Annotated in this window: 62 protein-coding genes (2 of these 62 only partly in view); 3 read left to right on the top strand and 59 right to left on the bottom strand. The window is 29.6% G+C overall.

What is annotated here, in order from left to right; translation table 11 throughout:
* Both M2214_RS05540 and M2214_RS05535 read right to left on the bottom strand, forming a co-directional pair.
* On the bottom strand, window positions 1-2,243 hold the 5' portion of the coding sequence (locus M2214_RS05540) for a 2-hydroxyacyl-CoA dehydratase (RefSeq protein ID WP_248483618.1). The gene continues 1,966 nt to the left of window position 1, outside the view; 2,243 of the gene's 4,209 nt are visible here — the first part of the coding sequence; its start codon is at window positions 2,241-2,243; its stop codon lies off the left edge, out of view.
* Window positions 2,244-2,322: 79 nt separating this feature from the next.
* Window positions 2,323-2,490 (bottom strand): hypothetical protein, encoded by a 168-nt coding sequence (locus M2214_RS05535; protein WP_248483616.1) that lies wholly within the window; start codon window positions 2,488-2,490, stop codon window positions 2,323-2,325.
* Window positions 2,491-2,633: 143 nt separating this feature from the next.
* Here M2214_RS05535 and M2214_RS05530 point away from each other — a divergent pair, with 143 nt between their 5' ends.
* Complete coding sequence (locus M2214_RS05530; protein WP_248483614.1) at window positions 2,634-3,722, top strand: GerAB/ArcD/ProY family transporter; 1,089 nt, start codon at window positions 2,634-2,636, stop codon at window positions 3,720-3,722.
* Window positions 3,723-3,735: 13 nt separating this feature from the next.
* Here the strand turns inward: M2214_RS05530 and M2214_RS05525 are convergent, their stop codons facing one another.
* Both M2214_RS05525 and M2214_RS05520 read right to left on the bottom strand, forming a co-directional pair.
* Entirely contained in the window at window positions 3,736-4,572 is an 837-nt protein-coding gene (locus M2214_RS05525; RefSeq protein WP_248483612.1) for a YjjW family glycine radical enzyme activase, read from the bottom strand.
* A complete protein-coding gene (locus M2214_RS05520; protein WP_248483609.1) occupies window positions 4,565-6,058 on the bottom strand; it encodes a YjjI family glycine radical enzyme in 1,494 nt (497 codons plus the stop codon). The genes M2214_RS05525 and M2214_RS05520 overlap by 8 nt, the downstream gene beginning before the upstream one ends.
* Before the next feature lie 206 nt (window positions 6,059-6,264).
* Between M2214_RS05520 and M2214_RS05515 the strand changes: the two genes are divergently transcribed.
* Window positions 6,265-7,791 carry a recombinase family protein gene (locus tag M2214_RS05515; RefSeq protein WP_248483607.1) on the top strand — a complete coding sequence of 509 codons (1,527 nt, stop codon included), beginning with the start codon at window positions 6,265-6,267 and terminating at the stop codon, window positions 7,789-7,791.
* Between the two features lie 23 nt (window positions 7,792-7,814).
* Here the strand turns inward: M2214_RS05515 and M2214_RS05510 are convergent, their stop codons facing one another.
* The 53 genes from M2214_RS05510 to M2214_RS05250 all read right to left on the bottom strand — a co-directional run bounded on the left by M2214_RS05510 (window position 7,815) and on the right by M2214_RS05250 (window position 53,728).
* The gene (locus M2214_RS05510; RefSeq protein ID WP_248483604.1) at window positions 7,815-8,072 is read right to left on the bottom strand and encodes a YkuS family protein; all 258 of its coding nucleotides are present in this window, start codon (window positions 8,070-8,072) and stop codon (window positions 7,815-7,817) included.
* Window positions 8,073-8,107: 35 nt separating this feature from the next.
* Window positions 8,108-8,482 (bottom strand): sigma-70 family RNA polymerase sigma factor, encoded by a 375-nt coding sequence (locus tag M2214_RS05505; RefSeq protein ID WP_248483602.1) that lies wholly within the window; start codon window positions 8,480-8,482, stop codon window positions 8,108-8,110.
* A gap of 55 nt (window positions 8,483-8,537) precedes the next feature.
* Window positions 8,538-10,208, bottom strand: a complete 1,671-nt coding sequence (locus M2214_RS05500) for a peptidoglycan D,D-transpeptidase FtsI family protein (RefSeq protein ID WP_248483600.1) — start codon at window positions 10,206-10,208, stop codon at window positions 8,538-8,540.
* Between the two features lie 57 nt (window positions 10,209-10,265).
* Complete coding sequence (gene udk / locus M2214_RS05495; RefSeq protein WP_248483598.1) at window positions 10,266-10,910, bottom strand: uridine kinase; 645 nt, start codon at window positions 10,908-10,910, stop codon at window positions 10,266-10,268.
* Window positions 10,900-12,135: a peptidase U32 family protein gene (locus M2214_RS05490; RefSeq protein ID WP_248483596.1), complete on the bottom strand. Its 1,236-nt coding sequence runs from the start codon at window positions 12,133-12,135 to the stop codon at window positions 10,900-10,902. Before M2214_RS05490 ends, udk begins: the two co-directional genes overlap by 11 nt.
* Window positions 12,136-12,147: 12 nt before the next feature.
* Complete coding sequence (locus M2214_RS05485) at window positions 12,148-12,795, bottom strand: O-methyltransferase (protein WP_248483594.1); 648 nt, start codon at window positions 12,793-12,795, stop codon at window positions 12,148-12,150.
* Between the two features lie 45 nt (window positions 12,796-12,840).
* The gene (gene mltG, locus M2214_RS05480) at window positions 12,841-13,851 is read right to left on the bottom strand and encodes an endolytic transglycosylase MltG (protein ID WP_248483592.1); all 1,011 of its coding nucleotides are present in this window, start codon (window positions 13,849-13,851) and stop codon (window positions 12,841-12,843) included.
* Between the two features lie 215 nt (window positions 13,852-14,066).
* Window positions 14,067-14,831 carry an energy-coupling factor ABC transporter ATP-binding protein gene (locus M2214_RS05475; RefSeq protein WP_248483590.1) on the bottom strand — a complete coding sequence of 255 codons (765 nt, stop codon included), beginning with the start codon at window positions 14,829-14,831 and terminating at the stop codon, window positions 14,067-14,069.
* Window positions 14,828-15,640, bottom strand: coding sequence for a cobalt ECF transporter T component CbiQ (gene cbiQ, locus M2214_RS05470; RefSeq protein ID WP_248483588.1), 813 nt, complete (start codon window positions 15,638-15,640; stop codon window positions 14,828-14,830). Before cbiQ ends, M2214_RS05475 begins: the two co-directional genes overlap by 4 nt.
* Before the next feature lie 3 nt (window positions 15,641-15,643).
* Window positions 15,644-16,678, bottom strand: coding sequence for an energy-coupling factor ABC transporter permease (locus M2214_RS05465; RefSeq protein ID WP_248483586.1), 1,035 nt, complete (start codon window positions 16,676-16,678; stop codon window positions 15,644-15,646).
* 251 nt (window positions 16,679-16,929) lie between these two features.
* On the bottom strand, window positions 16,930-18,255 hold the full coding sequence (locus tag M2214_RS05460) for a pyrimidine-nucleoside phosphorylase (RefSeq protein WP_248484781.1): 1,326 nt from the start codon (window positions 18,253-18,255) through the stop codon (window positions 16,930-16,932).
* Between the two features lie 116 nt (window positions 18,256-18,371).
* Window positions 18,372-19,193, bottom strand: coding sequence for a purine-nucleoside phosphorylase (locus tag M2214_RS05455; RefSeq protein WP_248483584.1), 822 nt, complete (start codon window positions 19,191-19,193; stop codon window positions 18,372-18,374).
* Between the two features lie 15 nt (window positions 19,194-19,208).
* Complete coding sequence (locus M2214_RS05450) at window positions 19,209-20,381, bottom strand: phosphopentomutase (protein ID WP_248483582.1); 1,173 nt, start codon at window positions 20,379-20,381, stop codon at window positions 19,209-19,211.
* 114 nt (window positions 20,382-20,495) lie between these two features.
* Complete coding sequence (locus M2214_RS05445) at window positions 20,496-21,377, bottom strand: tyrosine-type recombinase/integrase (protein WP_248483580.1); 882 nt, start codon at window positions 21,375-21,377, stop codon at window positions 20,496-20,498.
* Window positions 21,378-21,392: 15 nt separating this feature from the next.
* On the bottom strand, window positions 21,393-22,010 hold the full coding sequence (locus M2214_RS05440) for a hypothetical protein (RefSeq protein WP_248483578.1): 618 nt from the start codon (window positions 22,008-22,010) through the stop codon (window positions 21,393-21,395).
* 65 nt (window positions 22,011-22,075) lie between these two features.
* The gene (locus M2214_RS05435) at window positions 22,076-22,606 is read right to left on the bottom strand and encodes an NUDIX hydrolase (RefSeq protein ID WP_248483576.1); all 531 of its coding nucleotides are present in this window, start codon (window positions 22,604-22,606) and stop codon (window positions 22,076-22,078) included.
* A gap of 3 nt (window positions 22,607-22,609) precedes the next feature.
* On the bottom strand, window positions 22,610-23,677 hold the full coding sequence (locus M2214_RS05430) for a DUF3866 family protein (RefSeq protein ID WP_248483574.1): 1,068 nt from the start codon (window positions 23,675-23,677) through the stop codon (window positions 22,610-22,612).
* A gap of 12 nt (window positions 23,678-23,689) precedes the next feature.
* Entirely contained in the window at window positions 23,690-24,490 is an 801-nt protein-coding gene (locus M2214_RS05425) for an MraY family glycosyltransferase (protein ID WP_248483572.1), read from the bottom strand.
* A gap of 6 nt (window positions 24,491-24,496) precedes the next feature.
* Window positions 24,497-25,183, bottom strand: a complete 687-nt coding sequence (locus tag M2214_RS05420) for a glycosyltransferase family 2 protein (RefSeq protein WP_248483570.1) — start codon at window positions 25,181-25,183, stop codon at window positions 24,497-24,499.
* A gap of 14 nt (window positions 25,184-25,197) precedes the next feature.
* Entirely contained in the window at window positions 25,198-26,064 is an 867-nt protein-coding gene (locus M2214_RS05415) for a copper transporter (RefSeq protein WP_248483569.1), read from the bottom strand.
* A 12-nt stretch (window positions 26,065-26,076) separates the two neighbouring features.
* Window positions 26,077-27,198 carry a putative cytokinetic ring protein SteA gene (gene steA / locus M2214_RS05410; protein WP_248483567.1) on the bottom strand — a complete coding sequence of 374 codons (1,122 nt, stop codon included), beginning with the start codon at window positions 27,196-27,198 and terminating at the stop codon, window positions 26,077-26,079.
* A 652-nt stretch (window positions 27,199-27,850) separates the two neighbouring features.
* Window positions 27,851-28,663, bottom strand: coding sequence for a sporulation transcription factor Spo0A (gene spo0A / locus M2214_RS05405; RefSeq protein ID WP_248483565.1), 813 nt, complete (start codon window positions 28,661-28,663; stop codon window positions 27,851-27,853).
* Between the two features lie 86 nt (window positions 28,664-28,749).
* The gene (gene spoIVB, locus M2214_RS05400; protein WP_248483563.1) at window positions 28,750-29,763 is read right to left on the bottom strand and encodes a SpoIVB peptidase; all 1,014 of its coding nucleotides are present in this window, start codon (window positions 29,761-29,763) and stop codon (window positions 28,750-28,752) included.
* A 158-nt stretch (window positions 29,764-29,921) separates the two neighbouring features.
* Window positions 29,922-31,604 (bottom strand): DNA repair protein RecN, encoded by a 1,683-nt coding sequence (recN, locus tag M2214_RS05395; RefSeq protein ID WP_248483561.1) that lies wholly within the window; start codon window positions 31,602-31,604, stop codon window positions 29,922-29,924.
* Between the two features lie 15 nt (window positions 31,605-31,619).
* Window positions 31,620-32,066: an arginine repressor gene (locus M2214_RS05390; protein ID WP_248483559.1), complete on the bottom strand. Its 447-nt coding sequence runs from the start codon at window positions 32,064-32,066 to the stop codon at window positions 31,620-31,622.
* Between the two features lie 16 nt (window positions 32,067-32,082).
* Window positions 32,083-32,892, bottom strand: coding sequence for a TlyA family RNA methyltransferase (locus M2214_RS05385; protein ID WP_248483557.1), 810 nt, complete (start codon window positions 32,890-32,892; stop codon window positions 32,083-32,085).
* Between the two features lie 15 nt (window positions 32,893-32,907).
* A complete protein-coding gene (gene dxs / locus M2214_RS05380; RefSeq protein ID WP_248483555.1) occupies window positions 32,908-34,764 on the bottom strand; it encodes a 1-deoxy-D-xylulose-5-phosphate synthase in 1,857 nt (618 codons plus the stop codon).
* A 181-nt stretch (window positions 34,765-34,945) separates the two neighbouring features.
* The gene (locus M2214_RS05375) at window positions 34,946-35,395 is read right to left on the bottom strand and encodes a divergent PAP2 family protein (protein WP_256466707.1); all 450 of its coding nucleotides are present in this window, start codon (window positions 35,393-35,395) and stop codon (window positions 34,946-34,948) included.
* Between the two features lie 17 nt (window positions 35,396-35,412).
* Entirely contained in the window at window positions 35,413-36,303 is an 891-nt protein-coding gene (locus M2214_RS05370) for a polyprenyl synthetase family protein (RefSeq protein WP_248483553.1), read from the bottom strand.
* A gap of 3 nt (window positions 36,304-36,306) precedes the next feature.
* Window positions 36,307-36,519, bottom strand: coding sequence for an exodeoxyribonuclease VII small subunit (gene xseB, locus M2214_RS05365; RefSeq protein WP_248483551.1), 213 nt, complete (start codon window positions 36,517-36,519; stop codon window positions 36,307-36,309).
* Window position 36,520: 1 nt separating this feature from the next.
* Window positions 36,521-37,720, bottom strand: coding sequence for an exodeoxyribonuclease VII large subunit (xseA, locus tag M2214_RS05360; protein WP_248483549.1), 1,200 nt, complete (start codon window positions 37,718-37,720; stop codon window positions 36,521-36,523).
* 2 nt (window positions 37,721-37,722) lie between these two features.
* Complete coding sequence (locus tag M2214_RS05355) at window positions 37,723-38,682, bottom strand: tRNA (adenosine(37)-N6)-threonylcarbamoyltransferase complex transferase subunit TsaD (protein ID WP_248483547.1); 960 nt, start codon at window positions 38,680-38,682, stop codon at window positions 37,723-37,725.
* A complete protein-coding gene (gene nusB, locus M2214_RS05350; RefSeq protein WP_248483545.1) occupies window positions 38,666-39,070 on the bottom strand; it encodes a transcription antitermination factor NusB in 405 nt (134 codons plus the stop codon). The genes M2214_RS05355 and nusB overlap by 17 nt, the downstream gene beginning before the upstream one ends.
* A gap of 70 nt (window positions 39,071-39,140) precedes the next feature.
* On the bottom strand, window positions 39,141-39,506 hold the full coding sequence (locus M2214_RS05345; protein ID WP_248483543.1) for an Asp23/Gls24 family envelope stress response protein: 366 nt from the start codon (window positions 39,504-39,506) through the stop codon (window positions 39,141-39,143).
* Window positions 39,507-39,569: 63 nt separating this feature from the next.
* On the bottom strand, window positions 39,570-40,274 hold the full coding sequence (locus M2214_RS05340) for a SpoIIIAH-like family protein (protein WP_248483541.1): 705 nt from the start codon (window positions 40,272-40,274) through the stop codon (window positions 39,570-39,572).
* Window positions 40,275-40,287: 13 nt separating this feature from the next.
* On the bottom strand, window positions 40,288-40,845 hold the full coding sequence (locus M2214_RS05335) for a stage III sporulation protein AG (RefSeq protein WP_248483540.1): 558 nt from the start codon (window positions 40,843-40,845) through the stop codon (window positions 40,288-40,290).
* 14 nt (window positions 40,846-40,859) lie between these two features.
* Complete coding sequence (locus M2214_RS05330) at window positions 40,860-41,420, bottom strand: stage III sporulation protein AF (protein ID WP_248483538.1); 561 nt, start codon at window positions 41,418-41,420, stop codon at window positions 40,860-40,862.
* A gap of 12 nt (window positions 41,421-41,432) precedes the next feature.
* A complete protein-coding gene (gene spoIIIAE / locus M2214_RS05325) occupies window positions 41,433-42,587 on the bottom strand; it encodes a stage III sporulation protein AE (RefSeq protein WP_248483536.1) in 1,155 nt (384 codons plus the stop codon).
* Between the two features lie 10 nt (window positions 42,588-42,597).
* Window positions 42,598-42,984 carry a stage III sporulation protein AD gene (gene spoIIIAD, locus M2214_RS05320; protein WP_248483534.1) on the bottom strand — a complete coding sequence of 129 codons (387 nt, stop codon included), beginning with the start codon at window positions 42,982-42,984 and terminating at the stop codon, window positions 42,598-42,600.
* A gap of 15 nt (window positions 42,985-42,999) precedes the next feature.
* Entirely contained in the window at window positions 43,000-43,203 is a 204-nt protein-coding gene (gene spoIIIAC, locus M2214_RS05315) for a stage III sporulation protein AC (protein ID WP_330651557.1), read from the bottom strand.
* A 49-nt stretch (window positions 43,204-43,252) separates the two neighbouring features.
* Window positions 43,253-43,768: a stage III sporulation protein AB gene (locus M2214_RS05310; RefSeq protein WP_248483532.1), complete on the bottom strand. Its 516-nt coding sequence runs from the start codon at window positions 43,766-43,768 to the stop codon at window positions 43,253-43,255.
* Entirely contained in the window at window positions 43,761-44,732 is a 972-nt protein-coding gene (gene spoIIIAA / locus M2214_RS05305) for a stage III sporulation protein AA (RefSeq protein WP_248483530.1), read from the bottom strand. The genes M2214_RS05310 and spoIIIAA overlap by 8 nt, the downstream gene beginning before the upstream one ends.
* Before the next feature lie 102 nt (window positions 44,733-44,834).
* Window positions 44,835-46,073, bottom strand: coding sequence for a beta-ketoacyl-ACP synthase II (gene fabF / locus M2214_RS05300; protein ID WP_248483528.1), 1,239 nt, complete (start codon window positions 46,071-46,073; stop codon window positions 44,835-44,837).
* Between the two features lie 20 nt (window positions 46,074-46,093).
* Window positions 46,094-46,318 carry an acyl carrier protein gene (gene acpP / locus M2214_RS05295; RefSeq protein WP_248483526.1) on the bottom strand — a complete coding sequence of 75 codons (225 nt, stop codon included), beginning with the start codon at window positions 46,316-46,318 and terminating at the stop codon, window positions 46,094-46,096.
* Between the two features lie 40 nt (window positions 46,319-46,358).
* Entirely contained in the window at window positions 46,359-47,108 is a 750-nt protein-coding gene (gene fabG, locus M2214_RS05290) for a 3-oxoacyl-[acyl-carrier-protein] reductase (protein ID WP_248483524.1), read from the bottom strand.
* Window positions 47,108-48,061, bottom strand: coding sequence for an ACP S-malonyltransferase (gene fabD / locus M2214_RS05285; RefSeq protein ID WP_248483522.1), 954 nt, complete (start codon window positions 48,059-48,061; stop codon window positions 47,108-47,110). The genes fabG and fabD overlap by 1 nt, the downstream gene beginning before the upstream one ends.
* An 11-nt stretch (window positions 48,062-48,072) precedes the next feature.
* A complete protein-coding gene (fabK, locus tag M2214_RS05280) occupies window positions 48,073-49,002 on the bottom strand; it encodes an enoyl-[acyl-carrier-protein] reductase FabK (protein ID WP_248483520.1) in 930 nt (309 codons plus the stop codon).
* Between the two features lie 11 nt (window positions 49,003-49,013).
* Window positions 49,014-49,949 carry a beta-ketoacyl-ACP synthase III gene (locus M2214_RS05275; RefSeq protein WP_248484774.1) on the bottom strand — a complete coding sequence of 312 codons (936 nt, stop codon included), beginning with the start codon at window positions 49,947-49,949 and terminating at the stop codon, window positions 49,014-49,016.
* A gap of 52 nt (window positions 49,950-50,001) precedes the next feature.
* Window positions 50,002-51,012, bottom strand: coding sequence for a phosphate acyltransferase PlsX (gene plsX, locus M2214_RS05270; protein ID WP_248483518.1), 1,011 nt, complete (start codon window positions 51,010-51,012; stop codon window positions 50,002-50,004).
* Between the two features lie 14 nt (window positions 51,013-51,026).
* The gene (fapR, locus tag M2214_RS05265; protein ID WP_248483516.1) at window positions 51,027-51,584 is read right to left on the bottom strand and encodes a transcription factor FapR; all 558 of its coding nucleotides are present in this window, start codon (window positions 51,582-51,584) and stop codon (window positions 51,027-51,029) included.
* A gap of 125 nt (window positions 51,585-51,709) precedes the next feature.
* On the bottom strand, window positions 51,710-51,886 hold the full coding sequence (gene rpmF / locus M2214_RS05260; RefSeq protein WP_099188088.1) for a 50S ribosomal protein L32: 177 nt from the start codon (window positions 51,884-51,886) through the stop codon (window positions 51,710-51,712).
* A gap of 13 nt (window positions 51,887-51,899) precedes the next feature.
* Window positions 51,900-52,412, bottom strand: coding sequence for a YceD family protein (locus tag M2214_RS05255; protein WP_248483514.1), 513 nt, complete (start codon window positions 52,410-52,412; stop codon window positions 51,900-51,902).
* A gap of 122 nt (window positions 52,413-52,534) precedes the next feature.
* Complete coding sequence (locus M2214_RS05250; RefSeq protein WP_248483512.1) at window positions 52,535-53,728, bottom strand: acetate/propionate family kinase; 1,194 nt, start codon at window positions 53,726-53,728, stop codon at window positions 52,535-52,537.
* A 538-nt stretch (window positions 53,729-54,266) separates the two neighbouring features.
* Between M2214_RS05250 and M2214_RS05245 the strand changes: the two genes are divergently transcribed.
* On the top strand, window positions 54,267-55,535 hold the full coding sequence (locus M2214_RS05245) for a nucleotidyltransferase (protein WP_248483510.1): 1,269 nt from the start codon (window positions 54,267-54,269) through the stop codon (window positions 55,533-55,535).
* Between the two features lie 95 nt (window positions 55,536-55,630).
* On the opposite strand, the gene M2214_RS05240 is transcribed toward M2214_RS05245, so the two are convergent.
* Both M2214_RS05240 and M2214_RS05235 read right to left on the bottom strand, forming a co-directional pair.
* On the bottom strand, window positions 55,631-57,529 hold the full coding sequence (locus M2214_RS05240; protein ID WP_248483508.1) for an ABC-F family ATP-binding cassette domain-containing protein: 1,899 nt from the start codon (window positions 57,527-57,529) through the stop codon (window positions 55,631-55,633).
* Window positions 57,530-57,644: 115 nt separating this feature from the next.
* Window positions 57,645-57,671, bottom strand: partial view of a CvfB family protein gene (locus M2214_RS05235; protein ID WP_248483506.1) — the 3' portion only. 804 nt of this gene lie beyond the right edge of the window; only the last 27 of its 831 coding nucleotides appear in the window; its start codon lies off the right edge, out of view; its stop codon occupies window positions 57,645-57,647.

Here is a 57,671-nt window from a genome sequence, read left to right as displayed (position 1 = left end):
GCTATACAAGGATAGAATATAAAATCCACTCCTTTTTTTACTAGATATGTTATATGACCGTGAACCATTTTAGCTGGATAGCAAGTTGATTCAGATGGTATGCTATCCATCCCAAGCTCATAAATTTTACTTGATGAATGAGGTGATATTTCTACTCTAAATCCTAATTCGTTAAAGAAGGTGAACCAAAATGGATAGTTTTCATATATATTAAGAACTCTAGGTATCCCCACAGTTCCCCTTTTTACTTTTTCTTTATCAATAGGAATATAATTGAATATTTTATTATATTTGTATTCATACATGTTAAATGCATCTTGAGACATCGTTTGATTAGCACCCTTTTCACACCTATTTCCAGATATGAATTTTTTCCCATTTGGAAATTTATTTATAGTAATTGAACAGTTATTTGAGCATTTTTTACACCTTGTAGATATAGTTTTGACTACGAATACTTTTAACTCTTTTTCTTTTAAAAGAGTCGTTTTATATCCATCGTAATATCTACTTCTGGATATTATAGCCGCACCGTATGCCCCCATAAGGCCTGATATATCAGGCCTTATAACTTCTTTTTGTAGTATTTTTTCAATACATCTAAGTATAGCATCATTGTAAAAAGTGCCACCTTGAACTACTATATTATCACCTAATTCATTTGTATCTTTTATCTTTATAACTTTATAAAGAGCATTTTTTATTACAGAATATGAAAGCCCAGCTGATATATCAGATATATTATACCCTTCTTTTTGAGCCTGTTTTACTTTTGAATTCATAAATACAGTACATCTTGATCCTAAATCAACTGGCATTTTTGCCATTAATGCCTTATCAGAAAACGTCTCAACATCCATATTAAGAGATTTTGCAAACGTTTCTATAAAGGAACCACATCCTGATGAACAAGCTTCATTTAACATTATGTCGTCTATTACACCATTCTTTATTTTTAAGCATTTCATGTCTTGTCCACCAATATCTAAAATAAAATCTACATTCGGTAAAAAATATTTGGCTGCATTATAATGTGCAACTGTCTCAACTTCTCCATAGTCCATAGATAAAGCTGATTTTAATAATTCTTCTCCATATCCTGTTGAAGTTGAATACACTACATTAGCTTGTTCTGGTAATTCAGAATACATGTTCTTTAATATTTCAACTGCGAATTCAAGAGGTCTTCCTTCATTTAATCCATAAAATGAATATAATAAATTCCCACTATCATCGATAAGAGCAACCTTGGTGGTTGTAGATCCCGCATCTATTCCTAAATAACAGTTTCCCTTATATGTTTTAATATCATTTTTTTTAATTTTATTTTTATTGTGTCTTTTTCTAAACTCATCAAGTTCGTATTTATCGTTAAATAAGGGTTTTATATTTGATGATTTTATCATTTTTAAATCATCTAATTTATGTAGATTATTTTTCAAGGTTTTAAATTTTATTATGTTCTTCTTCTTAGATTCTATAGCCGCTCCCAGTGCTACATAAAACTGGGCATTTTTAGGAAATATAACTTCATTATCACTTAGCTTTAAGGTTTCTTTAAATCTTTTTCTAAGCTCTGATAAAAAGTGAAGTGGCCCCCCTAAAAACATTACTCTCCCCTTTATAGTTTTTCCACAAGAAAGTCCTGTTATTGTTTGATTAACAACAGCTTGCAATATAGAAGCTGCTATATCTTCCTTGCAAACTCCTTGATTTATAAGAGGTTGTATATCACTTTTCGCAAATACTCCACATCTAGCAGCAACTGGATATATGTGTTTATAGTTTCTAGCAAGCTCATTAAGGCCCTTAGCATCTGTATTTATTAAAGACGACATTTGATCTATAAATGCTCCAGTACCTCCTGCACAGGTCCCATTCATTCTTTGTTCTATTGAGCCTTCAAAGAAAGTTATCTTGGCATCTTCACCTCCAAGCTCTATACAAGCATCAACATCATCAGAACTAGATTGAATTGCCTTTGTACACGCTACAACTTCTTGAATAAACTCTAAATTTAAAAGCTTAGCTATACTAAGACCTCCAGAACCCGTTATCATGCTAGTTATACTAAAATCTTTAAACTCATAAAATGCATCATTTATAAGTTCTTTAATAGTTTTTGTTATATCTGAATAATGCCTTTTATATTTTTTAAAAACTATATTATCATATTCATCTATTAAAATTACTTTAACTGTAGTAGATCCTATATCAAACCCCATATGCAATAAATTATTCATATAATCTACAGCTCAGTAGCTGTACCTCACCCCCTATGCCTTATATGAATTGTATTTTTAATTATATGATTATCACTGATTACTTATCTCTATTTTTTAATATATTTTCAACAATTTCGCTACTAATATCGTGAAATTCTTCTAATATACAATCTATATCGTCTTTAGAGTCTATATCTGGTTCCACTACACATACAGTTGTATTGCCAATTATATGTATTTCATTGTATTTTATGTTTTTGCTCATATTATTCCCTCCTATTTGATTATATGAGGGTTAAATGTTGTCCTATTCACAGATTGAAATTATTATAGTTTTAATATCTAGAATTAAGTATTCTCAATATGGATAAACTAAAGATATATATTTAAATTTTGGAGGAATTAATATTGAATAAAGAAATTATTTCTGATAAACAAGGAATTTCTATTATGATTTTATTTTTGATAGGATCAACTTCTATATTTGTACCTGGATTAGAAGCTAAAAATGATGCATGGCTAGCTGTTATTTTATCTGTAATTGCTGTTATGCCTATGTTATTTATATTTGCACGATTAGATTGTCTTTTCCCAAATAAAGACATCTTTGATATTATTGAGCTCTGTTTTGGTAAATTCATTGGAAAAATAGTAATACTAATATTTACTTGGTATACTTTTTATTGGGCAGCTGATGTTCTAAATAATTATGCTCTATATGTTACAAGTGTTAATTTGATTAAAACTCCCCCAATCGTATCTATAATATTTTTAGGAATTTTATGTAGTTGGGGAATAAGAGAAGGAGTTGAACTTTTAGGCAGATGGTCGAAGTTTTTTTTACTGATACCTATTGTTTCTTTGATAATTGTTTCCCTTTTATCAATTCCTAAAATGAATATAAATAATCTTAAACCCATGTTATATGAAGGTACTAGCCCATTATTTGAAGCTACTTTCGCTCTATTTTCTCAGCCATTTGGTCAAATGATAGCATTTACTATGGCTTTTAACGGATTTAGAAACAAAAAATCTTCTTCTAAAGTTTATTTTACATCATTATTAGTAGCAGGACTATATATGCTATTATTAACACTGACTAACATTTTAGCTTTAGGAGGAGATATTGCAGCAAATAAATATTATCCTACTTATAATTTAGCCACAAGAATAGGTATTGGTATCCTTTTGCAAAACCTAGAAATACTAATATCTTTAGCATTTGTATTGGGTGGATTTATTAAAGTAAGTATATTATTGTTATGTGTATGTAAGGGTATTACTAAAGTATTTGAATGTAACGATTATCGTTTTACTATAACTCCTATAACATTATTAATACTAAATCTAACTTATTTACAATATGATAGTGTAATGGATTATATGGAATTCAATTCTAAAGTATGGCCGTACTATTTTTTCCCATTTCAAGTCATTTTACCTATATTTATATTTATTTTTGCTGAAATAAAATATAAAAAAAAGTATGGTAGATAATCTACCATACTTTTTAAACTAAAATTATATCCTTACATCCATTATTAGATGCTATTTCATACAATTCATTCATCATCTCATCACTTGGTGTATAACTATTTATAATATTTTTTCTAACACCGTGATTTCTGTATCTTATTATTTTGTATCTTATATTTGGATTTAAAGATGCTATAAGTTTGCTTATTTGGTCTACATTGTAATGATTGTTTAAAACATCAGGAACTATAACAGTTCTCACCTCATATAATTTATCTATACTTGCTAGATATTTTATGTTATCAATTACATTTTTATTTGACATTCCTGTAAGCATTTTATGCTCATCTTCATCGTATGATTTCAAGTCTATCATACCCATATCCATTATATTTACAAAATCTTTTTTGTCCTTTAAAGGTATAGATCCATTAGTGTCCACATAACATGTTAGTCCAAGTTTTTTAACCTTATCAAATAGCTTTGTTAAAAACTCATGTTGGAGCGTGCATTCTCCTCCTGAAACTGTTATCCCAGATATAAAGGATTTAACCTTATATATTTGTTCATAAACTTCATCAACACTCATGTAAATGCTTTTTGGATTTGAATCGTTAGGACATGACTTTAAACACATATCACAATGTTTGCAGGTTTTGATATCCCAAACAATTTCTTTTTCTTTATTATTTAAGCTTTCGTATTTACAAGACTTAACACATACCCCACAGCTATTACATATATTTATAGTCTCTGGATTATGGCAATACAAGCAGTTAAAATTACATCCTTGCATAAATACAACACTTCTATTTCCAGGTCCATCTACAGAGCTAAATGGGAGTATTCTATTTACTAAGCCCTTACACATCTTTTCTTATCTTTCTTTCTAATACGTTGTTGTTATTTACAGCTCCCATTCCAAAAGCTACAGTATCTTGTAATACTTGCTCCCCTTTTTGAAGTTTTTCTATTTCTGATCTTTTAACTAGATACCCAGTGATTCTTATAACATCACAATCAGTAGAATATAGCGAGAAATATCTCATTTCTTCTTTAAATGCACCTTTGATTATGTCTAGTATATACTCTGGATTTTTCTTAGCCATAGAATCAAAGTTGAATATATCACCTATTCCAGATGGGAAGTATTTATGGAATTTTGCTGATTGAATTAAATGTTGATGTATCTCTGGTTCTTCTCCTATAGGAATTCTACATCCCGGACTTATTCCTTCGTCTGTATCTATTCCAACTTGTGCATGAAGGACATATCTATTATTTGAAGCTTCACAATAAATAGCTTCATGTTTATTTACTTCTTCTTCTAGTTTTTGAATTATTCTAATTCCTAATTTATTCGCTCTTTGGCTGTGTCCAAATCTATCTTCTTTAACATCTGAATTTATAAAGTGATTTACACTCTCTGCAAGACCAAACATACCAAACATAGCTGTGAAATTATTTTTTTCTATTAGGTTTTCTCTAACCAAGAAACTTGATTCAAAGAAACCACTTTCTTCTACTAAAAATTTCACTCTCTGATCCATGTATTCAGCCATTATTTTTACTGCCTCAGGAAGTTTATTTTCTATAAAATCGTTCTCATCATTTGCTATTTCACTAAGTCCTGCAAGATTTAACCTAACTAATGTATGACTTCCACCAGCTGTATTAAGACCATTGTAACAGCTTACTATTGCATAATTTTCGCCAAGGTCATCTGAAAACATCTTATGATTTGCAAAGCTAGGTTTAGCAGTTACAAGAGCTGTTTTTATAGCTTCAATTGCAAATTCATCTGACGTTTCATCAGAATACTTAATAGAAATGTTAGGTATTGCATTTTCAAGCTCTCTTTCAGCCTTTAGTATAAGTCTTCCTGCTTTAGTATCTTTAGGACCTATATTTGCATGACAGAATGAATCTGTAATAGTTCTATCAATATGAGTTAAAAATAGTTTTATAGCCTTATAAGCCTCATTCTCATCCTCTATAAATCTATCAAGTAGTGTGTCTATATTTCCTATATAAACAGGAAAAGATGTTATGGATGGAACGTGTTTATATAAGATTAATAAATTATTTGTAGCTTCCCAGATATCCTTAGGAGGCTTTATACCTAAAAATTCACTTCCATTTGTAATAAATTTTTCATAATCTGGAACTACATATCTAGGCCTGTACGGAGTATTTCCCTCATTAAGATCGCATATTATTCCTTCTTCTCTGTACTTTTGTGCCATTTCACTTATGTTTAGAACATTTAAAGTTTCTTCCGCAGCTCTAGCAAGACTCATAACCTTCTGTTCATAAGTCATAGTAGTATCCTTTATTATGTTCAAAATATTAGTCATGGTGCTTCACTCTCCATTTAAAATATTTTAACCACTTTTAAATGGTTGTTTAACATACCACTTTTTTGAAAAATTTTGTGGTATGCTGTTATTTATATATTATACCCTTTTAATATTTTTAGCAAACGTTATTTTCAGCTATACATATATTTTGATTTTCGTAAATATAATTTTGATATATACATATCTTAGAAAGGACGATGTTCATGAACAACACTTGTATTTATCTTAGAAAGTCAAGAGCAGATGAAGAAGCTGAAAAAAAAGGTGATAAAGAAACACTGCTAAAGCATAAGAAAGCTTTGCTTAAATATGCACAAGAAAATAATTTAAATATATTAAAAATCAGAGAAGAAATTGTCTCTGGAGAAAGCTTGATGCACAGACCTCAAATGCTAGAGCTTTTAAAAGATGTTGAGAACAATTTATATGATTGTGTTTTATGTATGGATATAGATAGGCTTGGAAGAGGAAATATGAAAGAACAAGGTCTTATTCTTGAGACATTCAAAAATTCTAATACCAAGATAGTAACCCCTAGAAAAGTATACAATTTAGAAGATGAATTTGATGAAGAGTATTCAGAATTTGAAGCCTTTATGGCTAGAAAAGAGCTTAAAATAATAAATAGACGTCTTCAAAATGGTAGAATAAGAAGTGTTGAAGATGGAAATTATTTAGGAACTCTTCCTCCATATGGATATGAAATTTGTTATAAGGACAATTACAGAACATTAACTCCTCACCCAGAACAATCAGTAGTTGTAAATATTATATTTGATTTATATACGAATCATTATTTAGGATCTAAAAAGATAGCCGATAAGCTAAATGCTATGAACTACAAAAGCTATACAGGTTCAAATTGGTCATCAGCATCAGTTCTTTCAATAATAAAAAACAATGTCTATACAGGAAGAATACAGTGGAGAAAAACTGTCAATAAAAAATCAAATGAAATAGGCAAAAATAAAGAAACAAAAATGAGACCTAAAAAAGAATGGATAGATGTTCAGGGAAAACACAAAGCTATTATTTCTTCAAAAACTTATGAAAAAGCTCAAAAGATTTTATCAAGTCGTTCTCATACTCCCTTTAATTCAAGAACTAAAATTTCAAATCCTCTAGCAGGAGTTGTTAAATGCTTTTACTGCAATTCATCTATGGTTCTTCGACCATATAAAAATAGAGATTCTCAAATTATGTGTCCTAAAAATTGTTCAAATAAGAGCAGTAAGCTAATATATATAGAAAATAAACTAATATTATCTTTAAGATATTGGTTAAAAAAGTACGAATTTAATCTGAATATGTATTCTAATGATGATAAAAATAAAGATAAGTTATTATATAAGAATGTACTTCATAGCTTAAAAAAAGAGTTAGGTAATTTAAATATTCAAAATAACAATTTACATGATTTGCTAGAGCGAAATATATATGATGAATCTACATATATGTCTAGATTAAATTCAATAACTACAAAAATAAAAAATGTACAAAGTTCTATAGATGAAACTAATAGTAAGTTAGTAGATATTTCTAAAAAATTCGATGTGGGTTGTATCCCAAGATTCACACATCTTTTAGATGTATATGAGAATACAGATAGCAATGCATTAAAAAATAGATTATTAAAGTCAGTACTAAATAGTGTTGTATATAAAAAAGAAAAACATAAAAGAAACGATGAATTCACGTTAATAATTTATCCTAAATTACCAAAAGAGTAGTTAATTAGCTACTCTTTTAACCTCTAATGAAATATTTTATTTAATTCAACTTTTATATCTTCAATACTCTTTCCTGTAGCTTTTATCACTGGTACTTTAGTAGATGATATCTCAATTCCTATAAAGTTTGATTTTGACCCTGATACTAATAATGCATCAAAATTGTTTAAATAATTTGGATTGTTTTTTTCATTAGTATCTATTATATCTATTTGATACCCTTCTCTTTTCAAGTCATTTTTTACAAATGACATAGTTCTTTCAACAGCTATATTTTTCACTATAAAACCTCCTTAATTTGAAGTTGATATAAGGTTTAAGATATTTCATTCCCTTCTTTATCTACACCGATAGGATCTTGAAGAGATACTTCTCCTTTACTTTTTTTTCCCGCTCTTATGCTCATAAGTATCTCATTTTCTATACACCTTGCTGCATAAGTTGCAAGCCTTGTGCCTTTTTCAATATTGAATGTCTCTATTGCCTTTATAAGTCCGATAGTTCCAATAGATATTAAATCCTCTATATCTTCTTGATAATTAGTATATTTTTTCACAATATGAGCTACTAGCCTTAGATTTCTTTCTACTAGAATAGATTTGACACTTAGGTCTCCTTGTTTAAACTTTTTTAAATATTCTAGTTCCTCTTTAGGGGTTAGTGGATTTGGAAACGATTTTGTAGCTGTCAATATATTCACCCCCCATATATAATAAGTCACTTTACATTATATGAAAGCCTTTATATTATTGTGCCTGTACTTGTTTAATATTATTTATATTTTCAATTATGTCTTTAAACACTGGTGCTGCAGCTCCTCCTCCTGATTTCCCATCATATACAAATACTGTTACTGCATATTTAGGCACTTTTGCTGGATAATACCCAGTAAACCACCCATGTACAAATTTTTGGCCATTGACGTAATATTCTGCTGAACCAGTTTTTCCTGCACTGTTTCCTTGTATCCCTTTTATATTTTTAGCAGTACCTGCTTCAACAACACCTTCCATTAATTTCTTTGTTCTATTTATTATAAAGGGAGACATTACTACCTTGTCTTTTTCTATTTTATGATTTTCGATCTCATTCATATTTTGATCTAGTATAGAATCGAATAAATATAATTTTTTATATGCCCCATTATTAGCTATTATCTGAGTCATCTGATTAACTTGAAGAGGAGTTACTTCTATATCACCTTGTCCTATTGATATATTGCCTATAGCGTTCCCTTTTACTGTATCTCCTTTTGGAAGTGAAGTCTCTTTTTCTTCTTCTAATCCTATATCTACTTTATCTGATAATCCCATTCTTTTTGCAGTTTCTAATATTTTTTTGCTTCCCAATCTCTTTCCTACTTCAACAAATACAGGATTACATGAATTATAGAAAGCTTCCTTAAATGTTTCTTCTCCATGTCCATCTCTTTCCCAACACTTTATCTTTATTCCATCAAATTCTATATATCCATTGCATTCGAATTTTTCTTCTTCATCTACTACACCTTCTTCAAACGCTGCAAGTGTTACTATTATTTTAAATATAGATCCAGGTGGGTATTTACATTGAATGGCTTTATTTAATAATTCTTGGTTTTCGCTATCTATATAGTCTTCTACCTTATTTGGGTTAAAATTCGGCCTTGATGCCATGGCCAGTATCTCTCCTGTATTAACATCAGATACTACAACTGCTCCATTTTTATGCTTTTTATCTAATGCTTTTTCAACTATACTTTGTATATCATAATCTATAGTTAATTTTACGTTTTTATGGTTTATATCCTTACTTTTATATTTTTTAAAACTTCCAGGAACTACATTCTTCCTCGCATCTACAAAAGCCTCTACATACTCTTTATTTTGGTCTTTTAACAAATTATTTTTAGCTTTTTCTACTCCACTTACACCTTTGTTTTCATACTTATTTATATATCCCAAAACATGCGTTAATATGTTTTCACTTCTATACCTATATGTTTTATTAACTATTAAAATTGCACTCTTATTTTCTATTTCTTTTCTCAATTCATCATTTAAATACTTTATCTTAAGCTCTATTAAATCACTTTTACTCTCAAATTTATTATATATTTCCTTTTCAGAGAGCTTTGTAACTTTTTTTAGTATATCTATTTTTTCTTTATCCAAATTAAAATTTCTCTTTAATATAACAACTATATCTTCCTTTTCATTATCTGTAAGTGCTACATTATTTCTATCGTATACCGTTCCTCTGTTGCTAGTCAGATCTATTTTAATTTCACTTTGCCTTATAGCTCTTTCATAATACTCTTTGCCTTTATAACCTTGTATGTATATAAGTCTTGCAAATAGCGATATGAATATAAATGAAAAAGTAAATAAAACTATCGAAAGTCTTTTATTTTGTTTTGTATTACTTTTTTTTCTCAAAAAAACACCCCCTGATAAGGATTATTTTTTCCAATTATCAAGGGGTTAATACTTTATTTAATCATCTTTTTTAACTTTTGATTCTATTATAGATTTTATCTTAGCAACAACTATATCTATAGCAACGCTGTTGTAGCCACCTTCTGGCATTATAATATCTGCATACTTCTTATAAGGCTCTATAAACTGCATATGAGCTGGTCTTACGGTAGAAAGATATTGATCTATTACTGAATCAACTGTTCTTCCTCTTTCTTCTATATCTCTTTGTATTCTTCTAAGTATTCTAATATCATTATCTGTATCTACAAATATTTTTATATCCAACATATTTCTTAGATTTTCATCTTCTAATATCATTATACCTTCAACAACTATTATATCTTTTGAAAAAATTTCTGTGTATTTATCTAAATCTCTAGTGTGTTTTTCAAAGTCATAAACTGGCTTTTTAATGCTCTTGACATCTAAAAGATCATTTAAATGACCTATTAAAAGTTCATTATCAAAGGCAAATGGATGGTCATAATTCGTCTTCAATCTTTCTTCAAATTCAAGATGACTTTGGTCTTTATAGTAAGCATCTTGCTCTATAATAGATAAATTTTCCTCCGGTATACTCTCTATTATAGCCTTACTTACTGTACTCTTTCCCGAACCGGTTCCACCAGTTATTCCTATTATCAGGGGTCTATTTTTCATTGTCTATCACCTTTCTCAATATATAATTTTCTTTAACACAAGCATCAAACTTGATTTTAATTAACTGTCTAGGGTGAGGCGCTACTTCTATTTCTTCCCCTTTTTCATTCCACATTTTATCTATCTTAGTGTAAATAGTCTCTTTGTGTGGACCTATTATTTCTATTTCATCTCCTACAAACATTCTGTTTCTTTGTTCTACTGTTGCTATGCCTTCTTCTTCATCGAAAGATTTAACAAGTCCTATAAAATCATAATCTCTTATGTACGAACTAGATCCATAATGTTGCTCATCCGATTTTGGCTTATCAAAATAAAAACCAGTTGTAAAATCTCTATGACTAGCTTTTTTAATTTCATCAAGCCACATAGGATTGAATTTCCAATTTTTAGAATTCTTATAATATTCATCTATAGCCATTCTATATGCTCTAATAACAGATGCTACATAATAAGAAGTCTTCATTCTACCTTCTATTTTAAGACTTTTAATTCCAGATTCTATTATTTGAGGTATATACTCTATCATACATAGATCTTTTGAATTAAAGAAGAATGTACCTCTTTCATCTTCATATACTGGGAAATACTCTCCAGGTCGCTTTTCTTCAACTAATGAATACTCCCATCTACAAGGATGAGCACAAGCGCCTCTATTTGCATCTCTTCCAGTCATATAATTACTTATAAGACATCTTCCTGAATATGATATACACATAGCACCATGTACAAACGCTTCTATCTCCATATCCTCAGGTATGTTATCTCTAATTTCTTTTATTTCTTCAAATGAAAGTTCTCTGGCTGTTACTACTCTGTTAACCCCTTGGTTATACCAGAACTTAGCACTCATATAGTTAGTATTGTTAGCTTGAGTACTTAAATGTACCTCCATATCAGGTATGACAGTTTTAACAACAGATAGTACACCTGGATCTGATACTATTACAGCATCTACTCCTATTTCTTCAAGTTGCTTTAAGTACTCACTTAATCCTTTGAAGTCTTCATTATGAGGTATAACATTGACCGTTACATATAACTTCTTATCTCTATCATGAACGAACTTCACACCTTCTTGCATTTGTTCATAAGTGAAATTCTTAGCACCTGCTCTTAGTCCAAAAAACTCTCCTCCAACATATACAGCATCTGCACCATATTCAATGGCCATCTTTAACTTTTCTAAATCTCCAGCTGGAGCTAGTAATTCTACCTTTTGCATATTAACACCTCTTTAATATTTTTTATAACTTAAAGCCACGCCATCTCCAATTGGTATTAGGCTAGTATCTAAATAATCACAATTGCTTATATAGTCTAGATAGCTTCTCATTCTCTTAACTATTGTTTTTTTTCTTCTGATAACATACTTATCACTAGCAACCATCCCCTTATAAAGTATATTGTCAGATATTAATACTCCTCCAGGCTTTAATTTATCTATAACTAAATCATAAAATAATTTATATTGACCTTTAGCTGCATCAAGAAAAATCATATCAAACTGTCCATCTACTTCTTTTAACTTTTCCTCAGCATCTCCCTCGAGTATTGTTATATTCTCTTTAAATCCATATTTTTTAATGTTTTCTGATGCTTTTTCTATCATTTTTTCATTTCTCTCTACTGTTATTATTTCGCAATCTTTATTTAAAGTATTCGCAAACAACATAGAAGAATAGCCAATTGCACATCCAACCTCTAGTATTCTCTTAGGCTTATTCATCTTTAAGGTTACTTTTAAAAGTTCTGCAACTTCTTTATGAACTATAGGAACTAAGTTTTCACTTGCATAATCCTCTAATTCCTTTAAAAAAGCTTCGCTTTCTTTTAATGTATTTCTTATATATTCTTCTACAAATTCATCTACTATATTGCTCAAAAGTATCATCCTTTCTATGACACAAATAAATAGGTGGATTCCCACCTATTCACTTTCATTTTCTGCTTTTCTTTTTAGATGTTCATTATATGTCTTTGAAAAGCTATGACTTCCATCTTTCTTTGCTACAAAATACAAATAATCTACATTTTCTGGATAGAGTGCAGCTTCTATTGATTTCTTACCTGGTGATGCTATTGGTCCAGGAGGTAACCCTGAATTTTTATATGTGTTATACGGAGAGTCTATTTTTATATCATTAAAGCTTAAATTACTTTTTCTCTCTCCCAATATATATTGAACCGTCGCACAAGATTGAAGAGGCATATTTATATTAATTCTATTATAAAATACACCTGCTATTATACTTCTTTCCTTATCTAACCTAGCTTCTCTTTCTACAATAGATGCAAGAGTTATCACTTGATTAAGTGTAAGATTTTTTTCATTTTGAGCTTTTTTATATTCATCAGTATATATTTGATCAAATCTTTTCAGCATTACATTTATAATGTCTTCTTCAGAATAGTTCTTATCAAAGAAATACGTATCTGGAAATAAATATCCTTCAAGGGATAGTATATCTTCTTCATTTAAAAATGTATAATTTTCACTAAAAATAGAAGGATTATTTACTAGATCCATAAACTTGCCCTTATCAACAAGTCCCGAGTCTGAGATCCTATCTGCAATTTGATGCGCTTCAAAACCTTCTGGAATAGTAATCTTAACTAAATCTTTATATACCTTACCTGAATTTAGTATATCCAATATTTCTTTATTTGAATACGATTGATTAATCTTATAAAGTCCAGCCTTTATTCCGGTATCCATATTATTTACCTTAGCAGTTATTTTGAAAAATAATTTATTCTTGATAAGTTTTTTTTCAAAAAGTATTTCACTAACACTATCAAGCGAAGATCCTTTTTTTATATCTACTAGAACTTGCTTTTCGCTACTAGAATCATACGGACCTGTTTGTATATTAAAATAGACTAACCCCGATGCTATAATAAGTACAGTAAAAATACACATAATAAATACTTTTTTCATATTATTACCTCTTTTTTATTAAATTTAACATATTTATGTTATTATGTATCAAATGGTAAACAATATAAACTTTAAAATTTTACATTTAAGATGTTTTAAAGAAGAACTTTTTTATACATCTATATTATTATATAATTTTAGACTCTTTTTTACAATATGCAACTTATTGATTCAAAAAAAAGAGTAGGTTAAACCTACTCTTTTCTCTATCTCATCTATATAACTTTTTTCCCAGATCCGCATACATAACAATTTTGCATACTCAATGGTTTTTCAAGGCCGCACATTTGCATTAATTTATCATCTTTAAAAATACTTAAAGTAGATCTATCTGCTACAATGCAGCCTTCATTCAATACAATAACTCTATTACATATTTCTAAAATCATATCAAGATCATGACTAGTAATTATTTTAGTATGTGAAAAATCTTTCAAAAGATTTATAAATCTTCTTCTAGATCTTGGATCAAGTGCAGTTGTAGGTTCATCCATCAGTAAAACATCTGGGTTCATAGCTAAAACTGTTGCAATTGCGACTGAACGTTTTTCACCTCCTGAAAGTCTATATGGAGCTTTATTTATCAAGTGAGATATTCCTACTTTTTCAAGAGACGTTTTAACTCTAAATTCAACTTCATCCTCAGATAGCTTATAATTACGAGGTCCAAAAGCTACGTCATCGTAAACAGTAGTCATAAACAACTGCTCATCTGAATTTTGAAAAACCATACCGACCTTTCTTCTTATATCTTTTAATGTATTCTTATGTACAGAAATATCATCAATACTAATTTCACCACTATTGGGAAATGTAACACCGACCAAATTCATCAATAATGTTGATTTGCCGGAACCATTTGATCCTATAATTCCAACAGACTCTCCTTTTCTTATATTAAATGTTATTTCTTTTAAAGCTTTATTTCCATCAGGATATATGTAATTTAATTTATTTACTTTTATAATATGATCACTCATATCAGTCCTCCTGTTATCATTAATCCAACTATATTTGTAATATTTAAATATCGTACTAATATAAAATAGTTAATCCATAAACATATATAAACAGCATCTTTAGTTTTTATAATATTTTCTTTTCCTATATTATACTCTCCTAAAAATCCTCTACAGCACATAGCTTGATATATACGTTGTGATTTATCTATAGTCCTAATAAGTAAGTTTCCCATAAGCGGTCCCCATACTTTAAAATTAATCCCCGTTTCATATAAAGATCTAATTGAATATGCTGAAACTATAGTGTAGACCTCCTCAATCAACAATGTTATATATCTATATGTTAAGGTAATCTGCATTACGAATATTTTAGGAACCTTCATTATCCTAAGAGCTAATGCTATACCGTTAATTCCAGTTGTAGCTATAAGTATAAATACTGATGAAACTGTCAATATGCATTTGATGAGTATAGATATAAAAGAAATCCATCCCCCTGATATTTGAATCCACTTTAGTACTATCATATATCTTGAATCGAATATAGGATTAAAAATACCTACTCCTATTACAAATGGTAATGTTATAAATACTCTTTTAAGAATTGGTTTTATAGGAATCTCTGCTATAATAATTACAAGTATAGGGTATGAAAATAAAGGCATTAATCTACTTATATCGTACTTATCGTAAGATACAGTAATTAATATGAATACGATAGTAGTAATTAATTTAGCGAGAGGATGTATATTATGTATAGTACTCTTTTTCTCTGATAGCTCATCAAGTAACTTAATATTATACAATGAACCTATCATATTTTTCATAATTTAAGCTGCACTTTCTTTTTTTCTTTTCTTAAACTTGTATATAACAAATCCAGTTGCTGTAGATAAAATTAAAGTCATGCAGCCTCCAACTAATCCAGAAACAGTCGTTCCACTACTTACAGCAGGCCAAGATTCTTGCATTGATTCATCTTCACTTAACTTGAAAGAGTAATCAGGTAAAAATGCACTTTTTTCTTGAATATTCTCAAGCGTTTTATGAATTTTATTAGTAGCCTCTAATTCTTCTTTACCAGATGTTTTCATCATAGACCATTCAAGTCCATCTGGATTTGAAGAAGCGAACCAAGATAAAATTCCACCTATTAATACAGCCACAATAATCATTCTAGAGAGTACATTTTTAATAGAAATGTTCCCTAATCGCTTGCTTAAAACCACATTTTTTATAATTTCAGGACGTTCTTTATAAACAAATCCAACTACCATAGCAGTTACAAGACCTTCTACTATTCCTATACCAAGATGTATTGGCTGCATTAATAATACAAATGTCTTAAACGGTAGGTCAGTCTTACCTGAGAGTAAAGTTTCAATAACAACACTAAATGCACCAAGTTGAAGGCCTATCACACTAGATATCATAGATGCTATAAATATATTTTTATTTGAATATCCCTTATTTACAATACGCTTATATATAAAAGGATACCCAATAAAACATGTATAAAATCCCATATTAAATATATTACATCCTAATGCTAGCAATCCTCCATCTGCGAAAAATAAAGCTTGTATTATTAATATAGATGCCATAGTCAAAAAACCTGCATATGGTCCAAGTAGTATGGCAAGAAGCATTCCTCCTCCTAAATGTCCACTAGATCCAGTTCCTGGAATTGTGAAATTTATCATTTGTGATGCAAATACAAAAGCTCCCATAACCCCCATTAAAGGTATCTTTTTTTCGTCAATTTCATCTTGAACCCTTTTAATTGAATAAGTAGCAGCTGCTAGTGTCACTCCCCACATACCTACACCTACAGCAGGTGAAATCAAGGCATCAGCCATATGCATAATAATATCCCCCTTTAACCTATTTTTTTCAAAAAAAATCATGAAGTATAATATCAATCTATTCATAGATTAATTTAAGACTTCATGACTAATTTAAATAAAGACAGCCCTATTTAGGCTGCCTTCATGACTTAATTTTTAAATACTTTATTTAAGTTAAAGAACCTTCATGATTCTTCTCTTTTATTCTTTATAATTTTAGCATATATTAACTATATTTTCAATATATTTTTACATTTTTTTACTTCCGATTAGAATCTTTCTACTCCATCTTTAGTAACGACTCCACGAATAAGCTTTCTTTGAACAGGCTTTTCGTCTGACATAGTATAAGCTGATAAAAGTCTTTCTTTAGCTGCTTCAAATTTTTTCATATCATTAACATACATAAAAGCCAAAGTTTCTCCTTCTTCTACCATATCACCAACTTTTTTCTCAAGTAATATTCCAGTTCCAAGATCTAATTCATCTTCTTTTGTCTCTCTACCTGCTCCAAGCATCATAGCACTAAGACCAACTGTTTCTGCTTCAATCTTGCTTACATAACCTTTTTTAGTAGATTTAACTTCTATCTTATTAGTAGCTCCTGGTAATAAGCCATAATTGTCAACTACATCCTTATTTCCACCTTGAATTTCTATAAATTCTCTTAATTTATCCAAAGCTTTTCCAGAAGATATAGAGTCTTTTAGCATTTTTCTTCCTTCTTCATATGTATTTGCAACCTTAGATAGCATCAACATATATGAACCTAAGTTAAGACAAAGTTCTGTAAAATCTTGTGGTCCATTTCCTTTTAATGTTTCAATAGCTTCTATTACTTCAAGCGCATTACCAACTGCAAAACCTAACGGCTGATCCATATCTGTAATAACACCTATAGTCTCTCTGCCCATTCCATTTCCAATATCAACCATTTCCTTAGCTAAATCAAATGAATCATCTAACTCTTTCATAAAAGCACCACTACCAGTTTTAACATCAAGAACTATAGCATCAGATCCAGAAGCTAATTTCTTACTCATTATGCTACTAGCTATTAATGATATATTATCTACAGTAGCAGTAACATCTCTTAGCGCATACAGTTTTTTATCTGCAGGAACTATTTTTGCAGTTTGACCACACACAGCTATTTTGTGAGAATTCACATTATCTGTAAATTTATCTTGATTCATTTCTATAGAAAGCCCAGGTATAGACTCAAGTTTATCAAGAGTTCCTCCTGTATGTCCAAGACCTCTTCCAGACATTTTTGCAACAGGTGCTCCACAAGATGCTACAAGAGGTGCTAAAGTTATAGTAGTTTTATCTCCAACTCCGCCGGTACTGTGTTTGTCGACTTTTATTCCATCTATTTTTGATAAATCTATAACATCACCAGATCTCATCATTGCATCTGTTAAATAAACAGTTTCTTGTTTAGTCATCTTTTGTAAAAATATAGCCATTATAAGAGCAGCGGCTTGATAGTCAGGTATTTCTGATTTTGCATATCCATCTACAAAGAAGTTTATTTCTTCTTTTGATAACTCAAGTCCATCTCTTTTTTTCTTTATAATATCATATATTCTCATATCTATTACACCTCTCTCACTATTCCTTTTAGTAATGCTATAATCTGATAAATCTCGATCTAGCTTCATTTAAAATTTCAGTAATAATATAATCTTAATACTTATATTATATGCGACTACATTTTGTGTAATATATTTTTTACTAAAGATATGAATTGTGTTTTAACTCTTTGAGTAGTCTCTATAACTTCATCATGATCTAAAGGTTGATCTAGTATTCCAGCTGCCATATTAGTTATGCAAGATATACCTAATACCTTAAGGCTTGAATGTCTAGCAACTATAACTTCTGGAACTGTAGACATTCCAACTGCATCTCCACCTATAGCTTGAACCATTCTTATTTCTGCTGGAGTTTCATAAGTTGGTCCAGTAAAGTATGTATAAACTCCCTCTTTAACATCCATATTTAATTCTTTAGCTGCATCTTTAGCAAGAGATACAAGTTCTGGAGTATAAGCTGTTGACATATCTGGGAATCTGACTCCTAAATCCTTGTTATTAGGTCCCATAAGAGGATTATTTCCACCAAGATTTATATGATCATTTATTATCATTAAATCTCCTGGTACATAAGTTTTGTTAGCTCCACCTGCAGCATTTGTTACAACAATTGTTTCTACTCCTAAAGCCTTCATAACCCTTACTGGGAATGTAGCAGCTTCCATAGTATATCCTTCATAAAAATGGAATCTTCCTTGCATTGCTACAACATCTTTCCCTTGTAATTTACCTATTACAAGCTGTCCTGCATGACCTTCTACTGTTGAAACTGGGAAATTAGGTATCTCTTCATACTTTATCTTAACAGCATCTTCTATTTCATCTGCTAATACTCCAAGTCCTGAACCTAAGATTAATCCTATCTTAGGTTCAACACTAGTCTTTGATTTTATAAATTCTGCACTTTCTTTTATTCTAGTAATTAAATCTTTCATCATTATTCCTCCTATTTATTTTAAAATTAAAGTTTTAAAGCTTTCGCCATTACTCGGCATCTCAGCTCCTAATATATCTGCAACCGTAGCTCCTATATCTGAAAATGTCGTTCTAATACCTATATTTGCTCCATTTTTTACATTCTTTCCGTATAATAAAACCGGGATATATTCACGTGTGTGATCGGTTCCCTTATATGTGGGATCGTTACCATGATCGGCAGTTAATATCAATATATCTTCATCTTTAAGGTTCTCTATAATTTCTGGAATTCTTAAATCTAATTCCTCTATAGCATTTTTATATCCCTCAACATTCCTTCTATGTCCGTATTTTGAGTCAAAATCTACTAAATTAGTAAATATAAGACCTTTATTGTCTTTTTTCATATATTCTATAGTTTGATCAACACCATCCATATTGCTCTTTGTATGAACGGCTTCAGTAATACCTTTTCCATTAAATATATCTTCTATTTTTCCAACTGCTATTACATCTTGACCTGCCATCTTTATGTTATCAAGTATTGTATCTTCATATGGATCTAGTGAAAAATCTCTTCTATTAGAAGTTCTTGTGAAGTTTCCTGGTTCTCCAACAAATGGTCTAGCTATTATTCTCGCAAGAGCATTGTCTCCCATCATCATCTCTCTTGCTATTTGACACATCTTGTATAATTCATCAAGAGATACAATTTCTTCATGAGCTGCAATTTGGAATACACTGTCTGCAGATGTGTAAACGATTACATCTCCTGTTTTCATATGTTGTTCTCCAAGTTCATCAAGGATTGCAGTTCCCGATGCTGGCTTATTACCTATAACTTTTCTTCCTATTTTACTTTCAAATTCTTCTATTACATCTTTAGGAAATCCATCTGGAAAAGTCTTAAATGGCTTATCAACTCTAAGCCCTACCATTTCCCAGTGACCTGTTGTAGTATCCTTTCCTTGAGATACCTCAGCACATTTACCAAATGATCCTATTGGAGATTCAATTTCTTCAACTTGTTCAAAGCCATCGATATTACCTATACCTAGTTTAGTTAGATTAGGTATTGCTATATTATCATATGCCTTTATTATGTTTCCTAATGTGTTAACCCCTTCATCTCCAAACTTTTGAGCATCCGGAAGCTGTCCTATACCAACACTATCCATTACAATCAACACTACTCTTTTACTCATTATTATCAACTCCTCTTTTCAGGATAAATTAATATTGTTATATTTAATTTATATTTAGATTTTAACATTGATTCAACGTGATTTCAATTATAACTTTAAATTATATTTTATCATTTATAATCTTGGATGATTTTCTTTTAACTCTTTTCGTATATTATTATCTATATGATTTAAATATATTTGAAGACTTGTTAAATTATTATTACCCAATATTTTTCCAACTACACTTAGATTTGCTCCTTTTTTGAGTAAATGTATGGCAAAAGAATGTCTCAACATAGTTGGAGTTACATTTTTATCCAAGTTTATATTTTGAGTATACTTCTTAATTATCTTCCAAAGGCCTTGTCTTGTAAATCTTTGTCCTTTTGAGTTTACAAATAAAGCTTTTTCATCTTCATTTTTTACCATTTTTATTCTAGAATCATCTAAATACTTTTGCGTATATTTTTTAGATGTATCACTAATAGGTATCGTTCTAGTATTTTTTTTATTCACACAGTTTATATAATCCATGTTTAAGTTAACATCATCTACATTAAGCTGAATCAGTTCAGAAACCTTAATTCCAGTTGCATAAAACAGTTCCAAAATAGCCTTATCTCTTATCCCTTTTGTATTTTCTAAGTTAGGTGCGTTAAGTAAAAGTTCTACCTCTTCTTGTGTTAGTATATCCATCTTCGGTCTTTCTACCTTTGGTTTTCTAATTTTTCTAGCAGGATTATTATCTGATATCCTAGTATTAAATAAAAATTCGTGAAATGATTTTATTGACGATACTATTCTAGATATTGTAGATACTGATGTATTAGATTTTTGAAGTTGTATTAAAAAGCTGAATATATCATTTTCACTAACACTAATATAATCTGCACTATTATTTTTTAAATAACTTATATATTTTTTCAAATCCGATTTATATGAAAGTATAGTATTTTGAGAAAGATTCTTATCTTTTATTATGTAATCTATATACTTGTCTATTATATTATCCATATTAAACTCCTCTGACTAAAATATTTTCTGCATTATGAATATAGATACTAAGTTTACTACGCCTTGTATTGTCACTATTACTGCAAATAGTCCTATTAAATTAATACTATATTTCAACATTAATTTTTTAATATGATTATAATTTTTAAATCTATTAGATATTTTCAAAGCATGTATTGCTTCAAAAAAATAATTAAAAGAAAAAAATATCACAAGAAATGTAAAAGGAATTATGACTATATTCTTCATAAGTATCAAAAATATCATTTTAATTGAACCACTCTTTAATACCAGTATCAATGTATTTACTGTATATCCTATTGATAATCCCTTTAAAAATACTATAACCAATACAAGTGGGCTTGTAATTACAAAAAGAGATGCTAGATACATTGATATTAAATATATAAAATCATTCTTTAAATTTAGTAAAGCTTCTCCTATTAGATTAAAATTTTGATTGTAATCACTGGTTGTCCTAGAAATAAACTCATTCATAGAAGTATCTGAAATAGAGTATATCTTGTTTAAATAAGCTCCACTTGTAACTCCTAGACTAAATAAAAATATAAATATTATCATAATTATTTTATAATTACAATTCGAGCTTGAAAATTTAAATATATTTTTCAAATTAAAACCCCCTTGTTTTTAACTTTACATAATTCTATGTTAAAAATAAGGGGTATATTACAATTTTATATCAAATCTTTCGATAGAAGTATTCCTATTATAGTTTTAGAATCCTTTATTTCATTATTTGTTACCATATCCAAAGCTTTTTGTATGTCTACACTAATAACTTCTACATATTCATCCTCATCAGGGCAGCACTCACCTTCTTGTAGATCAGTAGCTAAGTACAAGTACATTTTTTCATTAGAGAACCCAGCTGATGTATAAAATTCATTCAAAAATTTTATATTTTTAGCCTCGTATCCAGTTTCTTCTTTTAATTCTCTTATAGCACATTCTTTAGGGTCTTCTCCTTCTTCAAGTTTTCCAGCAGGAATTTCTACTAAAACCTCTTCAACTGGCTTTCTAAACTGTCTTACAAGTATTATTTCTTTTTTATCATTTATAGCTAATATAGCTACAGCACCTGGATGCTCTACAATCTCTCTTTTTTGGTATTTATGCTCTGGAAGTTCAACTGTATCCACTCTTAAGTTTATAATTTTTCCATTGTATATCATTTCTGAACTCATAGTTTCTTCTTTAAAAATCATAACCTATCCCTCCAATAGATAATAAGCAGCAGAGCTTGCCGAATTGAAAAACGCCTTATCTTCGTCATAAGACCTTCCCATACTCTTTACCCTTAAGTTAAAATATTCTAAGTCCGATTTTGTTTTATGATTATCTATATATACAACATCATGTATTTTATCTATCCCATTTTCTTTTATTTGGTTGATTACATACTCTTTATCCTTATCACACTGCATACCAATTGGAACTATAACCCTTGTATTAACTATATCTTTTAATATAGTTACAGAGTGATGACTAAGCCCAAAGTGCCTATCTCTTTTATCTGCAAAACTTATTCTAGGTATAGCTATTGGTCTTCCTTTTAATTTTTTAACAGCGTCAAGTATATTTGCTTGTTCTATACCTGTAAATCCATACTTAGTAGATGTACCTACTATACCCGGTCCCATACATACAAATACGGCATCTGCCTTTAAAACTTCTTTTGCAAGTATTAATGCTGTGTATATATTTATGCACTCATAGTCGCCTCCAAAGGCGTTCCCGATAGTTATTGTATTATCTATCAATTTATTTTTCTTTAGGTTTTGTACATTTTTGCTCAAATATATAGGAAGTGCTGCTCCGTCAGTCATTATATATACTAATTTTTTTTGTTTATCAATTCTTTTATATGATGCAGCAAATGGAACTAGCATACTGTGAAGAGTTCCTACGACAACGGGCATGTTTTCAAGTGATTTAAAATTTTTGATTTTGTCATGATATTTACTTTCTTGCTCTTCTGCTGAGAATGTTTTTACTTGAAGCGGAGTATACCTAAGCTTCATTATGTGGCCGCCTCCACTCATTTTGCTCTCTAAATTATTTAGATTCGCTATTACAAAGTGAAATCCTCCGGTTCCAAGATTAAGTTCTACAGCACTTGTATTTAATAAAACTTCATCATTAACATTTACAGAAGAATTAATTTTAGGATAGTTTATAGCCTTATGTATATTATCACCTATCTTAACCTTGAGTTCTTCCATTTCTTCAGTTTTAGATATTATATCTTGTACTACTCCAATTCTTTTACTTATCATAAGTACCCCTCTTTATCTACCTAACATATCTATATAATTCAGTAATTTATTATTCTCAATTATTTTTGTTAAAGAATACTTTTCTGTAATTATATGAATAAGCATTAATAATATTAACACGCAAAGTCTAACTATGAAGGAAAAGTTAAAAGCTATTATTATTCCTATTGATATTCCCAGCACATTAGATCCTGTATCCCCCATCATAGCATTTGCTTTTAAGTCCTCTTTAAAATACGCAAGTACATTTGACATCAAAATCATTATCATTACTTTGTGATAGTATATAGGTACAGTAAAAAGAAGTATTATTGAAATAAACAAATATCCTTTTATAGCTCTACCAGGTCTTAAGTCCAGCAAATTCATTAAGTTTGTAGACAATGCAATAAGCAATGTATTGACAACTATATCAATTATATTATTTGATATACTAACTGATATTAATAAAGCAACAAAGCCTCCAAACAGGGCTTTAAAGCCTCCTGTTGTAAGTTTGCCATTTAATAAGCTTTTAAAATGTCCTTTGAGCCCACTAACGTCTCTATTTCCTATTAGGTCATCAAGTATTCCTATAAATGCCATACTCATTATACCGAATAAGGATATATATACATCATTACTTTTGTAAAAGTATCTTAAAATAGATGAGTTTATTATAAGCATAGGTAAAAATATTATTCCAGCACATACTGGTATCAAATCTTGCCTATAATTTTTTCTTACAATATTACTTTCCATTAAAAGAGATTTAAAATAAGGAGTTATTAATAGAGTTCCTAAAAATCCAATTAAAAATACTATATAAATCAAGTCGTACTACCTCCCTAGTATTTTTTTTAGTAAAGTAATATTTATATGATAAAACTGTTTTCCTCTATGAACAAATCCCTTTAAGTCTCTTCCAGTTTCATTATGTGTCATGTTTACTAAAACTTCATTTATTTTATATCCTTTTTTTAATATATCAATAGTCATTCCAACTTCAACACCATAACCAAATGGCATTTCTTCGAAGTGTTGTAAAACTTCCTTTTTAAACACTCTTTGCCCTGATAAAGTTGAATCTAGTTCTTCACCAGTTAGCATTTTAACTCCATTTTTTGCAAGCTTTTTAACAAACCCAAAGCCACCTTTTTTCTTTGCTGGTGGAAATTTGGCAATAGTTACATCGCACTCATCGTTTAGTACAGGGTATATTAATTTCTCTATATCTCTTGATGTTTCTCCTAAATCAGCATCTAAAAATCCTATAATATCAGACTCTTGCATAGCCATTTTAAGTCCATAATTTAGAGCAAACCCTTTTCCCATATTGTTATCAAGTTTTAATGACTTTACGCAATCATATGAAGATGCTATTTCAAACGTATTATCAGTTGATCCATCATCAACTATTATTATATCATCTATGCACTTTATATCCTTTATGCCTTCTATTGTAGCTTTTATTTTATTTTCTTCATTGTAAGCAGGTATTATTATACTAATATGTTTATTATTCATAAATTAACTCCTCATTATTTAATCTCTAAAGGTGTAAATTCATCTGCAGTATCCTTTACTCCAAAGTGCCCTGTTTTTCCTTCAATAACCATAATTAATGATATTTTACCCATAACTTCATCTAAATTATCTATAGTAGATATCTTAGATTCTTTATAAAATGGAATATATGAATTTTGAGCATCTCTTCTTTCAGTTCCAAGCAGATTTACGTTGTTATCTTTAAAGTATTTAATTATATTTTTATCTACCATATTTAACTTATTCTCGTTATTTTCTAAACTTCCACCTTCAAGAATAACAGTATCTAAATTATTATACTCAAGGTTTAGAGCTTTTATCTCTATTATTCCTTTTTGGCTCATTTGATTTAGTAAATCAATATTTTTATCTACATAAGTTATTTGACATATATAATTTATCAATTCGTTCTTATCTTTTAAATTTAAGTTGAATTCTTTGTTTAATTCACCTATTTCAAATTCATTTACTAGTTTATCTTTTATAACAATATTAAATGCAACACTTCCATTAGCTTTGTTTATAATTTCTTCTACATTAGGGTAAAAATAATCTTCTGTCGTCTTAACTATACCTATATTTTTTCCTTCTAGTTTATTATCAATCACATAGCTAAATGTATTTTCTATATACTTATTTAGATTTTCATTTTCTTTTGTTGTATTTAAGATTTTGTTTTCCATCTTACTGTTTTCTTCTTTTATAAGATTGAATTTATTTTCTAAATCATCTATTATTTGAGTTTGTTGCTCATCAAATGCTCCATTGCTATTTAAGTTAAAGCCTATTAATATTCCGATTCCCAAACTTATGAAAATGGCACTTAATGTTACTATAAAATACTTCATATTTACATTCACAAAAAAACCTCCCTAAAAATCCATTAATAATTTAATTTTAATCTGCATAAGTTTTATCATCTGTTGAATAGACGGAGATAAATAGGCTACTATACAAACAGGGAAAAGAGCTGCAAGAATAAGACCCCATATGTACTTTAGCTTTAATTTACTTCTGTATAAAAGGTTAACTCCTTTTGCGTCTATTAGTTTCGAACCAATCTTAAGCCTTACTAGAAAAGTACTCGCCATTCCTTTTCTTCCTTTTTCAAGAAAATCTATCATGTTTGAATGAGTTCCAAGTGCAACTATTAATTTTGCACCGTATTCATAGGCTGTAAGCATGGCTATATCTTCGCTAGTTCCAGGTGCTGGAAATGTAGTGGCCTTAAGTCCTAGACTCTCTATTCTTTTAAGTCCTGGTGCTCTCCCATCAGGATATGCATGAACTACTAGTTCATTGCATTTTCTCAAGCACTCATCACTTATACTATCCATATCTCCAACTATCATATCTGGCGTATATCCAAATTCTAAAAGTGCATCTCCTCCACCATCAACTCCTATTAATACAGGTTTCATCTCTTCTATATATGAAATTATAGTACTTAAATCTTCTTTATAATCTTGTCCTCTTACAACAATTAATGCATGTCTTCCTTTAAATTTAGTCTTCATCTTAGGAATTTCTAAGTCTCCAAGTATAAACCCTTTTTCTTTTTTAGCGTATTCTATAGTATTTTCTATAAAATTATCTAATTCATTAGATAAATTGTCATAGCATAACTTTATTTTCTGCTTAATTGTGTCTTTGTCTAATACCTCACCTTCACCTATTAATTCATCATTTAAATACAATTTATTATCTACTATTTCAACAATATCATCTTCATTCAACCTATCAAATACTTCTTTTCCTACATTATCTAATATATATATATTTTTGTTAGTAAGTATTTGAGGTCCCTTGTTCGGATATCTACCGCTTATTGTAGTATCTGCATTTACTATAGCTTTTATTTTTCCTTCTACCAAAGAGTTAGCTGCCACCTCATCTATATCTTTATGATTTATTACAGCAATTTCTCCTCCTTTTAATCTTTTAGCTAGATTTTTGGTTTTTCTATCTATTTTTATCGGAGCCTTTAATCGCATATTTTTCCTCCTCATTTTACAAAATGCCCTTTTTAAGTTTAATTTTAAACAAATTTAATTATATCACATAACTACATCTAAATTAAATAAGTAATTAATTTTTGGTACTTTTCTATTAATTTCCAAAATTAAAAAACATCTTCTGCTATCTTTTTAATAATAACAGAAGATGTTCTTTTTATTTTATCCCAAAGCTATATAACTTAATAGATTTATATATAATAAAAAAATTCGCTTTATGCTACCGCATAGCTCATGTCGTTAAACGAGTCTTACGGGATCCGTTGCTAAAAATAGTTGATTCTGTAATGCTTTCAGCAATGTTATCTACTACTTAAAAATTATATAATTTCCTCTTCAGAAAAAAGTAGGATTTTTCTCCTACTTGTATAGTTGTTTTTTTTACTATCTTTCAGATGCAAAAGTCAATGCTCCAAATAATCCCTCTAGTTCAGACAGTTTGAAAGATATGCTTTTTTCTTTAAATAAATCCGTTCTGCAATATCAATCACCGCCTTTAATCGACTACTTGTTATAAAGTTCTAAAATTCGATATGATAAGTTTCGCTTTCCCATTTACATAAAAAAACACCTCATGTTTATTGATTTGATAAAATCAATAAACATGAGGTGTTTATAGGTCTAAAGTGCTCTATCTTGCTGCTTTATGCTCAAGTCTTAATTTATCTGCAACCATTGCGATAAATTCAGAATTTGTTGGCTTTCCTTTTGTATTGTGAACTGTATATCCAAATAATTGATTTATAGTATCAACCTTTCCTCTGCTCCAAGCTACTTCTATAGCATGTCTTATCGCTCTTTCAACTCTTGATGGAGTAGTGTTGAATATCTTGGCTATATTAGGATATAACTCCTTAGTAACAGCACTTAAAAGTTCTACATTATCTATTACCATGTTTATAGCTTCTCTTAAATATAAATACCCTTTGATATGAGCTGGCACTCCTATTTCATGTATTATATTTGTTATTTCAGCTTCTATATTTCCTGTACTTTTTACAAACTCTGTTTTAACAGTTTTAAATGTTGTTAATGGCTTATTATTATCAAGTATTGATACATTTCTCTGTCCAACCAATTCTCTTATCCTATTTATAAATACGCTAAAATCAAAAGGCTTAACTATATAATAATCAGCTCCTAAATTTATAGCTCTTTGAGTTATTTTATCTTGTCCTACAGCAGATAAAACTATTATTTTTGGCATTTTCTTAATATCCATACTATTTAATTTTTCTATAACTCCAAGACCATCAAGATGAGGCATTATTATATCTAATATTAGTAAATCAGGTTGTTTTTCTGACACTAGATCAAGTGCCTCAATACCATCCTTAGCTATCCCTAATATCTCTATATCATCTTCATTTTGCAAATATTCCTTTAATATTTGGCAAAAATCCTTATTATCATCCGCTATTATTAATTTTATTTTTTCTTTCACAGAATTACCCCCCAATAAAAATTATTATATTCATACAAGTTAACTAATTCGACATCTGTATTTAATTTCCTTTAATTTATTTTAATTTATTTCAACATCCAATCTATAAATATGGCATACCCTTTTTTTGGGTCATTGACAAATACATGTGTTATAGCTCCTATTATTTTGCCATTTTGTATTATCGGCGCTCCACTCATTCCTTGGACTATTCCACCTGTATAGTTAATCAGATCTTTATCTACTATTTCAACCACCATACTTTTAGATTTTGGCTTGTTTTGGTTAGATATCTTTTTTATTTTTATTTTGTATTTTTTTATTCTATTATTTTCATCAGGAAATAGTATATAAGCATCTCCTTTTTTAACTTCATAATAATGACCAATTTCTATAGGTTTTAAATTATCCCATCTATATTCATTATTCATTACACCCCTTATACCAAAATCATCATTATGATCGAATTCTCCCATTATATTTTCTTTGTCAAAATCTCCTATTATTTCACCTGGTACTCCAGCTATCCCTTTTTTGACGCCTGTTTTTTTAGGCTTATATAAAACCCCATTTTTTACTTCTATTATGCTTCCCGTATCCACATCTGTTATTCCATGACCTAGAGCATAAAATTCCTTAGTTTTAGGATTATAGCAAGTTAAGGTTCCTATACCAGCTATTTTATCTCTTACCCATACTCCTATTTTGTAAGCATTATCTTTATCATTTTTATACAATTTTACATATTGGGATATATACTTGCCATCTCTTTTTATGGTCATCTTCATAGAATCTTTTTTTATATTATTTGTAATATCTTCTATATCCTGTGCTTTATTTACTTCTTTTCCCTCTATTTTGACTATTATATCTCCTATTTTTATATTTCGATCTTTATATTTTAAATAATTTTCATCTATTCCTATAACTAATACTCCTTTGGTGTCTAACTTTATTCCAGCTATATTCCCAAGTGGAATTAATTCTAATTTATTTTGATCAAAGGCTTGTGAGATTAAATTAAAAGATGTAAAACTTGTTAATACTACAGATAAAATTAATATTAAAATTAAAAATTTTCTCTTGGAAATTTTAGCCATATTTATCACTTCCTTAATGTCATTTTAATATTAATTTTCCTAAAATCGAGTTTTTATATCCTCCACAAATAATTATAATATTGTAAAAAATTCGCATTCTGATAAAATCACAATTAAAAAATGATGCTTATAAGCATCATTTTTTAATTGTTTCAGATTTATTTATTTTTAGCTATTTCTAAAATTTCTTTCGCATGTTCTATTGTTTTTTCCGTTATATTTGATCCAGATATCAGTCTTGCTATTTCTTTTATCTGTTCTTTTTGGTTTAATTTCTCTATTTTTGTATAAGTTCTGCTTTCTTGTATAACTTTTTCTATTCTAAAATGCGAATTTGCATTTACTGCTATCTGAGGCAAGTGAGTTATACTTATAACTTGTTTTTTATGAGATATATTCTTTAATTTTTTTCCTACTATTTCTGCTGCTATTCCACTTATACCTGTATCTATTTCATCAAATACAAGCGTATTAACTTTATCTATATCAGATAATATTGTTTTAAATGCAAGCATAAATCTTGACATCTCACCACCAGATGCAACTTTATATATAGGCATCAAATCTTCTCCTATATTGAAAGATATCATAAATTCTATAATATCTTTTCCAGTTGAAGAATAGTCTTGTTTATGACTAAAATCAACTTTAAATACAACATTTTTCATATTTAAAGATTGGAGTTGTTTACATATGTCAGATTCTAATTTATTTGCAATTTCTTTTCTTATACAAGTTATTTTTTCACTTTTTTGATTTAATAACTTTTCAATTTCTTCCAATTTTTGCTTCAATTCTATAAGCTTTTCATCTCTATTCTCTATATCTTCCAGCCTTTGTATTATTTTGTCTTTATATTCTAAAATTTCTTCTATAGAATTACCATATTTTCGTTTTAGATTATTTATTGTATCTATTCTTATTTCTATGTCATCAAGGCTTTTAATATCAAAATCTATATTATCTTTATAATCTCTTATATCTTTTGATATATCTTGAAGAGTATACATAATTTCTTCTAATGAAGAATGAAATTGTTCTAATTTATCATCTATATCTACAACACTTTTTAAATCGTGAATACCTTTAGATACTAAATCAAATGCATTGTAATTTGATTCATATAAATTTAAATATGAGTTATTTAAGCTTGTATATATTTTCTCGCTATTTCTATGTATTTCTCTTTCTTTTAAGAGCTCTTCATATTCTCCTATAGTCAAATTAGCTTCTTCAATTTCTTCTATTTGAAATTTCAAAAGATCTATTTCTCTTGCTATTTGAATATCATCTTTATTCTCAGTCAATGAATTTATTTCTTTTTTCAAATCAAAATACTCGTTATATATATCTAGATATTCTTTTTTTGCAGGTTCAATTTTTTGGTGTCCGTATATATCTAAAAATTCGATGTGCTTATCTTTATTAAAAAGAACCTGGTTTTGATGTTGACTATGTACATCTACTAATAAAGATCCTATTGTTTTTAAAAAAGATATTCTTACATTTCTTCCATTTACCCTACTTATATTCTTTCCATCGCTGTATATTTCTCTTGATATTATCAAATTATCATCTAGAGATGCATCTATTCCATATTCTAATAATTCTTTGATAACTTTTTCATTTGTAACATTAAAAGTAGCCTCTACAAGGCCTTTATCCGTTCCTTTTCTTACAAATGATTTATCGTATCTTCCACCTAGACAAAGATTAAGAGCGTCTATTATTATAGATTTACCAGAACCAGTTTCTCCAGTTAATATGTTAAATCCTTCTTCAAAATCTATTCTAATTTCTTCTGCTAATGCAAAATTCTTTATATACATCTCAAGGATCACGATAATCCCCCTTATCTATATTAGCTTTCTAAATCTACTTTTTATAATATCTACATCATCTGTGCTTTTCAGCAGTATAAATACAGTATCAATACCTGCTATTGTCCCTACTACTTCTTTAATTTCTAACTGATCTACTGCTTTTGCAACTAATTGTGCAGATCTAGGAATAGTCTTTAAGCATACAATATTTTCAGCTGAATCAATCCCTACTAATAGTTCTTTCAACAACCTTATAAGTCTGTCAGAGGATCCTTTTTCTTCTTTTTTAAGTGCTGCATACTTATAGTTTCCATCTTTTGTTAGAACCTTGACCAGTTTTAAGTCCTTTATATCCCTTGAAACTGTAGCTTGAGTAACGTTCATTCCATGATCTCTAAGCTTTTGTGCAAGCTCATCTTGAGTCGTTATATCATTGCTTTCAATTATTTCTAATATTTTATTATGCCTTGATATTTTCAACTTTAAATCCTCCTAATTACAGTTTTTGATGAGAATCTTCTACTACTTTCAAAATTGTTTCATCATAGTTTAATTCACTTTTTTCGTTTAAATCACTACTTTTCTTTATATGAAGTAAGTATTCTATATTTCCTTCTGGACCTTTTACAGGAGAATAGTCTAAGTTTAGTATATCAAATCCATTTTGATGTACAAAATCTGTTATTCTTTTAATTACATCTATGTGAGTTTGTTTTTCTCTAACTACTCCTTTTTTACCAACCTTTTCTCTACCAGCTTCGAATTGTGGTTTTATAAGTGCTACTATTTCTCCATTTTCTTTAAGTAACTCTTTTGCCTTTGGTATAACAAGTCTTAAAGATATAAAGGATACGTCTATAGATGCAAAATCAGCGTATTCTCCTAAATCATCTATTTCAACATGTCTTATGTTAGTTCTTTCCATACATATAACTCTATCATCTTGTCTTAATTTCCATGCTAGCTGACCGTATCCAACATCTATAGAAAATACTTTTTTAGCTCCATTTTGAAGCATACAATCTGTAAATCCTCCTGTAGATGAACCTATATCTAGACATACCTTATCTTCTACATCTACGTCAAAATTTTTAATTGATTTTTCAAGCTTTAATCCGCCTCTGCTCACATAAGGTATAAGTTTTCCCTTTATTGTTATATCACACTCTTCTTTTACTATAGTTCCAGGTTTATCACATCTTTGACCGTCTACAAATACAAGACCTGCCATTAATGATTTTTTAGCTCTTTCTCTGCTTTCAAAATGTCCTTTTTCAACTAATAAGATATCTATTCTTTTTTTCATGATTTATTACCTTTCTTATTTGATTTCTTGTATTATTTTTTGTGCTATTTTTGGTGCTGATAACCCATACTTATCGTAAAGTATGTCTACATTTCCATGTTCTATAAATTTATCTTCAAATCCTATATTTATAAGTTTTCCTTTATATCCAAGCTTTGATAAATAACAAGATATACTACTTCCAAATCCTCCAATTAAAACATTATCCTCAACAGTTATTATATAATCATATTCTTTGTGTATATCTTCTAGCATCTTATAATCTAAAGGTTTTAAAAACCTTCCATTTATTACGGTTATATTTATTCCTCTTTCTTTTAATATATCATAGCACGTTAAACAGGTCTTTACCATAGCTCCGATACCTATCAATGCAACCTTGCTACCTTCTTTTAGCACGTCCCATTTTCCAATATTTAACTTGTAATCTTTTTTATCATACTTAAAAGCTTCGCCTCGTGGATATCTTATAGCGACAGGAGAGTTTATTGTTCTTGATAGTTCTAACATTTTTTCAAGCTCGTATTTATCCATTGGCGCCATAACAGTTAAGTTAGGTATAGAGTTTAGATAACTTAAATCAAATACTCCATGGTGAGTTTCTCCATCAGCACCAACAATTCCACCTCTATCAAGCAGTAAAGTTACAGGAAGATTTCCAAGAGCAACATCGTGTATTATTTGATCATATCCTCTTTGAAGGAATGTCGAGTATACCGCAAAATATGGTTTTATCCCATTAGCTGCAAGACCACTTGCAAATGTAACTGCATGTCCCTCTGCTATTCCTACATCAAAGAACCTTTCTGGATATATGTTTTGAAATTTAGAAAGACCTGTTCCAGATGGCATTGCAGCTGTTATAGCAGCTATATTCTTATCTTTAGAAGCCATTTCAATCATTTTTTCTCCTACTACACTTGAGTATGTCTCTTTAGAGCTTTTTTGAATTCCCTCTTTGATATCAAATGGACTTACCCCATGATACTTTTCTGGTTCATTTTCAGCAAATCTATAACCTTTTCCTTTTTTCGTAATTATATGAACTATAGAAGGCCCTTTAAATTTTTTTATCGTTTTAAAAGTTCGAATAAGCTCTTCAATATCATGTCCATCTATTGGTCCAAAATATTTTATACCCAACTCCTCAAATAAAGCACCTGGACTTACAATGTATCTTAAGCTGTCTTTTATTTTATCTGCAGTCTTATATACCGTATCTCCGATCTTAGGTATATAATTAGTTATATTTTCAAATTCCATCTTCATCTTATTATAAGCTCTGTTAGTTCTAAGCTTTAATAAATAATTAGACATACTTCCAACATTTTTATCTATAGACATTTCATTGTCATTTAATATTACAGTCATATTTGTTTGAGTGTGTCCTAAATGATTAAGTGCTTCAAATGCCATTCCTCCAGTTAAAGCCCCATCTCCTATTACAGATACAACTTCGTAATCTTCTTTCTTTATATCACGCGCCATAGCAAGACCAAGGCCTGCTGATATAGAAGTTGAACTATGTCCTGTATCAAATGCATCATGTTCACTTTCATTTCTCTTAGGGAATCCACTGAGTCCATTGAATTTTCTAAGAGTTTCAAATTCACCTGTTCTTCCTGTAATCATTTTATGTACATAAGCTTGATGTCCTACATCCCAAACAATTTTATCCTTTGGTGTTTCAAATATATAATGAAAGGCAAGAGTTAATTCTACTATACCTAAATTAGAAGCCAAATGTCCACCCGTTTTAGATACAGATCTTACCAAGAACTTTCTTATTTCATTTGTAAGTTCATTAAGTTCTTTTATGTTCATTTTCTTTAAATCTTCAGGATTATTTACATTGTATAAATATTTATACATAACTTCATCCTACTTTCTAAAATTATTTTTAAATATATAAATATACCCTAGTATTTTCTCCAACAGCTAATATTTTAAAAATATATTAGGTTTAGATAAGCTATTACTAGGATATATACCTGTATCATATGTTTAATATTTATTTTCAACCTGCACATTATAGCATATTGAAAAATCATTTTTAAACCATTATATTAGCTATTACAATACCTAGTAATGCTCCCGCTAAAACTTCTACAGGCGTATGACCTACAAGTTCTTTTAACCTTTTTTCATTGAAGATATCTTTTCTATGTTCTTGTATATCTTCTATCATTTTATTAAGTATCTTAGCTTGCTTGCCAACAGCTCTTCTAACTCCAGATGCATCGTACATTACTATTAAAGCAAATACAAGCGCCATGGCAAACTCCAATGATTCATATCCTCTTTGTATTCCTGTAGCTGTTGCTAAACTTGTAACGAATGACGAATGAGAACTTGGCATACCTCCTGAACCCACAAACCTTGAAACATCTATCTTTTTATCAAATATGAAAGTCAGTATGACCTTTAATATCTGAGCTACAAACCAAGACATAAAGCACACTGCAAAAGTTTGATTGTTTAAAATCCCCTCGATAAAAGTCACTTAACGTCCTCCTTAAATTAGCATTCTCTGTCTATAATGTAATCAGCTAAACAATTTAAAAACTCATTTTTTCCATCAAAATCAGATATATATTTCTTAGCATCAATTATAAGATTTCTAGCCATATCCCTTGATTTATCAATGCCAAATAGTGAAGGATATGTAGACTTATTGTTTTCTAAATCACTTCCAACATCTTTGCCTAGTTTTTTTTCATCGCCCACTATATCTAATATATCATCTACAATCTGAAAAGCAAGACCTATATTCTTAGCATAATTTGTTATATTTTCAAGTTCCTTGTCATTTGCTCCCCCAATTATAGCTCCAGCTCTCATAGACCCTATAATCATAGCAGATGTCTTATTCATATGTATAAAATCAAGTGTATCCTTATCTATTTTTTTATTTTCGCTTTCAAGATCTACAATCTGACCTGCGATCATACCTTTAACTCCTGCAGCTTTAGCTATTTCATTCATAGCTTTTATATATTTATAACTATTTTTTTCATTTTTTAAAGAGTGCTCAAGCATTATTTCAAATGAATAATTCAAAAGCCCATCTCCAGCTAAAACAGCTATGCCTTCTCCGAACACCTTGTGATTTGTAGGCTTTCCTCTTCTTAAATCATCATCATCCATAGCAGGTAAATCATCGTGTACGAGAGAGTATGTATGAATCATCTCCATAGCACATGCAAAAGGTATACTGTCTTCTATATCAGAATTAAATAAAGCCATGCTCTCCATTAAAAGTATAGGTCTAAGCCTTTTACCTCCTGCATCTAAGCTATATTTCATAGCTTCAAATAAAGTTTTTTGATATGCATTCATATCAGGTATGTAACTTTGTAATCTACTTTCAATATATACTTTCTTATCTTTTAATGCTGATTTAAAATCCATTTTTTATACCTCCTCAATATCAACTTCTATTTCTTCTAAAGTATCATTTGAAAACCTAGTTATCTTAAGTTCAGCTGATTCTAACAAATTATTGCAATGTCTATACAATCTTATACCTTCTTCATAAAGATTTAAAGACTCATCTAAAGATATAGTTTCTTCCTCTAAGCTTTTAATAATTTCTTGTAACCTTTTATATGCAATCTCATAATTCATACTAATCTACCTCTTTTATATTCTGTATTTTACAATTTACACAGGCCTTTTCAAATAGTACATTTATATTATCTCCAAGCTTCAAATCCTTAGGATTTTTAACTAGTTTATCATCTTTTTCAACTAAAGTATATCCTCTAGACATTACTGACAAAGGGCTTAAATTGTTTAAATTCTGCCCTATATAATCAAGCTCATTTCTAGTTAAAATAAGCTTTTTATTAATAGCATTTTCAATATCCTTTAAACAATTATTTGTACCTATAAGCCTGTTCTTTATTATTTCTTTATAATTAATATCAATATCCTTATTTGTATTATCCAAATCTTTTTTATATGTATATACTTTGTTTTTAAATATTTTATTCATTCTATCCTTAGATATATCAAGTCTATCTCTTATATCTATATAAGACGGAACAGCTATTTCAGCTCCAGCTGATGGAGTAGGAGCTCTAAGATCTGATACAAAATCCGCTATTGTAAAATCTGTTTCATGTCCTACTGCACTTATTATAGGTATTTGTGATGTGAATATACTTCTTGCAACCTTTTCTTCATTAAAAGACCATAGTTCTTCTATTGAACCTCCACCTCTAGCTAATATTATAACATCTATAAATTCTCTTTTGTTCAAAAAATCAATAGCATGAACTATATCATCTGCTGATTTATCTCCTTGAACCAAAACAGGGTATATCTTAATATTCACCTTAGGATATCTTCTAGATATAACATTTATAATATCCCTAAGTGCTGCTCCTGTTAAAGATGTAATAATCCCTATATTATGAGGCATACTCGGTATCTTCTTTTTATATTTTGGATCAAATAAGCCTTCATTTTGAAGGTTTTCTCTAAGTTTTGCAAACTCTATATGTAAATTCCCAACTCCTTCAACATCGATTGAATTTATGTAAAGCTGATAACTTCCATCTTTTTCATATAACGATATATACCCAGATGCTCTTACTTCAAGACCTTCCTTTAAATTTAAATTTTTAGGAACATTGCTTTTGAATATAACACAGTTTATCTTCGATTTATTATCCTTTAAAGACATATATACATGTCCACTTGTATGGACTTTTAAATTAGATACTTCCCCTTTCACCTTTAAATTATACAATATAGGGTCATTGGTAAGAATCCTCTTTATATAAGAACTAACTTCACTGACAGAAAGAGCCTTTAACTTCATAATTATACCTCACTTAAAAATCTATTAACCCCAATAATGCCTGATCCTATGGCATTATCCTTTGCAAAACTAGGTTTTGTAAAAAAAGCATTTATTTTATTATTACTTAGCTTATCTATCATATTACAAGATATATATTCACTAGAAGACACTCCTCCAACAAATAGTACATCTTTTATATTGTATTTATCGCTTAAATAAATAATTGATTTATATATAGAGTCTAAAATGGAGTTTAAAATTACTTTAGATATATATTCGTTAGAGTAATCATCTATTATAGAAAATATTTGATTTTCAACACCTGAAAAATTAATATATCCTTCTTTAGATGATATCTTCAAATTATGGACATCAACACTACATTTTAATGCATTTTGATCTAAATACTTTCCACAAGGAAATTCATATCCAAGCTTTACTCCTACTCTATCTATAAGTTGTCCAGCACTTATGTCCTTAGTGGCACCTACTATTTCTATATCGTATCCATCTAACTTTCTATTTACTAGTAGTATTTCCGTAGTTCCTCCAGACATATGTATGCATAAAAATCTATCTTTATCTATATTGGTATCATAAAAAGCTGACTCTATATGGCACTCTTGATGCGACGTTTCGTATAATTTTGCATTTAATACAGAAGATATAGTTTTTGCAAATTTATAGCCACAACCAAATACAGGCATATATGATCCTTCAATGGGTCTTGGTTTTGAAGATACACACAATCCAACAATATCATAATCTTTAATTCTATTTTTTAAATCCCCGAACATATCACCCAAATTATTTACGTGTTGAAAAAAAGCATCCGACTGTCTAAGTCCTCTATTCCCATTCTTAACTTTTAACATCTTCTTTTCATTTATTATTATCTCTTTATTTAAATTTATAGCTGCTATAGATGTCGTATAGCAGCTTGTGTCTATTCCTAAAATTATTTTATTTTTGCATATCATTTATTACACTTCCCAATAATCCATTTATAAACTTAGTAGATTCATCATCAGAATATCTCTTGGCAAGTTCTATACCTTCATTTATAGCTACCTTAAATGGAATATTGTCAATATATTTTATCTCAGCTATAGCAACTCTTAATATACTAAGGTCTACCTTAGCTATTCTATTTATTTTCCATTTATTAGAATGAGTACTTATAACAGAATCTATATCTTCTTTATTTTCTATAAATATATTTCCTAAATCAACTAGGTATTGGCTATCAAAGTTTTCATGAGAATGTTCTTGAATAAATTCTTCAACTTTCTCGCTAGTATATTCTTTAGTCATATCCATTTGATAAACCATTTTCATTCCTAATTCTCTACTTATCTTTCTGCTCATTACAAACCTCCTAAATATTATATACACAAAACTAACCCTCTGATTATTCAGAGGGTTAATATTCTTCCTATTAACTATTCTCTTCAATTTTTTCTTTCTTAAAAGTAATTCCTTGAATGTGAACATTGACTTGAGCTACATTTAATCCAGTCATAGTTTCAATAGTTGTCTTAACATTTTCTTGTATTTTCCATGATACATCTGGTATAACAACACCATATTCTATCATTACGAATACATCTATGAATACTTCGTCTTCTTCTACTACGACTTTAACACCTTTAGATAAATTCTTTTTACCTAAAATTTCTGTTATATTCCCTGTAATGCTCCCACTCATAGCTGCTACACCTTCTATTTCAGAAGCAGAAATTCCTGATATAGTAGCAATTACATCTTCAGATATTTTTACTTGGCCATATTCTTTATTTTCCAAAGGTACACCTCCAAAGTGTTAAATTATACTTTAATTATACCAAATGGGAATAAATTTTACAAACTATCTTTTATATTCCATTATTTTTATATCTTCAAAAGGAAGTTTTGTTTGATTGTATACCACATCAAATATTTTTGCAACGTCGTCTTTATTTAATTTTTCTCTATCAACTACTACGCTTGCACCATTTTCGCTAACATATGCTACTGGGTTTTCAAATCCTTTAGCAGTAAGTAAATTTTCTATATTAAGCTCTGCTTCTCTAAATTTAACTAAATTTAGCTTCATATTAGATGCCTCTTCTATTGCCTTTTCACTAGCACCTTGGTTTTTAACTATTGAATCTAGTTCTTCTATTAATGCCCCTCTTTCCTTCTCTCTATTCATTTTTATATCAATAAAATATGTATCCTTTTGCATATTCTCTTTTGATGCCATTTCTTTTGTTATATTTGCAGTTGTTTCTTTAACCTTTTCCTCAGCTTCATTTTTATTGCTATCCACAACCGTTATTTCCTCAGAATCTGCGTTAGCATCTAAATTTTCGTTGGCTGTTTCTTTAACCTGTTCTTGATCTACATCTACATTTTCATTCTCAGATAAAAGCATTTCTTCGTATTCTTGAAGATCACTAGATGTTTCAAGCATGTGCTGTTTGCTAAATTGGTAATTAACAGTACATACAACTACTAACATAAATACTAATACACATACAACAAAATTTCTGCTTTTTAAAAACTTCTTATTAAATTTCTTGAACTTCATAACTTAATCCCCCTTATTTGTTTTTTGGATAAACCTCTATTTTATGGCTAGATACCTGAAGTACTGTTTTGACAGCATCATATAGTCTTTGTTTTACTACAGTATCTTCTGCACCATCGGCTACAACTATAACCCCTCTAACTTGTGGTTCTATAGATTTTAATAATATAGGTTCATTTCCCTGATTATTATTTTTTGTTACTATAGTCTGAGTTTTGTTTTCTGTTGTTACAACCCTCCTTCCTCCAGTTGAGTCATTCTCCTGTGTTGTCTCTGTTGCCACTGTTTCATTAAAAGCGGGCTCTAGTTCTCCATTAGTCTCAAATGTTATCATTACCTTTACTGACTCTACCCCCTGTATATTGCTTAATATTTTTTCAAGCCTATCTTCTAACTCATCTTCTTTGGTAACTATTGTTCCTCTACTAGACTCACTTTTATCAACTAGATTTGCATTTGGATAATCTTTATCTGCATTATGATCAAATATACCAGAAACACTCACAAGGAGTATTAATGATATTATTATTGCAGCTAAAATGGTGTATATTCTCTTTTTATCAAGATTCATCTTCATCCCTCACATTAGTTAATTTTTATTTTTTCAATAGATATTTTGAAAATTTTGTTCAAATCTTCTTTTATATTTTTATGCTCAATATTTTTAAGTTCGTTAAAAGCTTGCTTATAATTTTCGTTCTCTTTTAATTGTATTTTTTCTTTAGCCTCATTATTACTATTTTCACTAGTTTTTAAATCTTTTATAATTAATTTTTTTTCTCCATCCTCATCAGTCTCTATATCAGTTAATTCATATCCAGATTCCTCTAATTTCATATTTATACTCTGCTTTAAATAATTATCGTAATTAGACATGATTTCTTCTTCATCTATCGAGTTTTTAGTTATAAGCTCCTGATTGTATTCATATTGAAATTCATTAAACTGTTTTAGCATTTGATCCTCTATATTCATATCTTTTGAAACTGCATTTAAAACAGGTGTTATAACTATAAATATGAATATAAAGTTTAGAACTATATTTATGTATTTTTTAAAGCTTCCCGTAGGTATTAATATGTCTATAACATTTATAACAAATGCAGCAATCAATATACTACTTATCCATTGTTTTATAGCATTCATAAAGACTTCCTCCTACATTCTCGTTACATTTCCAATAGATGCAAGTATTGCTATTGTTATAAAGAACATTATTCCAACAGCAACAACTGAAGATAAAATTATTATCATAAGATTTGCCATTTCATTTAAATATGTAGATATACTATCATCAGATATAGGTTCTACAATTATAGATGAGAACTTATAAACAAGTATAATAGACACTATCTTAAATATTGGGATTAAGCATATACCTATTAGTATTACAAGTGCTGCTGCTCCTAATACACTTTTTAATAAATATGATGATGAAAGAAGTATTTCTATAGAATCAGATACAAACCCTCCTACAACCGGAATAAAATCAACAGCAAATTTAATAGTCTTTATAGAAAATTTATCAAACGAAGTAACGTATATTCCTTGAATAGATATTATCCCAAGGTATATAGTTAGCAAAAAGCCTACCGTAAATATGCTTATCTGTTTAGTAAAGTTGTATAACCTCTTAAGGTTTATATTGCTCGATATATTGTTTATTATAAGTATCGAAAATGAAAGTGCCATTATCACCATCAAAAATGTTTTAAACACTATATTTATAAAAACTATACCTCCTAGAAATATGGGGCTTAAAGATGCTGAAGTAACAGGAAATCCTAGAGTTACTAAAAAAGCCATTTCAATAGGAATTGCTATTTGCATAAAATTAACCATATTATCTATAGTGACTCTGGCTATTTCAAGAACATCTTTATATCCGATAAATGTTATTGATATCAATAGTACAAAAACTGTATAGTTTGATACCTTACTTATAGCCGTTCCTGAAAATGAATTATCTAAATTTTTAAGTATTGCCGATATCAATGATAAAATTAATACAGTAATTAAAATTTTAAAATTAAATTTAATTTCTTTAAATAAATAATTTTTTACTTGTCCTTTATCTATTATGTCTAATATGTTTTTTTCACCCTTCATAACATCCATAATAAAACTTTTCAAATTAATATTCTTAAATACTTGCTCATTTTCAAAAGTTTTTTGAAGCCTATCAATTTGAATAGTTTTTAATTGGTTGTCTATGTACTTATTTATATCCCCTTTTGAGTCATTTTGTGCATATGCCAGATTTGTCATTAAAAAAAACATAATTAAAACTCCAACAAACACTCTTCTTTTCATAAGTAATCTCCTAAGGAATAATATTTACTATCGTATTAAGTATTGATAAAAGTATAGGAAAAGATAGTGTAAGTATTATTACTTTTCCACCAAATTCAAGCTTAGTAGCTATAGCTCCTTCCCCACTGTCTTTACACATTTGAATAGCAAATTCCATCAAATACGATATCCCTACTATTTTTATTATTGTAGAAAAATACATATGGCTTATATTTATTTTCTTAGTCAAATCATTTATACAGTTTATTACGTAATTTATCTTGTATATAGATACAGTAAATATAGCAACTCCTGTAATCAATGCTATAGCCATGCTTATCTCTGGTCTTTCTTTTTTAAATAATACAGATAGTATAGTTCCAATAAATGCCACTGCAATTAATTTCGTAAATTCCAACTTACCACTTCCCTTTTAATAAAGATTAAACATAGTCTTTACAGCATTAAATAAATTACTAATTTCTTTTATAACCATCATAAGTACAAGCACAACCCCTGTAAGATTTGCAATATAAGCCCATTCATCTTTACCAGCCCTAGTTAAGACAGTATGCAGTATAGATAAAAGTATGCCTATACCTCCTATCTTAAAAATCAAATCCACATTTATTCCCATAAAATTTCCCCCTTTTAAAATTTTTATTTATGATATATCTATTTAATATCTATAAAAATATTATCACCAATAAAAATCCCATGGTTAAGCTCAGTTTTTTATACAATATACCTTTTGTTTTAATTTCTAAAAATGCTTCTTTTTCATTTTTTTTCAGATTTTCAATGGCAAGATCTATTATTCTTTTTTGTGAATAGTAATCACTTTTTCCAAGATTATTTATTAAGTTAGTTATCTCATCTATTTCATTTATTCCAAGATTTGTTTTTTGAGTTATTATAGGAATTGACTCCTGAACTATATCATCTAAGCTTTTATTATTTTCTTTAAGTTTCAGACTCAACATTTCAAAGAAATGACTTATATCGAACTCTTTTTTATATCCTATTTTTTCAAATACTTCCTCTAATGTGTACAATCCAAATTCAAGTTGCATATTTAATACTTCAAGTACTTTTACAAGGTCTGATATATCGCTGTACTTTTTTTTAAACGACTTATAAATTTCCTCTCCTAATAAGAAAAAGCATATTAGTATAAATACAATAAGTACTATTTTAAGCAATGAATAACCACCTCTTTTCTTCTAGGTCGTATATCCGCTCTATTGTACCTGCACCTTTTTTACAAGATAGTACAATAACTCTTTTAAATAATTCTTTATCTAAAAGTGTATTTAACTCTTTTCTATTTCTAACGTCTTCTATTCCACTCCCGTGAACAGATGTTATAAGCGATACCCCTCCATTCAAAGCAGAGTATAGCGATTCTATTTCCTTAGTACTGCCTATTTCATCTGTAACTATTACGTTTGGAGACATGCTTCTCAGAACCATCATGATTCCCACATCTTTAGGACAAGACTCTATTGTATCAGTTCTTATCCCTACATCCTTTTGAGGTATTCCATGGTATGATCCACAGATTTCATTTCTCTCATCAATAACTGCAACCTTTACTCCTTTAAATTTGTGCTCATCCATGCCTGTACTTATATTTCTAACTATATCTCTTATAAGAGTTGTTTTCCCACACTGCGGAGGCGATATTATTAACGTATTGTATATTTCCTTTGAGTTTTTGATTATGTATTTAATTACATCTTTTGAACAATTCTTTATTTCTCTTGATACTCTTATATTTAAAGATGATATATGTTTTATATTTTTTATTTCATCTTTTTCTACAATAGCTTTTCCACCAATACCTACTCTATGTCCGCCTTTTATTGTTATAAACCCTTTTTTTATATCATCCAAGAATGAATGTATAGAATACTTACATATAAGCTGAAATGTGTGTTCTATATCCTCTCTTGTAGTTATATATCCATTGTGATCATTATCACAAAACTTATTAGTCTTTATATTAAAAAAATAATCCCTATTATCCAGGTTAACTATTAACGGTCGATTGACCCTAAGTCTTATTTCTTCTATATTACTTATAAATTCATAATCAGCACTTATGAAAAACCGCTTAATTTTTGGACTTAATGAATTTATAATTTCCTCAGAAAGTTTATTCATAAACTCGTCCTCCTCCCTATTTTTAAATAATATTATGTTAATAACAAAAATATGCATAAAAAAATTCGCATATGCAAATGCATACGCGAATTTTTTTATAGTTTATTCATATTTTTTAAATGCAAGTGTTCCATTGTGTCCACCAAACCCTAATGAATTAGTGATAGCACATTTAATGTCCTTTTGTCTTCCTTTTCCTACAACGTAATCAAGATCAAGCTCTGGATCTTGATTTTCAACGTTCATAGTCGGAGGTAAAAATCCTTCATTTATAGCTAATGAACATATTATAGCTTCAACAGCTCCAGCTGCTCCTAGTAAGTGCCCTGTCATAGACTTAGTTGATGATACAGCTAAGTCATATGCATGGTCCTTAAACAAAGATTTGATAGCTAAAGTTTCATTTCTATCGTTAAGAGGAGTACTAGTTCCATGAGCATTTATGTAATCTACATCCTCTAACTTAAGTCCTGCATCATTTATTGCCATTTCCATGGCTCTAGCAGCACCTTCTCCACCCTCTGCAGGAGCTGTTATATGGTATGCATCTGCTGTTGCTCCATATCCAACTACCTCAGCATATATTTTTGCATTTCTAGCTAAAGCATGCTCTAGTTCTTCTAATATTAGCATACCTGATCCTTCTCCCATTACAAATCCATCTCTATCTTTGTCAAATGGTCTTGATGCAGTTTTTGGATCATCATTTCTAGTTGACATTGCCTTCATTGTACAGAATCCAGAAACAGCAAGTGGAGTTATAGGACTCTCAGCTCCTCCTGAAACCATAATTTCAGCATCTCCTCTTTGAATAGCCTTAAAAGCGTCTCCTATAGCATGAGTAGCAGATGCACAAGCAGTAACAACACTTGTATTAGGCCCCTTAGCTCCAAGCATTATAGATACTTGACCTGCAGCAATATTTGTTATCATCATAGGTACGAAGAATGGACTTACTCTTTTAGGTCCTTTTTCCATAAGTCTTGTGTGCTGTTCTTCTAATGTCTCTATTCCACCTACTCCTGATCCTACTATAACTCCAAATCTATTTGCATCTATATTATCTATATCGATATTTGAATCTTCCATTGCCATTTTAGATGCAGCAACTGCGTATTGAGTGAATCTATCCATTCTTTTTGCTTCTTTTTTATCTATAAAATCAGAAGCATCAAAATCTTTAACCTCTCCTGCTATCTTAGTAGCAAAATCAGTAGTATCAAATCTAGTTATTTGATCTATTCCACAAACTCCATTTTTAATATTATTCCAGAATTTATCTATTCCTGTTCCAACAGGAGTTACACATCCTATACCCGTAACCACAACTCTTCTTTTCATATTAGTACCTCCAAAATTACTTATTTAGATTCGATATATTTTACTATATCTCCTATGCAAGTAAACTTTTCTGCTTCTTCATCTGGTATTTCTATTTCAAACTCATCTTCAAGAGCCATCATTATTTCAACTGCATCTAATGAATCTGCTTCTAAGTCTTTTATTAATGAAGTCTCTACTGTAATCTCATCTACATTGTCTACTCCTAATTGATCTGCTACTATATCTCTCACTTTTTCAAACATATTAAATACCTCCTAATTTTTTATTATATATTTTAATTTTTTATTGCATTACCATTCCACCATCGACATTTATAGTCTGACCTGTTACATACGAAGACATATCACTAGCTAAAAATGCTGCTACATTAGCTACATCTTCTGTTTGACCCATTTTTTTCATAGGTATACCACTTTCATAAGATGCTCTTACTTCATCCTTTAATACCTTAGTCATATCACTTTCTATAAATCCTGGAGCTATAGCATTTATAGTTATGTTTCTAGATGCAAGCTCTCTTGCTGTTGATTTTGTAAAACCTATAACCCCAGCTTTAGAAGCACAGTAATTTGCTTGACCTGCATTTCCCATAACTCCAACTACAGATGCCATATTTATTATTTTTCCATACTTTTGCTTCATCATAGGTCTAGTTACAGCCTTTGTGCAATTGAATACTCCTTTTAGATTTACCGCTATAACCTTATCAAAGTCTTCTTCTTTCATTTTCATTAAAAGCCCATCTCTAGTTATACCTGCATTATTTACTAATATATCTAATTTTCCGTATTCATTTATAACTTCGCTAACCATATTTTGAGAGTCTTCAAAATTAGATACATCGCACTTTACAATAAAGCATTTTACTCCCATAGTTTCTATTTCTTTTTTAACCTCAAGTGCAGATTCTTCTCTTGAAGTATAATTTATAGCAATATCAGCTCCTAATGAAGCAAACTTTATAGCTATTGATTTTCCTATACCTCTTGAGCCTCCAGTTATAAGAGCAACTCTACCTTTTAAATCGATCATTACTCTGCCTCCTTCATATCTTGTATAAACTTTTCTAAAGTAGCCGCATTTTCTACATTGTGGATATTTACTTTAACTTTTGATTTTTTAGATATTTTATTTATAAATCCTTTAAGAGTTTTACCAGGACCTATTTCAACAAAAGTATCAAATCCATCTTCTATAAGTTTTTCTATTGAATCTTCCCATAATACAGATGAACTCACTTGTTTCACCAAAGTATCTTTTATTTCATCTTTTTCAACATAATTTCCAGTAACATTAGTCACAACAGGTAGTTTTAAAGAATTTAAATGTATATTTTCAAGCTCTTTTTTCAAGTTTTCTCCAGCCTTATTTAACATAGAAGAGTGAAAAGGTGCACTTACGTTTAATATAACAGCTTTTTTAGCTCCTCTTTCTTTGCAAAGACTAGCAGCTTTTTCTACAGCTTTTATTTCTCCAGATATTACTATCTGCCCTGGACTATTAAAGTTAGCAGCCTCAACTATTCCTTCACTAGATACTTCATCTAATACATCCATCAGTATATCTCTATCAAGACCAAGTATCGCAGCCATAGTACCTACACCTTGAGGAACTGCTTCTTGCATATATTTACCTCTTTTTTTTACAAGCTTTACAGCCTCTTCAAAAGATAGTGCATCAGCCGCCACAAGAGCAGAATATTCTCCTAAAGAAAGTCCTGCACATGCATCGAATTTCACATCTAGTTCATCTTTTAACACTTCAAGTAGAGCTGTACTTAAAGTAAGTATTGCCGGTTGAGTATTTTCAGTTTTAGTAAGCTCTTCATCAGGACCTTCAAACATTATTGATTTTAAATTCATATGTAAAACTTCATCAGCTTTGTCAAATATTTTTGTTGAAACCTTATAATTTTCATATACATCCTTGCCCATCCCTACATATTGAGATCCTTGGCCTGGAAATACAAAAGCTATTTTACTCATATAAATACCTCCTAAAAGCTTAAGTTAGACATTATATCCTTAGCTTCATTCATCATATCTTCTATAATATCTTTACAAGATTTTATATTCTTCACCATAGCAGCACTCTGACCAGCCATTACAGAACCATTGTCTACATCTCCATCTATAACTGATTTTTTAAGTGCTCCTACTCCTTTTTCATCTATATAAGAAGAATCCATTCCTTCTTTTTCAAGCTTTATAAGCTCTTTCATAAGCTTATTCTTTAAAGCTCTAACAGGGTGTCCTGTGCTTCTACCTGCAACTAGTGCATCTCTATCCTTGGCATTTATAATAGCATTTTTATAGTTTTCATGTACTATACACTCTTCACTACATACAAATTTAGTTCCAACTTGAACAGCGTTAGCTCCTAGTGCAAATGCAGCTGCAATTCCTCTTCCATCAGCAATTCCACCTGCTCCAATAACAGGTATACTTACTTCATCTGCAACTTGAGGTATTAACACCATAGTTGTAAGTTCTCCTATATGTCCTCCAGCTTCAGTTCCTTCTACAACAACAGCATCCGCTCCATATCTCTCCATTCTTTTAGCAAGAGCTACAGATGGAACAACAGGAATAATCTTTGTTCCTATTGATTTTAATTTTTCCATATACTTAGCAGGATTTCCTGCTCCAGTAGTTATAACAGGTATTTTTTCTTCATATACGACTTCCATAACATCGTCTACAAACGGAGATAACAGCATTACATTAACTCCAAATGGTTTATCAGTAAGTTCTCTAGCTTTTTTAATTTCATTTCTTATAACATCAGCAGGAGCATTTCCAGCTGCGATAAGTCCAAGTCCTCCAGCATTAGATACGGCTGCAGCAAGCTCAGCTGTTGCTATCCATGCCATCCCCCCCTGAATTATAGGGTACTTTATTCCTAAAAGTTCACATACTCTATTCATATTTTCTCCTCCTAAATACTCCATTTAATAACACTCGAAGCCCAAGTAAGTCCTGCTCCAAATCCTACTAAAACTATCTTGTCACCTTTTTTTATATTCCCTTTTCTATATGCTTCATCAAGCGCTACAGGTATAGATGCAGCAGACATATTACCATATTCATGTAAATTAACATATATTTTTTCCATAGGCATTTTAAGTCTTTTTGCAGATGACTGTATTATTCTTATATTAGCTTGATGAGGTACTATATAATCTATATCCTCTTCATTTAATCCAGCTATTGCTATACTTTTCTTAGCCGAGTCAGCCATAACTCTAACTGCAAATTTAAACACTTCAGATCCTTCCATTTTTATGTAATGAAGTCTATCATTTAAAGTTTGCTCACTTGCAGGTATTCTAGAACCGCCTCCAGGCATTTTTAGACATTCTCCACTTGCTCCATCTGCTCCTAGATACGTGGATAAAATACCTTCATTTTCATCTACTTCCCCTAATATAGCAGCGCCTGCTCCATCTCCAAATAATACACAAGTATTTCTATCTGTCCAGTCTAAAATTTTAGATAAGGCTTCTGCACCTATTACAAGCACTTTTTTGTACATACCCGTTTCTATAAAGTTTTTTCCTACGCTTAATGCATATACAAACCCTGAGCAACCAGCTTCTAAGTCAAATGCCGATGCATTAATAGCTCCTATATTTTTTTGAACTATGCAAGCAGTCGATGGAAACGACATATCAGGAGTAACAGTTGCCACTATTATAAGATCAATCTCTTCCGCAGTTATTCCAGAGCTTTCCATAGCTTTTTTTGCAGCAAGAGTAGCAATATCTGAAGTAGCCATATCATCTTCAACTATTCTTCTCTTTTTTATACCAGTTCTTGAAGATATCCATTCATCAGTTGTATCTACTATTTTTTCCAAATCAGAATTAGTCATAATTTTTTCTGGAACATAGCTTCCTGTAGCTAATATTCCTGCTCTTTTTAATTTATTCAATCTGATCAACTCCTAATTTATCTATTTTAAACTTTATTTCATTAAGAACATTGCCGTTTGCAAAATGTATTCCTTGCTTTATTGCATTTTTTATAGCTTTAGAATTAGAGCTTCCATGTGCTTTTATAAGACCTCCATTTACTCCAAGCAGTGGTGCTCCTCCATATTCACTATAGTCGAGATTTTTCTTTAGTTGCTTAAGATCATTTTTTAAAAGCATAGCTCCTATCTTAGTCTTCATATTAGTTAGAAAAGTCTCTTTTAACATAGAAAATACAGACATAGCTACTCCTTCTGTAACCTTTAAAACAACATTTCCTGTAAAACCATCACATACTATAACATCTGTGTAGCCATAAGATATATCTCTTGCTTCTACATTCCCTATAAAATTTATATCTTCATTAGCTTTTAATAAGTCATAAGATTTTTTAGTTAACTCATTTCCTTTTCCTTCTTCTTGCCCCACATTAACTATAGCAACTTTTGGATTATCAAGATCTAATATTTTACTTGCATATACAGAACCCATAACTCCAAATTCTAGTAAGTTTCTAGGCTTACAGTCTGCATTTGCACCAGCATCTAATAGTATAGACATTCCTTCTTTATTAGGTAAGAAAGTACATAGTGCTGGTCTATCTATGCCCTTTACTCTACCAAGTACGAAAAGTCCTCCAGCTAAAAGCGCTCCAGTATTTCCAGCAGAAACTATAGCATCTGCTTTTCCTTCTTTAACTAAGTTAAGAGCTACTACCATAGATGAATCCTTCTTGCTTCTTATAGCCTTTACAGGTTTATCTTCATTTAATACTATTTCACTCGTGTGAATTATCTCCAATTTAGTTTTATCAAATTCATACTTGTTGAAATTTTCTTCCAATATATTTTTATCCCCTGTAGCTATTATGTCTATATTAAATTCCTTTATAGCATTTACTACTCCTTCAACTGTAGAATAAGGAGCATTGTCTCCTCCCATACAATCAACTACTATTTTCATATTCACCACTTCCTTTAGTTTATTTCATCGAATATGAACTTTCCTCTAAATACTTGTTCATGATTTTTATTATTTATTTTAACGTGTACATAATGTTTTCTATCTCTAACTCTTATCACTTCAGCTTTAGCTATTAATCTATCATTTGCTTTTATAGGATTTATATTCTTTATATTAGCAACTCCCATTAATACAACAGGTGCATCTACAACAGCCATAGCTAATGATTCAGCTTGAGCAAATACAAAATGTCCCTTAACTATATTAGTCTTAGAATAAACCATATGATCAGTCGTTTCAAGTATTGAAATACCTAAGCTTCCAACATCTAAATCTATTATTTCTCCAACTATTTCCTTACTTCCTATAGTTTTCACTTTATTTATATTATTTTCCGCAACAAGTTTTACTCTTTCTCTTAGTTCAGGTATTCCAAGTTTAAGCCTATCCAATCTTATAGTCTGTATACTAACACCAAAATAATCCGATAATTCTTCATCTGTATAAAAAGGGTCTTTTTTTAACATTTGCGAAAGTTCTGTTTGTCTTTCTTGTTTGCTTTTTCTTTTCACATTATCCACCCCTAAATTATATACTAATATTAGTACCAGCTACTAATATTAGTATATAATAATTAGTCATATAAATCAATAGAACAAAAATAAAAAGCATGTAGTTATAAACTACATGCTTTTTATTATTTAGCTACTACTTCTTTACCTTTATAGTATCCACAATCAGGGCATACTCTATGTGGTAATTTCGGCTCATGACACTGTGGGCAACTTACGAATCCAGTTGCTACCATCTTTGAGTTAGCTGCTCTTCTTGAGTCTCTCTTTGATCTTGATGTTTTACGCTTTGGTACTGCCATTTATCCCACCTCCTTAGTCATTTTTAAAAAAGTCTTTTAATTTAGAAAAACGGGGATCAGTAAATTCTTCGTCATTATGACAATTGCATTTTTCTTCATTTAAATTAGCTCCACATGAATGACAAAGACCTCTACATTCTTCATCACATGTTATTCTTTCTGGAACATTTAATATAAAAGTATTTTCAATTATATCTTTAAAATCTAATTCGTCCCCATTGCAAACAATAGTATCTTCATCTTCTAAAACACAATCTTCATCTTCAACTATAAAAGCTTTAACATCATCTTCTATGTTGACTTCAACATCTTTTAAGCATCTGCTACAAGAGTCTACAACAGAGAATTTAATATTACAATCCAGATAAAGCTGTTTGTCTATATTAGTTATTTCACCATTAACTTCAACAGGAGAAGTTAATCTATAGTTTTTACCACAACAACTAATATTATCAACTTTTTCAGAGAAATTCAAGTCTAAAACTTTTATTTCTCTTTTTATTAATCTAGATAAGTTTATCGTCATATTAATCACCTCAATAATACACTGCAAAATTTATTATACAAATGCTTAATTAGTTTGTCAAGTATTTTTACTTGATACATATTAAAAAGGTAGGTTAATACCTACCTTTTTAGTAAAGTAAATTATTTAACTAATTCAAGAGTGTCTCTTGCTATCATTAACTCTTCATTAGTAGGTACTATTAAAAGCTTAACCTTAGAGTCATCTGTACTTATAACTGTATCTTTTCCTCTAACATTATTCTTCTCTTTATCTATCTTCATTCCTAATCCTTCAAGTCCTTCACAGATTTGTTCTCTCATAGATATAGAGTTTTCTCCTATACCAGCAGTGAATAGAACTACATCTACTCCACCCATCTCAGCCATGTAAGAACCTATATATTTCTTAACTCTGTTGCAGTAAGCCTCTAATGCTACTTCAGCTTTTTCGTCTCCTTTAGATGCTGCACCTTCTATATCTCTAAAGTCACTAGATATTCCTGTCATTCCAAGAACACCTGATTTTTTATTCATTAATGTGTTTAAGCCTTTAGAATCTAATCCTTCTTTTTCCATTATAAATGGTACTATAGCTGGGTCCATATCTCCACATCTTGTTCCCATTATTAATCCTTCAAGAGGAGTGAATCCCATAGAAGTATCTTTACATACTCCACCGTCAACAGCAGCAATACTTGCTCCATTTCCTAAGTGACAAGTTATTATCTTTAAATCTTCTAAATTTTTACCAAGCATGTCAGCTGCTCTTTTAGATACATACTTATGAGATGTACCGTGGAATCCATATCTTCTAACTCCATACTTTTCATATAACTCGTATGGTAATCCATAAAGGTAAGATGATTTTGGCATTGTTTGGTGGAAAGCTGTATCAAATACTCCAACCATTGGTACTCCTGGTAATATCTCTTGACAAGCGTTTATTCCTATTAAGTTAGCCGGGTTGTGAAGAGGTGCAAGTTCAACACAATCTTCTATTCCTTTTTTAACTTCTGGAGTTATTACAACAGAAGTTGTAAATTTCTCTCCTCCGTGAACAACTCTGTGTCCAACAGCAGATATTTCTTTCATATCTTTAATTGCACCGTACTCTTCGTGTACTATAGAGTCAAGCACTATTTTTAAAGCATCTTTGTGATCTTTCATTGGTTGCTCAATAGATACTTTATCTTTACCTGTAGTTTGGTGCTTAACTACAGAGCCTTCAATTCCTATTCTCTCAGCTAATCCTATAGCCATAACACTTTCATTTTCCATGTTTATTAATTGGTACTTTAAAGAAGAACTACCACAGTTAATAACTAATATGTTCATATATTTGCTACCTCCTAATATTATTTTTTATTTTTATGTATGTGTATACATTACACAATAACCTTAACATAAACTAATATAGCATTTTTTATTTAAATTGTACACAACAATTAAGTCATTTAAATATTCAATAAAATGCAATACTTTTTAACATTCTACATTTTTTTCAATATTCCTTCTTTTTTTTGTTTTTTTTATGACAATCATTAATTTTTTTTAAAATCGATTCAACACAGCTTGTTGCAATTCATTGACAAGATAATTCATTCCATAAATTTATTTTATAACTCAAAATTTATAAAATAAATTTATTAAAATTTAAAATTTTCAATCATTTTTAAACAACCCAACTTGTTAGCACCCGTTAGTAACACGAGCTATTCATTAGTATGAAGACAATTTTTCATTTACATACATTAATATTTCTAAAAATGCAAAACTTAATTCATAGAAAGTGTAATTTCCATAAGTAAAAGTATATAGAAATCATACTTTCTATATTATATAATTTAATAATAACTTTAAAAAGGAGATATATATGAAAGTTTTAGGATTAATCGTTGAATATAACCCATTTCACAACGGCCATATGCACCATCTTTTAGAGTCAAAGAAAAAATCAGGTGCTACTCATACAGTAGCTATAATGAGCGGTCATTTTTTACAAAGAGGAGAACCTGCTTTATTTGATAAATGGACAAGGGCTAAAGCTGCTGTTGAATCAGGCGTTGATCTTGTAATAGAACTGCCTACATTATATGCAACTCAAAGTGCTGAATTTTTTAGCCATGGCGCCATATCTACATTAAACAGCACAAACTCAATAGACAGTATTTGTTTTGGAAGCGAAATAGGAGATATAGATATTTTGTATCAAATAAGCCAGATATTAGTTGATGAACCAGAAGAATTTAAACAACATCTTAAATATCATTTAAACGAAGGCCTACTATTCCCCACTGCAAGGTCTAAGGCTTTGTTTAAATACATAAGTAATAACAAAATATTAAATATAACTGAAAATAGTTTATACGAGGTTTTAAATAGTTCTAACAACATACTAGGAATTGAATACATAAAGAGTATAATCAAATTAAAGAGTTCCATAAAACCATATACTATACAAAGAATTAAATCAGAATATAACTCAACAGATATAAATAGTTCTATATGCAGCGCTACTGCTATAAGGCAATCTTTAAAATCTAATGAAAATCTAGAAGATTTAATAAATGTAGTTCCAAATACAACATACAAGCTTATGGAGTCTCAAATAGATAATAACTTCAATCCCGTATTTGATGATTACTTTTATAACATACTAATAGGTACTATATTAAGAGAAGAAAAAAATATAAATAAGTATTTTGACGTTAACGAAGGAATAGAAAACAAAATAATAAACTCTATAATGAATACATCATCACTTGATGAACTTCTTATGAGTGTGAAATCCAAAAGATATACCATGACTAAAATAAAAAGAATACTTACAAATATACTTCTTTCAATAAAAAAAGAAGATGTTATAAAAGCTAAAAATACAGATAATATTCCTTACATCAGAATACTAGCATTTAATGATAAAGGAAGAGAAATAATACGAAATATAAAAAAGAACTCAGATGTTACCATAATAAACAAACTAAGTTCAGTAAATATTAAAGATGAAAACCTAAAATTATTTTTAAATTACGATATAAAAAGTACAAATCTGTACAATATTATGTACTACAAAAACAGAAAAGACAAGATTAAAGGATATATGGATTATTACATATCCCCTATATACGTAAAGAAAACGTAAAATAGAGCTTATTAAAATATAAAATACCTAGATTTCGTACAAACGAAACCTAGGTATTTTAATCCTATTTATTTTTGGATTAAGGAATAAATTAATTATTGATTTTCTATTCTTTCAGCTAAATCATTCAAATATTCCCATCTCTCTAGTTTTTCTTCTAAAACAACCTCTAACTCTTCTTTTTGCTTAGTTAACTTTTGTAGCTTCTCAAAATCACTTCCACAACCATTTATAGACTCATCCACATTAGATATATCACTTTCTAATTTTTCAATAACTCCATCTATTTCTTCATATTCCTTTTGCTCTTTAAACGTAAACTTAAGTCTTGTATCTTTTTTCTTATACGAGTTCTTATCTTTCTTTTTAACAATTTCCTTAACTACCACTTCTTCATTTTGACTACAAAACTCCTTATAGTCTGAATAGTTTCCAACATAATGCTCTATCTTAGAATCACCTTTAAACGATAGTATTTTATTCACTACTCTATCAAGGAAGTATCTATCATGAGATACCGTTATAACACTTCCATCAAACTCATCTAAATAGTCTTCAAGTATTGTCAAAGTCTGAATATCCAAATCATTAGTAGGCTCATCTAAAATAAGCACATTTGGGGATTTCATAAGTACTCTAAGTAAGTATAATCTTCTCTTTTCTCCACCAGATAATTTAGATATTAACGACCATTGCGCATCTTTAGTAAATAAAAATCTTTCAAGCATAGTAGATGCACTTATATGTTTGTTATCAGCCGTATACATGCACTCTGCTTCTTCTTTTATATACTCTATAACTCTTAGATTTTCGTCCATATGTTCATTTTCTTGAGAAAAATATCCAATCTTAACAGTAGTCCCTATGTCTATATTTCCAATATCAGGTTTTATATTTCCAACAATCATATTTATAAGAGTTGATTTTCCACATCCATTGTTACCAATTATACCAACTCTATCACCTTTAGATATTGTGTACTCAAAATCACTAAGTATCTTCTTAGAACCAAAACTCTTTGATATATTATTTATCTCTATTACTTTTTTACCAAGCCTTGAACTACCGACAAATACATCTATGCTGTTATCATTCACTTCAAGCTTGTCCTCTTTCAACTGCTCAAACCTGTCTATTCTAGCCTTTTGCTTAGTACTTCTAGCTCTAGCACCTCTTCTTATCCACTCTAACTCTTTTCTATAAATACTTTTTCTTTTTCTCTCAGATGCAATTAAGCTTTCTTCTCTTTCTTGTTTTAACTCTAAAAACTTACTATAATTTCCTAAATAAGAATATAACTTACCTTTATCAACCTCTATTATCTTATTTACAACTCTATCTAAGAAATACCTATCATGAGTTATCATAATAAGAGATCCTTTTCTATTATTTAAATATTCTTCAAGCCATATTATAGTATCATTATCCATATGGTTAGTAGGCTCATCTAGTATAAGAAGATCACATGGATTTATAAGCGCACTTGCAAGCGCTATTCTCTTCTTCTGTCCACCAGATAAACTATTTATCTTATCATCAAAATTAGATATCCCTAGCTTTGTAAGTATGCTCTTTGCTTCACTTTCAAGCTGCCATGCATTCATAGTGTCCATTTGTTGATTTAAATTTAAAAGCTTAGTTTGCAAATTATTATCTTCTGAATTTTGACTTAACTTTTCAAGTGTATATTCATATTCACTTATAAGCTTCATAACAGGAGATGTTCCTTTGAAAACCTGCTCTATTACAGTTAAATCTCCATCGAAATCTGGATTTTGTGGTAAATATTCTATATTCGCATTTCTGGCCTTTGTTATCTTTCCACTATCATAAGTTTCAACCTCAGCTATTATTTTTAGAAGCGTAGACTTTCCTGTTCCATTTATCCCTAGAACCCCTATTTTTTCTCCTTCATGTATTCCAAGAGAAACATCCTCCAGTAAAATTTTTTCAGAATAGCTTTTAGATATATTTTCTATAGTTATTATATTCATAATCAATCATCCCTTTATTAGCAATAATATATTGTATTATAACATATTAATTTTATAATTTCTTCATAAACAAAAAGAATCCTGTTATATTATACAACAGGATTTTTACTCTAATTTACTTTTTTAAATATGTAGCTTCACT

This window comes from Tepidibacter aestuarii (assembly GCF_934924865.1).
Lineage (GTDB): Bacteria > Bacillota > Clostridia > Peptostreptococcales > Peptostreptococcaceae > Tepidibacter_A > Tepidibacter_A aestuarii.
This window is presented reverse-complemented; position numbering and strand designations above follow the sequence as displayed.

Coding starts and splice junctions, on each gene's coding strand:
- M2214_RS05420 (WP_248483570.1), bottom strand. CDS start 25,183: ATGAATAATAAACATATTAGTATAATAATACCTGCTTACAATGAAGAA.
- M2214_RS05520 (WP_248483609.1), bottom strand. CDS start 6,058: ATGACTAATATTTTGAACATAATAAAGGATACTACTATGACTTATGAA.
- M2214_RS05275 (WP_248484774.1), bottom strand. CDS start 49,949: ATGACTAATTCTGATTTGGAAAAAATAGTAGATACAACTGATGAATGG.
- M2214_RS05525 (WP_248483612.1), bottom strand. CDS start 4,572: ATGTGTAAGGGCTTAGTAAATAGAATACTCCCATTTAGCTCTGTAGAT.
- fabK (WP_248483520.1), bottom strand. CDS start 49,002: ATGAATAGAGTATGTGAACTTTTAGGAATAAAGTACCCTATAATTCAG.
- M2214_RS05460 (WP_248484781.1), bottom strand. CDS start 18,255: ATGAGAATATATGATATTATAAAGAAAAAAAGAGATGGACTTGAGTTA.
- dxs (WP_248483555.1), bottom strand. CDS start 34,764: ATGTATAAATATTTATACAATGTAAATAATCCTGAAGATTTAAAGAAA.
- M2214_RS05250 (WP_248483512.1), bottom strand. CDS start 53,728: ATGAACATATTAGTTATTAACTGTGGTAGTTCTTCTTTAAAGTACCAA.
- fabF (WP_248483528.1), bottom strand. CDS start 46,073: ATGAAAAGAAGAGTTGTGGTTACGGGTATAGGATGTGTAACTCCTGTT.
- rpmF (WP_099188088.1), bottom strand. CDS start 51,886: ATGGCAGTACCAAAGCGTAAAACATCAAGATCAAAGAGAGACTCAAGA.
- xseB (WP_248483551.1), bottom strand. CDS start 36,519: ATGAATTATGAGATTGCATATAAAAGGTTACAAGAAATTATTAAAAGC.
- M2214_RS05255 (WP_248483514.1), bottom strand. CDS start 52,412: ATGACGATAAACTTATCTAGATTAATAAAAAGAGAAATAAAAGTTTTA.
- M2214_RS05450 (WP_248483582.1), bottom strand. CDS start 20,381: ATGAGTAAAAGAGTAGTGTTGATTGTAATGGATAGTGTTGGTATAGGA.
- M2214_RS05445 (WP_248483580.1), bottom strand. CDS start 21,377: ATGGATAATATAATAGACAAGTATATAGATTACATAATAAAAGATAAG.
- M2214_RS05455 (WP_248483584.1), bottom strand. CDS start 19,193: ATGAAAGATTTAATTACTAGAATAAAAGAAAGTGCAGAATTTATAAAA.
- fabD (WP_248483522.1), bottom strand. CDS start 48,061: ATGAGTAAAATAGCTTTTGTATTTCCAGGCCAAGGATCTCAATATGTA.
- steA (WP_248483567.1), bottom strand. CDS start 27,198: ATGCGATTAAAGGCTCCGATAAAAATAGATAGAAAAACCAAAAATCTA.
- udk (WP_248483598.1), bottom strand. CDS start 10,910: ATGAAAAATAGACCCCTGATAATAGGAATAACTGGTGGAACCGGTTCG.
- mltG (WP_248483592.1), bottom strand. CDS start 13,851: ATGAAAAAAGTATTTATTATGTGTATTTTTACTGTACTTATTATAGCA.
- M2214_RS05245 (WP_248483510.1), top strand. CDS start 54,267: ATGAAAGTTTTAGGATTAATCGTTGAATATAACCCATTTCACAACGGC.
- M2214_RS05475 (WP_248483590.1), bottom strand. CDS start 14,831: ATGAGTGATCATATTATAAAAGTAAATAAATTAAATTACATATATCCT.
- spoIVB (WP_248483563.1), bottom strand. CDS start 29,763: ATGGCTAAAATTTCCAAGAGAAAATTTTTAATTTTAATATTAATTTTA.
- M2214_RS05335 (WP_248483540.1), bottom strand. CDS start 40,845: ATGAATCTTGATAAAAAGAGAATATACACCATTTTAGCTGCAATAATA.
- spoIIIAC (WP_330651557.1), bottom strand. CDS start 43,203: ATGGGAATAAATGTGGATTTGATTTTTAAGATAGGAGGTATAGGCATA.
- fabG (WP_248483524.1), bottom strand. CDS start 47,108: ATGATCGATTTAAAAGGTAGAGTTGCTCTTATAACTGGAGGCTCAAGA.
- spoIIIAA (WP_248483530.1), bottom strand. CDS start 44,732: ATGAATAAACTTTCTGAGGAAATTATAAATTCATTAAGTCCAAAAATT.
- M2214_RS05355 (WP_248483547.1), bottom strand. CDS start 38,682: ATGATATGCAAAAATAAAATAATTTTAGGAATAGACACAAGCTGCTAT.
- M2214_RS05340 (WP_248483541.1), bottom strand. CDS start 40,274: ATGAAGTTCAAGAAATTTAATAAGAAGTTTTTAAAAAGCAGAAATTTT.
- nusB (WP_248483545.1), bottom strand. CDS start 39,070: ATGAGCAGAAAGATAAGTAGAGAATTAGGAATGAAAATGGTTTATCAA.
- M2214_RS05435 (WP_248483576.1), bottom strand. CDS start 22,606: ATGATTTTTAAAGAAGAAACTATGAGTTCAGAAATGATATACAATGGA.
- M2214_RS05515 (WP_248483607.1), top strand. CDS start 6,265: ATGAACAACACTTGTATTTATCTTAGAAAGTCAAGAGCAGATGAAGAA.
- M2214_RS05430 (WP_248483574.1), bottom strand. CDS start 23,677: ATGATAAGTAAAAGAATTGGAGTAGTACAAGATATAATATCTAAAACT.
- M2214_RS05240 (WP_248483508.1), bottom strand. CDS start 57,529: ATGAATATAATAACTATAGAAAATATATCTAAAAGCTATTCTGAAAAA.
- spoIIIAE (WP_248483536.1), bottom strand. CDS start 42,587: ATGAAAAGAAGAGTGTTTGTTGGAGTTTTAATTATGTTTTTTTTAATG.
- M2214_RS05490 (WP_248483596.1), bottom strand. CDS start 12,135: ATGCAAAAGGTAGAATTACTAGCTCCAGCTGGAGATTTAGAAAAGTTA.
- M2214_RS05535 (WP_248483616.1), bottom strand. CDS start 2,490: ATGAGCAAAAACATAAAATACAATGAAATACATATAATTGGCAATACA.
- M2214_RS05330 (WP_248483538.1), bottom strand. CDS start 41,420: ATGAATGCTATAAAACAATGGATAAGTAGTATATTGATTGCTGCATTT.
- M2214_RS05385 (WP_248483557.1), bottom strand. CDS start 32,892: ATGAAAAAAAGAATAGATATCTTATTAGTTGAAAAAGGACATTTTGAA.
- xseA (WP_248483549.1), bottom strand. CDS start 37,720: ATGAAGTTAAAGGCTCTTTCTGTCAGTGAAGTTAGTTCTTATATAAAG.
- cbiQ (WP_248483588.1), bottom strand. CDS start 15,640: ATGAAAAATATGATAGGTTCATTGTATAATATTAAGTTACTTGATGAG.
- plsX (WP_248483518.1), bottom strand. CDS start 51,012: ATGAAAATAGTAGTTGATTGTATGGGAGGAGACAATGCTCCTTATTCT.
- M2214_RS05465 (WP_248483586.1), bottom strand. CDS start 16,678: ATGCATATGGCTGATGCCTTGATTTCACCTGCTGTAGGTGTAGGTATG.
- acpP (WP_248483526.1), bottom strand. CDS start 46,318: ATGTTTGAAAAAGTGAGAGATATAGTAGCAGATCAATTAGGAGTAGAC.
- M2214_RS05370 (WP_248483553.1), bottom strand. CDS start 36,303: ATGGATTTTAAATCAGCATTAAAAGATAAGAAAGTATATATTGAAAGT.